Annotated in this window: 54 protein-coding genes and 3 pseudogenes (2 of these 57 cut by a window edge); 33 read left to right on the top strand and 24 right to left on the bottom strand. The window is 67.8% G+C overall.

Translation table 11 applies throughout. From position 1 onward, the window contains the following. The 5 genes from BS329_RS16495 to BS329_RS16475 form a co-directional block, all read left to right on the top strand. On the top strand, positions 1-59 hold the 3' portion of the coding sequence (locus BS329_RS16495; RefSeq protein ID WP_076161677.1) for a DUF742 domain-containing protein. The gene continues 325 nt to the left of window position 1, outside the view; 59 of the gene's 384 nt are visible here — the last part of the coding sequence; its start codon lies beyond the left edge, outside the window; it ends in the stop codon at positions 57-59. A gap of 125 nt (positions 60-184) precedes the next feature. Next, positions 185-823 (top strand): GTP-binding protein, encoded by a 639-nt coding sequence (locus BS329_RS16490; RefSeq protein ID WP_076161877.1) that lies wholly within the window; start codon positions 185-187, stop codon positions 821-823. Between the two features lie 25 nt (positions 824-848). Further along, positions 849-2,114, top strand: a complete 1,266-nt coding sequence (locus tag BS329_RS16485) for a styrene monooxygenase/indole monooxygenase family protein (RefSeq protein WP_076161675.1) — start codon at positions 849-851, stop codon at positions 2,112-2,114. A 118-nt stretch (positions 2,115-2,232) separates the two neighbouring features. Beyond that, positions 2,233-3,087, top strand: a complete 855-nt coding sequence (gene ku / locus BS329_RS16480; RefSeq protein ID WP_076161673.1) for a non-homologous end joining protein Ku — start codon at positions 2,233-2,235, stop codon at positions 3,085-3,087. Positions 3,088-3,235: 148 nt separating this feature from the next. Then, the gene (locus BS329_RS16475) at positions 3,236-3,448 is read left to right on the top strand and encodes a hypothetical protein (RefSeq protein ID WP_084749828.1); all 213 of its coding nucleotides are present in this window, start codon (positions 3,236-3,238) and stop codon (positions 3,446-3,448) included. A 157-nt stretch (positions 3,449-3,605) separates the two neighbouring features. Here the strand turns inward: BS329_RS16475 and BS329_RS16470 are convergent, their stop codons facing one another. From BS329_RS16470 to BS329_RS16450, 6 genes are all read right to left on the bottom strand, one after another. Next, positions 3,606-3,827 (bottom strand): DUF2795 domain-containing protein, encoded by a 222-nt coding sequence (locus tag BS329_RS16470; protein WP_076161669.1) that lies wholly within the window; start codon positions 3,825-3,827, stop codon positions 3,606-3,608. Positions 3,828-3,976: 149 nt separating this feature from the next. Continuing rightward, on the bottom strand, positions 3,977-4,132 hold the full coding sequence (locus BS329_RS43885) for a DUF6131 family protein (protein WP_167480014.1): 156 nt from the start codon (positions 4,130-4,132) through the stop codon (positions 3,977-3,979). Positions 4,133-4,410: 278 nt separating this feature from the next. Continuing rightward, entirely contained in the window at positions 4,411-5,886 is a 1,476-nt protein-coding gene (gene ahcY, locus BS329_RS16465; RefSeq protein WP_076161667.1) for an adenosylhomocysteinase, read from the bottom strand. 250 nt (positions 5,887-6,136) lie between these two features. Further along, positions 6,137-7,189, bottom strand: coding sequence for a DNA polymerase IV (locus tag BS329_RS16460; protein ID WP_076161665.1), 1,053 nt, complete (start codon positions 7,187-7,189; stop codon positions 6,137-6,139). Positions 7,190-7,198: 9 nt separating this feature from the next. Next, positions 7,199-7,624 (bottom strand): YciI family protein, encoded by a 426-nt coding sequence (locus tag BS329_RS16455; RefSeq protein WP_076161663.1) that lies wholly within the window; start codon positions 7,622-7,624, stop codon positions 7,199-7,201. 56 nt (positions 7,625-7,680) lie between these two features. Then, entirely contained in the window at positions 7,681-7,947 is a 267-nt protein-coding gene (locus BS329_RS16450) for a DUF3040 domain-containing protein (protein WP_076161661.1), read from the bottom strand. Between the two features lie 257 nt (positions 7,948-8,204). On the opposite strand from BS329_RS16450, the gene BS329_RS16445 reads away from it, so the two are divergent. Further along, positions 8,205-9,266, top strand: a complete 1,062-nt coding sequence (locus BS329_RS16445) for a cobalamin-independent methionine synthase II family protein (RefSeq protein ID WP_076161659.1) — start codon at positions 8,205-8,207, stop codon at positions 9,264-9,266. A gap of 23 nt (positions 9,267-9,289) precedes the next feature. Here BS329_RS16445 and BS329_RS16440 read toward each other — a convergent pair whose 3' ends face one another. Beyond that, positions 9,290-9,916, bottom strand: coding sequence for a LysE family translocator (locus BS329_RS16440; protein ID WP_076161657.1), 627 nt, complete (start codon positions 9,914-9,916; stop codon positions 9,290-9,292). Further along, on the bottom strand, positions 9,913-10,479 hold the full coding sequence (locus tag BS329_RS16435; protein WP_076161655.1) for a GNAT family N-acetyltransferase: 567 nt from the start codon (positions 10,477-10,479) through the stop codon (positions 9,913-9,915). The genes BS329_RS16440 and BS329_RS16435 overlap by 4 nt, the downstream gene beginning before the upstream one ends. Positions 10,480-10,723: 244 nt before the next feature. Here BS329_RS16435 and BS329_RS16430 point away from each other — a divergent pair, with 244 nt between their 5' ends. Then, positions 10,724-11,341 carry an alpha/beta fold hydrolase gene (locus BS329_RS16430; protein ID WP_244197181.1) on the top strand — a complete coding sequence of 206 codons (618 nt, stop codon included), beginning with the start codon at positions 10,724-10,726 and terminating at the stop codon, positions 11,339-11,341. Between the two features lie 193 nt (positions 11,342-11,534). On the opposite strand, the gene BS329_RS16425 is transcribed toward BS329_RS16430, so the two are convergent. Together BS329_RS16425 and BS329_RS16420 are read right to left on the bottom strand one after the other, a co-directional pair. Then, entirely contained in the window at positions 11,535-12,350 is an 816-nt protein-coding gene (locus tag BS329_RS16425) for a MerR family transcriptional regulator (RefSeq protein ID WP_076161653.1), read from the bottom strand. A gap of 45 nt (positions 12,351-12,395) precedes the next feature. Continuing rightward, positions 12,396-13,550 (bottom strand): epoxide hydrolase family protein, encoded by a 1,155-nt coding sequence (locus tag BS329_RS16420; RefSeq protein ID WP_076161651.1) that lies wholly within the window; start codon positions 13,548-13,550, stop codon positions 12,396-12,398. A gap of 619 nt (positions 13,551-14,169) precedes the next feature. On the opposite strand from BS329_RS16420, the gene BS329_RS16415 reads away from it, so the two are divergent. The 3 genes from BS329_RS16415 to gcl are packed head-to-tail and all read left to right on the top strand — an operon-like array spanning position 14,170 to position 17,579. Beyond that, on the top strand, positions 14,170-14,997 hold the full coding sequence (locus tag BS329_RS16415; protein WP_076161649.1) for a hydroxypyruvate isomerase family protein: 828 nt from the start codon (positions 14,170-14,172) through the stop codon (positions 14,995-14,997). Further along, a complete protein-coding gene (locus tag BS329_RS16410) occupies positions 14,994-15,881 on the top strand; it encodes a 2-hydroxy-3-oxopropionate reductase (protein WP_076161647.1) in 888 nt (295 codons plus the stop codon). The genes BS329_RS16415 and BS329_RS16410 overlap by 4 nt, the downstream gene beginning before the upstream one ends. A 21-nt stretch (positions 15,882-15,902) precedes the next feature. Next, on the top strand, positions 15,903-17,579 hold the full coding sequence (gcl, locus tag BS329_RS16405) for a glyoxylate carboligase (protein WP_244197193.1): 1,677 nt from the start codon (positions 15,903-15,905) through the stop codon (positions 17,577-17,579). A gap of 217 nt (positions 17,580-17,796) precedes the next feature. Here the strand turns inward: gcl and BS329_RS16400 are convergent, their stop codons facing one another. Further along, on the bottom strand, positions 17,797-18,225 hold the full coding sequence (locus BS329_RS16400) for a pyridoxamine 5'-phosphate oxidase family protein (protein WP_076161643.1): 429 nt from the start codon (positions 18,223-18,225) through the stop codon (positions 17,797-17,799). 129 nt (positions 18,226-18,354) lie between these two features. Then, a pseudogene (locus BS329_RS44605) lies at positions 18,355-19,492 on the bottom strand (lytic transglycosylase domain-containing protein). Between the two features lie 252 nt (positions 19,493-19,744). On the opposite strand from BS329_RS44605, the gene BS329_RS16390 reads away from it, so the two are divergent. From BS329_RS16390 to BS329_RS16380, 3 genes are all read left to right on the top strand, one after another. Next, entirely contained in the window at positions 19,745-20,323 is a 579-nt protein-coding gene (locus BS329_RS16390) for an ArsR/SmtB family transcription factor (protein ID WP_076161641.1), read from the top strand. A gap of 101 nt (positions 20,324-20,424) precedes the next feature. After that, positions 20,425-20,640 (top strand): hypothetical protein, encoded by a 216-nt coding sequence (locus BS329_RS16385; RefSeq protein ID WP_076161639.1) that lies wholly within the window; start codon positions 20,425-20,427, stop codon positions 20,638-20,640. Beyond that, positions 20,637-21,971 (top strand): alpha/beta hydrolase family protein, encoded by a 1,335-nt coding sequence (locus BS329_RS16380; protein ID WP_143253071.1) that lies wholly within the window; start codon positions 20,637-20,639, stop codon positions 21,969-21,971. The genes BS329_RS16385 and BS329_RS16380 overlap by 4 nt, the downstream gene beginning before the upstream one ends. A gap of 106 nt (positions 21,972-22,077) precedes the next feature. Here the strand turns inward: BS329_RS16380 and BS329_RS16375 are convergent, their stop codons facing one another. Continuing rightward, positions 22,078-22,878, bottom strand: a complete 801-nt coding sequence (locus BS329_RS16375) for a carbon-nitrogen hydrolase family protein (RefSeq protein WP_076161637.1) — start codon at positions 22,876-22,878, stop codon at positions 22,078-22,080. A gap of 103 nt (positions 22,879-22,981) precedes the next feature. On the opposite strand from BS329_RS16375, the gene BS329_RS16370 reads away from it, so the two are divergent. Together BS329_RS16370 and BS329_RS16365 are read left to right on the top strand one after the other, a co-directional pair. Next, a complete protein-coding gene (locus BS329_RS16370) occupies positions 22,982-23,641 on the top strand; it encodes a GntR family transcriptional regulator (protein WP_208619222.1) in 660 nt (219 codons plus the stop codon). Positions 23,642-23,794: 153 nt separating this feature from the next. Beyond that, on the top strand, positions 23,795-24,112 hold the full coding sequence (locus BS329_RS16365; protein WP_076161871.1) for a sporulation protein: 318 nt from the start codon (positions 23,795-23,797) through the stop codon (positions 24,110-24,112). Positions 24,113-24,115: 3 nt separating this feature from the next. Here the strand turns inward: BS329_RS16365 and BS329_RS16360 are convergent, their stop codons facing one another. Further along, positions 24,116-24,787, bottom strand: a complete 672-nt coding sequence (locus tag BS329_RS16360; protein ID WP_076161635.1) for a TetR/AcrR family transcriptional regulator — start codon at positions 24,785-24,787, stop codon at positions 24,116-24,118. A gap of 36 nt (positions 24,788-24,823) precedes the next feature. Between BS329_RS16360 and ligD the strand changes: the two genes are divergently transcribed. After that, positions 24,824-25,759, top strand: a complete 936-nt coding sequence (gene ligD, locus BS329_RS16355; RefSeq protein ID WP_076161633.1) for a non-homologous end-joining DNA ligase — start codon at positions 24,824-24,826, stop codon at positions 25,757-25,759. A gap of 185 nt (positions 25,760-25,944) precedes the next feature. After that, positions 25,945-26,613 (top strand): hypothetical protein, encoded by a 669-nt coding sequence (locus BS329_RS16350; protein ID WP_076161631.1) that lies wholly within the window; start codon positions 25,945-25,947, stop codon positions 26,611-26,613. Positions 26,614-26,621: 8 nt separating this feature from the next. On the opposite strand, the pseudogene BS329_RS16345 reads toward BS329_RS16350, so the two are convergent. From BS329_RS16345 to BS329_RS16335, 3 genes and pseudogenes are all read right to left on the bottom strand, one after another. Continuing rightward, a pseudogene (locus BS329_RS16345) lies at positions 26,622-27,183 on the bottom strand (HD domain-containing protein). A 240-nt stretch (positions 27,184-27,423) separates the two neighbouring features. Continuing rightward, complete coding sequence (locus tag BS329_RS16340) at positions 27,424-29,808, bottom strand: ATP-binding cassette domain-containing protein (RefSeq protein WP_076161629.1); 2,385 nt, start codon at positions 29,806-29,808, stop codon at positions 27,424-27,426. A gap of 152 nt (positions 29,809-29,960) precedes the next feature. Then, complete coding sequence (locus BS329_RS16335) at positions 29,961-30,464, bottom strand: Lrp/AsnC family transcriptional regulator (protein ID WP_076161627.1); 504 nt, start codon at positions 30,462-30,464, stop codon at positions 29,961-29,963. A 93-nt stretch (positions 30,465-30,557) separates the two neighbouring features. On the opposite strand from BS329_RS16335, the gene BS329_RS16330 reads away from it, so the two are divergent. The 7 genes from BS329_RS16330 (at position 30,558) to pspAB (ending at position 36,013) form a co-directional block, all read left to right on the top strand. Next, complete coding sequence (locus tag BS329_RS16330; protein WP_076161625.1) at positions 30,558-31,742, top strand: MFS transporter; 1,185 nt, start codon at positions 30,558-30,560, stop codon at positions 31,740-31,742. Positions 31,743-31,881: 139 nt separating this feature from the next. Next, a complete protein-coding gene (locus BS329_RS16325; RefSeq protein WP_076161623.1) occupies positions 31,882-32,070 on the top strand; it encodes a hypothetical protein in 189 nt (62 codons plus the stop codon). 44 nt (positions 32,071-32,114) lie between these two features. Beyond that, positions 32,115-33,263, top strand: coding sequence for a type III PLP-dependent enzyme (locus BS329_RS16320; RefSeq protein WP_076161621.1), 1,149 nt, complete (start codon positions 32,115-32,117; stop codon positions 33,261-33,263). Next, entirely contained in the window at positions 33,253-33,624 is a 372-nt protein-coding gene (speD, locus tag BS329_RS16315) for an adenosylmethionine decarboxylase (RefSeq protein WP_076161619.1), read from the top strand. Before BS329_RS16320 ends, speD begins: the two co-directional genes overlap by 11 nt. Further along, positions 33,624-34,481 carry a spermidine synthase gene (locus BS329_RS16310; RefSeq protein WP_076161617.1) on the top strand — a complete coding sequence of 286 codons (858 nt, stop codon included), beginning with the start codon at positions 33,624-33,626 and terminating at the stop codon, positions 34,479-34,481. Before speD ends, BS329_RS16310 begins: the two co-directional genes overlap by 1 nt. A 117-nt stretch (positions 34,482-34,598) precedes the next feature. After that, positions 34,599-35,318: a GAF and ANTAR domain-containing protein gene (locus BS329_RS16305; protein WP_244197180.1), complete on the top strand. Its 720-nt coding sequence runs from the start codon at positions 34,599-34,601 to the stop codon at positions 35,316-35,318. 125 nt (positions 35,319-35,443) lie between these two features. Next, positions 35,444-36,013, top strand: coding sequence for a PspA-associated protein PspAB (gene pspAB / locus BS329_RS16300; RefSeq protein ID WP_244197179.1), 570 nt, complete (start codon positions 35,444-35,446; stop codon positions 36,011-36,013). Positions 36,014-36,113: 100 nt separating this feature from the next. On the opposite strand, the gene BS329_RS16295 is transcribed toward pspAB, so the two are convergent. Beyond that, positions 36,114-36,401, bottom strand: a complete 288-nt coding sequence (locus BS329_RS16295; protein WP_076161613.1) for a hypothetical protein — start codon at positions 36,399-36,401, stop codon at positions 36,114-36,116. Between the two features lie 295 nt (positions 36,402-36,696). Between BS329_RS16295 and BS329_RS16290 the strand changes: the two genes are divergently transcribed. From BS329_RS16290 to BS329_RS16280, 3 genes and pseudogenes are all read left to right on the top strand, one after another. Beyond that, positions 36,697-37,365: a response regulator gene (locus BS329_RS16290; RefSeq protein ID WP_076161611.1), complete on the top strand. Its 669-nt coding sequence runs from the start codon at positions 36,697-36,699 to the stop codon at positions 37,363-37,365. A gap of 32 nt (positions 37,366-37,397) precedes the next feature. Next, on the top strand, positions 37,398-38,465 hold the full coding sequence (locus tag BS329_RS16285) for a PAS domain-containing sensor histidine kinase (RefSeq protein WP_076161609.1): 1,068 nt from the start codon (positions 37,398-37,400) through the stop codon (positions 38,463-38,465). Between the two features lie 11 nt (positions 38,466-38,476). Further along, positions 38,477-42,329, top strand: a pseudogene (locus tag BS329_RS16280) (HAMP domain-containing protein). Positions 42,330-42,336: 7 nt separating this feature from the next. Here BS329_RS16280 and BS329_RS16275 read toward each other — a convergent pair. Beyond that, positions 42,337-42,741 carry a response regulator gene (locus tag BS329_RS16275; protein ID WP_244197178.1) on the bottom strand — a complete coding sequence of 135 codons (405 nt, stop codon included), beginning with the start codon at positions 42,739-42,741 and terminating at the stop codon, positions 42,337-42,339. Between the two features lie 71 nt (positions 42,742-42,812). Then, positions 42,813-43,118, bottom strand: coding sequence for an ANTAR domain-containing protein (locus BS329_RS16270; RefSeq protein ID WP_076161607.1), 306 nt, complete (start codon positions 43,116-43,118; stop codon positions 42,813-42,815). 189 nt (positions 43,119-43,307) lie between these two features. Here BS329_RS16270 and BS329_RS16265 point away from each other — a divergent pair, with 189 nt between their 5' ends. Further along, complete coding sequence (locus BS329_RS16265) at positions 43,308-43,940, top strand: response regulator (RefSeq protein WP_076161865.1); 633 nt, start codon at positions 43,308-43,310, stop codon at positions 43,938-43,940. 39 nt (positions 43,941-43,979) lie between these two features. Here BS329_RS16265 and BS329_RS16260 read toward each other — a convergent pair whose 3' ends face one another. Continuing rightward, positions 43,980-44,957: an Acg family FMN-binding oxidoreductase gene (locus tag BS329_RS16260; RefSeq protein ID WP_084749816.1), complete on the bottom strand. Its 978-nt coding sequence runs from the start codon at positions 44,955-44,957 to the stop codon at positions 43,980-43,982. 133 nt (positions 44,958-45,090) lie between these two features. Here BS329_RS16260 and BS329_RS16255 point away from each other — a divergent pair, with 133 nt between their 5' ends. Then, complete coding sequence (locus BS329_RS16255) at positions 45,091-46,770, top strand: sensor histidine kinase (RefSeq protein ID WP_076161605.1); 1,680 nt, start codon at positions 45,091-45,093, stop codon at positions 46,768-46,770. Between the two features lie 101 nt (positions 46,771-46,871). Further along, on the top strand, positions 46,872-47,831 hold the full coding sequence (locus tag BS329_RS16250; protein ID WP_076161861.1) for a DUF6528 family protein: 960 nt from the start codon (positions 46,872-46,874) through the stop codon (positions 47,829-47,831). A gap of 359 nt (positions 47,832-48,190) precedes the next feature. Here the strand turns inward: BS329_RS16250 and BS329_RS16245 are convergent, their stop codons facing one another. Further along, positions 48,191-50,260 carry an AMP-binding protein gene (locus tag BS329_RS16245; protein ID WP_076161603.1) on the bottom strand — a complete coding sequence of 690 codons (2,070 nt, stop codon included), beginning with the start codon at positions 50,258-50,260 and terminating at the stop codon, positions 48,191-48,193. Positions 50,261-50,461: 201 nt separating this feature from the next. Here BS329_RS16245 and BS329_RS16240 point away from each other — a divergent pair, with 201 nt between their 5' ends. Beyond that, entirely contained in the window at positions 50,462-51,202 is a 741-nt protein-coding gene (locus BS329_RS16240) for a flavin reductase family protein (RefSeq protein WP_244197177.1), read from the top strand. Here BS329_RS16240 and BS329_RS16235 read toward each other — a convergent pair. Further along, a complete protein-coding gene (locus tag BS329_RS16235; protein WP_076161601.1) occupies positions 51,151-53,688 on the bottom strand; it encodes a P-loop NTPase fold protein in 2,538 nt (845 codons plus the stop codon). The genes BS329_RS16240 and BS329_RS16235 overlap by 52 nt on opposite strands. Positions 53,689-54,138: 450 nt before the next feature. Between BS329_RS16235 and BS329_RS16230 the strand changes: the two genes are divergently transcribed. Beyond that, the gene (locus BS329_RS16230; RefSeq protein WP_076161599.1) at positions 54,139-55,386 is read left to right on the top strand and encodes an MFS transporter; all 1,248 of its coding nucleotides are present in this window, start codon (positions 54,139-54,141) and stop codon (positions 55,384-55,386) included. Here BS329_RS16230 and folE read toward each other — a convergent pair. Further along, positions 55,376-55,972: a GTP cyclohydrolase I FolE gene (gene folE / locus BS329_RS16225; RefSeq protein ID WP_076161597.1), complete on the bottom strand. Its 597-nt coding sequence runs from the start codon at positions 55,970-55,972 to the stop codon at positions 55,376-55,378. The two genes, BS329_RS16230 and folE, sit on opposite strands and share 11 nt — an antisense overlap. 133 nt (positions 55,973-56,105) lie before the next feature. Here folE and BS329_RS16220 point away from each other — a divergent pair, with 133 nt between their 5' ends. Beyond that, positions 56,106-56,250, top strand: partial view of a helix-turn-helix transcriptional regulator gene (locus BS329_RS16220; RefSeq protein ID WP_076161595.1) — the 5' portion only. Its footprint extends 587 nt past the window's final position; only the first 145 of its 732 coding nucleotides appear in the window; it begins with the start codon at positions 56,106-56,108; its stop codon lies beyond the right edge, outside the window.

Raw genomic sequence — 56,250 nt, 5'->3', positions numbered from 1 at the left:
ACCACGACACGAACGTGCTCGAGAGGATCCTCGATGGACTCAAGCGCCTCCCGGTCTGACACCGGCGGTGCGGCGGAGCCTTCGGGTCGTTGGCCGCATAAGTACCCAGTTCGATCCCGCCCCGGCCGGCAGGCCCCGTTTTCGGGGTGTCAGGGCGCCATCCAAGAAGGGCGTGAGTGAGGTCGTGAAAGAGCGCCCTGGCGACACGAATGCGGTCGCGGGTTCCGAAGCAAACACAGATCTTCTCGCCATCTCCGCCAAGATCGTGGTCGCCGGTGGATTCGGCGTCGGCAAGACGACGTTCGTCGGCTCCGTCTCCGAGGTCCCGCCACTGAGCAACGAGGCCTGGATGACCGAGGCCGGCGCCGGTGTCGACGAGCTGGTGCCCCCGGGAACCAAGTCCACCACCACGGTCGCGATGGACTTCGGCCGGATCACCCTGCGTGAAGACCTGCTCCTGTACCTGTTCGGCACCCCCGGCCAGGCCCGGTTCTGGTTTCTCTGGGACGACCTGTCGCGCGGGGCGCTCGGCGCCGTCGTCCTGGTCGACACCAGCAGGATCGACCAGTCGTTCGCGGCCATCAACTACTTCGAGAACGACTCCGAGCTGCCGTTCATCGTCGCGGTCAACCAGTTCGAGGGGATGCCGGTGCACGACCTCGACGAGGTCCGCGACGCGCTGGCGCTGTCCCCGGACATCCCGCTGGTCACCTGCGACGCGCGTGACCCGAAGTCGGCGGTCGCGACCTTGCGGGAACTGGTGACGCACACGTTGTCCCTCGCGGTGGTCTCCGGGCCCGGCCGCGAGTTCGCACTCAGCTGACGGGTCTCTGGGAGGAATGTCGAGGATGCGCAAGGTTCTGATCGTCGGTGCCGGGCAGTCGGGGCTCCAGCTGGCACTGAGCCTGCTTGGTCACGACTACGACGTCACGGTGATGTCGGCGCGGACGCCGGACGAGATCCGGTCCGGCAAGGTGATGTCGACCCAGTGCATGTTCCACTCCGCCCTGCAACACGAGCGGGACCACGAGCTGAACCTGTGGGAGGACGAGACGGTCCGGGTCGAGGGGCTCGGGGTGTCGATCGCCGGACCGGACGGCGCCGATGAGCCCTCGGCGGTAGAGCGTGCCTCGGGCTGGAGCCGGGTGCTGGACTGGTTCGGGCCGCTGGAGCATTTCGCGCAGTCGGTGGACCAGCGGGTGAAGATGGCGAGCTGGCTCGAACTGGTCGAGGAGCGCGGCGGCAAGGTCGTCATCCACGGGGTGACCACTTCGGACCTCGCGCCGCTGGCGAAGCTCTACGACCTCGTGGTCATCGCGGCAGGCAAGGGCGAGCTGGTGCAGTTGTTCGACCGCATCCCCGAGCTCTCGCCCTACACCGAGCCGCAGCGGGCGCTTTCGCTCGCCTACGTGCACGGCATGGAGCCGCGGCCGGAGCACCCGGACAAGGCGGCGGTGCGGTTCAACATCATCCCCGGTGTCGGGGAGCTGTTCATGATCCCCGCGTACACGCTGAGCGGGAACTGCGACATCCTCTTCTTCGAAGGCGTCCCCGGCGGGCCGCTGGACTGCTGGGGCGACCGGCCGTCGCCGCAGGCGCATCTCGACCGGATCCTCTCGCTGATGAAGCAGTTCCTCCCGTGGGAGTACGAGCGCTCGCGCAACGTCGTGCTGACCGACGAGAAGGCGACGCTCGCCGGCGGATACACCCCGGTCGTGCGGAACGCGGTCGGCAAACTGCCTTCGGGCACCGTGGTGCTGGGCATGGCCGACGTCGTCGTCGCCAACGACCCGATCACCGGCCAGGGCTCCAACAACGCGAGCCACTGCGCGGCGTCCTATCTGGACTCCATCCTCGACCGCGGGGACAAGCCGTTCGACGAGGCGTGGATGACGGCGGCGTTCGACAAGTACTGGGAGTACGCCCAGCACGTGACGACCTGGACCAACGCGATGCTGCGACCGCCGCCCCCACACGTGCTCCAGATCATCGGCGCGGCGGGGGAGAAGCCCGCCGTGGCGAAGCGGTTCGCGAACGGTTTCTCCGATCCGACCGATTTCCAGCACTGGTTCTTCGACCCCGCGAAGGCGGAGAAGTTCCTGGCCGAAGCGTGATTCCCGGGCCGTGAGGGTCCCGCGATCGGGTTCCCAGGACTGTCGCGGTGCGCCGTTTCGGGCTACCGTTGTTACCGAGCGTGAGTACGGTCGGTGACGGCGGTGGAGGTGCGGCGCGATGCGTTCGATGTGGAAGGGCTCGGTGTCCTTCGGGCTGGTGAGCATCCCGATCCAGCTCTATGCGGCCACCGAGAACAAGAACGTCTCGCTGCGCCAGGTGCACGAGACCGACGGTGGCCGGATCCAGTACAAGCGGTTCTGCACGATCGACGGCGAGGAAGTGCCCTACGCCGAGATCGCCAAAGGCTACGAACTGCCCGACGGCGAGATGGTCGTGCTCACCGACGAGGACATGTCCGAACTGCCGCTGGCCTCGTCACGGGCGATCGACGTCCTCGAGTTCGTGCCGCTGGAGTCCATCGACCCGATCCACTTCGACAAGACCTACTACCTCGAACCGCAGAAGAACGCCGTCAAGCCGTACGTGGTCTTGCGTGACGCGCTGCAGAAGGCGAGCCACGTGGCGATCGCGAAGGTCGCCATCCGGCAGCGGGAGACGCTCGCGATCCTGCGGGTGCACAGCGACGTCCTGATGATGACGACGATGCTGTGGCCCGACGAGGTCCGCGTCCCGGACTTCGGCTTCCTGCACGACGATCCGCCGCAGGTGCGGCCGCAGGAACTGACGATGGCGGGTTCGCTGATCGACTCGCTCTCGGAGCCGGTGTTCGAGCACGAGAAATACACCGACTCCTACCGCGAAGCGCTGGAAGCCATGATCGAGGCCAAGGCCGCGGGGAATGAGACGACGAAACCGAAGGCCGTGGGCGCGAAAGCCGACGTGGTCGATCTCATGGAAGCCTTGCAGGCCAGCGTCAGCGAGGCGAAGAAGAGCCGCAAGCCGTCGACGGCCAAGAAGGCCACCGCGGCCAAGAAACCCGCTTCCGGCAAGCGAACCCCCAAGAGCGCTTGATCATCCCTTGTGGACTTGTGCCCGGCGTCACTCCGCCGGGTCCGGCGACACGCCGTCCGTATGCCAGGATCTGTCGTCCCTCGGTGGTAGTAAGGCAATCGAGGACAACTTTTCCGGAGCGATCTTCGATCTGATCGCGGGAGGCGGTATGAGCATGGAGTGCGCGTTCTGCGCCGGCGGACTCGACCACTGCCACGGAAGCCTGGTGGTCCACCTCGAGGGTGGTTTCACCGAATGCAGCGAGGATGGCTGCGTCGATCTCGACTTCGCCCGGCACACGCTGACGATCGACTGCTTCGACGTCGACGGCGGCTGCTCGTGTGCGGAGGTGGAGGTCCGGGAGCTGCTGCGGGCTTCTTGACCGGCGGCCAATACACCAGTCCGGCCCGATCCGGGTGATCGAAAGCGATTGCCACCCGAAGGTGTATGCATTCGTGTACATCGTCGCCGGACATGTGTTAACTATGACGGGGTCCTCCGGCTCTCCCTCCCCCTCGGAGCCGGGGGGCCCCTTCATGTCACGAAGTTTCCTTCGCGGTGTCGTGGATCGAGGGGCCGTCGCAGGCGCGCACCGCGTCCCAGACCCCCTCTCCATTCGCGTAGTCACTCGCGGGAAGTGTCCCCAGAGGACCGAGGACGTCGTCACCCGCTCCCGCCGCCGCCGCGGCACGGAGGAGTTCGTCGCGTCCGCACGGATAGTTCGCTTCCGCCAAGTACGGGCGAGGATCCGGTCCAGCCATCGGCTTTCCCTCCTTTTCTCTCGTCCGCACCGGTTACCCAGCGGACCAAGGGTGGAAACGGACCGAGCACCCGGCGTGAGGGGAACGCCGGGTGCTCGGTCATTTCATGGCTGATACCGGGGGCTCGGTACCAGAAGGTCCGGAGTTGCTCAGAACCAGTGGGCGCGACCGCCAATGGCCTTCCCGGTGTTGCCGAGAACGGCCAGGATGATGCCGATGACCGCGAGCGCGATCCCGATCGAGTACAGAACGGGGATGCTGGCGATGACACCGATGACAATCAGGATGACGCCGAGAATGATCACGGGGGCACCTTCTCCTTCGTAGTCGCCCGGCGAATGGAGCCGCCGGGATGGGGCTAGTGAAGGAGTTCCCGATTCACCCGAAAGAAAACATGGCATCCGGCGGTAGTTTTCACGCATTCGGCCTAACGTGGAGCGGTGTGTCGTCCGTCCAATCACGCTTGGTGTCCATCGGAGCACCCGTGTCGTCCACTCAGTCACGCGTAACGGCCGCCACCGCTGAACCGTCAAGTCCCTCGGCGTGTGGAACCGCCCTCGCCATTCACGAGGGCGGCCCGCACTCAGTACCGGTAGTGGTCCAGTTTGTACGGACCCTCGACGTCCACGCCGATGTACTCGGCCTGGCGCTTGGTCAGCTTCGTCAGCCGGACGCCCAGCGCGTCGAGGTGCAGGCGCGCCACCTTCTCGTCGAGGTGCTTCGGCAGCACGTGGACGTCGGTGGCGTACTGGCCCTGCTTCGTGAACAGCTCGATCTGCGCGATCGTCTGATTGGTGAAGGAGTTCGACATCACAAAGCTCGGGTGGCCCGTGGCGTTCCCGAGGTTCATCAGCCTGCCTTCGGACAGCACGAGGATGGAGTGCTGCTCGCGGTCGGCCGTCGCGGGGAAGACCCACTCGTGCACCTGCGGCTTGATCTCGATCTTCTCGATGCCCGGGATCTTCGCGAGCCCGGCCATGTCGATCTCGTTGTCGAAGTGGCCGACGTTCGCGACGATCGCGTTGTGCTTCATCTTGGCCATCTGGTCGGCCATGATGATGTCGAAGTTGCCGGTGGTGGTGATGAAGATGTCACCGCGCTCGACGACGTCGTCGAGTTCCACGACGTCGAGGCCCTCCATCGCCGCCTGGAGCGCGCAGATCGGGTCGATCTCGGTGACGACCACGCGGGCACCCTGGCCGCGCAGCGATTCCACCGCGCCCTTGCCGACGTCGCCGTAGCCGCAGATGACGGCGACCTTGCCCGCGATCATCACGTCGGTGCCGCGGTTGAGACCGTCGATGAGCGAGTGACGAATGCCGTACTTGTTGTCGAACTTCGACTTCGTCACCGAGTCGTTCACGTTCATCGCCGGGAACAGCAGTTCGCCGTCCTTGGCGAGCTTGTAGAGCCGCTTGACGCCGTTGGTGGTCTCCTCGGTGACCCCGCGGACCTCCTTGGCGATACGGGTGAACCGGCCGGCGTCGCGCGCGATGCTGTCGGTCAGCGTGCGGAGCACGAGGGTGTACTCCTCGGGGTCCTCTTCGGTCGCCTGCGGGACGGCACCGGCGGCCTCGAACTCGACTCCCTTGTGGATCAGCAGGGTCGCGTCGCCACCGTCGTCGAGGACCATGTTCGGGAGACGGCCGTCACCGAAGTCGAAGAGCTGGTCGGTGCACCACCAGTACTCGGCGAGCGTCTCGCCCTTCCACGCGAACACCGCGGAGCCCGAAGGCCGCTCGACGGTGCCGTTCGGGCCGACGACGACGGCGGCGGCCGCCTCGTCCTGCGTCGAGAAGATGTTGCAGGACACCCACCGCACCTCGGCGCCGAGCGCGACGAGCGTCTCGATCAGCACGGCGGTCTGGACGGTCATGTGCAGCGATCCCGCGACCCGCGCGCCCTTCAGCGGCTGGGAGTCGGCGTATTCACGGCGCAGCGCCATCAAGCCGGGCATCTCGACCTCGGCGAGGCGCAACTGTTTGCGGCCGGCCTCGGCGAGGGAAAGGTCGGCGACGGCGAATTCGATCCCGTTGACCTTGGACAGGGTGGGGCTCACAGGTTCTCCAATCGAGAGGAAGGCAAGGTGGAGCGGTCCTTCGCGCCGGTGGCGGGAAGAACGGGGATCAAGTGCTGGGGTTCAGCGCTCGGCCTCGACCAAGAAGGGCGGAAAAGGGTTCTGACGCAAGAAAGGCACCTCCGCGGTGGGAGGCGCCCTTACGTCTGTCCGATGGGCCGAGCGTGGCGGAAGAATTCCGTCGCAGCGCCTCTCGGCCCGCGACCAGGATGGCAAAGCGCCGCGAGGGCTGTCAAGGCGACGCGGATCCCGCCGCCGTCGAGGAGAATTCGGCGCGGACACCCAGAAGACGGACCGGTCTGCCGAGGTCGAACATGCCGAGCACGGCCAGCGCCGCCTTCTCGAGCTCGTCCGGGTCGGCGGTCGGTGCGGCCAGGGTCACGCTGTGGGTGTGGGTCAGGAACGGTGCGAACCGGACCTTGACCGCGACCCGCGCGGCGGGCCTGCCTTCTTCGTCGACGTCCTGGGAAACGCGCTTCGCCAGCGCGACGACCTCGGCGGCCATGGCTTCAGGGTCGGTCAGGTTCCGCTGGAACGTCGTCTCCCGGCTGCGGGATCGCGCGACGTATGGCGTCGCGGTGACCTCGGCGTCACCGATTCCCCCGGCGACGATCCGATACCACGGGCCGAGTTTCGGGCCGAACCGCGCGGCGAGATCCGCCGGGTCGGCGCCCGCCAGTTCCAGCACGGTGCGATAGCCGGCTTCGGCGAGCTTCTTCGTGGTCTTGGCGCCGATGCCCCAAAGCGCGTCCGTCGGCTTCTCGGCCATGACGTCCCACCAGTTCTCTTGGACGAGACGGAAGATCCCGGCCGGTTTGGCGAATCCGGTGGCGAGTTTGGCGCGCAGTTTGTTGTCCCCGATCCCGACCGAGCAGGACAGCCCGGTCTCCTCGGCCACCACTCGCCGGATGTCGGCGGCGAGCGCTTCGGGATCGTCGGTGGTGGCGCCGAGGAACGCTTCGTCCCAGCCGAGTACTTCGACGACGACGGGTGACTCCCGCAGCGTCGCCATCACCCGATCGGATACTTCCTGGTACGCGGGCGCGTCCGTGGCCAGGAAGATCGCTTCGGGGCACCGTTTCGCGGCGGTTCGCAAGGGCATCCCTGACCGGATGCCGAACTGTCTCGCCTCGTACGACGCCGTCGCCACCACGGCCCGTTCGGCCGGATCGCCCGTGCCGCCGACGACCACGGGCTGGCCGCGCAGTTCAGGCCGCCGGGCGACCTCGACCGCCGCGATGAACTGGTCGAGGTCGACGTGGAGCACCCACTCCCGGACGGCCATGAACCGAGCTTAAGCCCGGTCCGCGACCTCGTCGCGCATGCGCTGCTCGTTCTCCTGAAGCTCCGGCGTGAAGTTCTCACCGAAGTCTTCGGCTTCGAGGATCTTGCGGACCTCGAGGATGGTGTCGCCGTGCGGAGGAGTGGGACAGCGCTTCGCCCACTCGATCGCGTCGGCGCGCGACGGGACGTCGACGATCCAGAAGCCGCCGACGAGTTCCTTGGCTTCGGTGAAGGGACCGTCGGTGACCGTCGACCCGGCGGCATTGACCGTGACCCGCGCACCCTTCGAGCTTTCCTGCAGACCTTCGCCGCCGACCAGGACCCCGGCGTCGAGCATGTCTTGGTTGAACTTCGCCATGGCGGTCAAGGCTTCCATCGGCGGCAGTTTCCCGGCTTCGGAATCCTCGTCCGCCTTGATGATGATCATGAACCGCATGGTCTTCCTCCCCGTGAACCGGACGTTTCGCCCGGACTCTACCGGCGGGAAGACGATCAGCCGCGACCGAACCGGGACAGGTGCACGATCACGGCCGACGTGACGGTGATCAGCCCGAGCAGCAGCAGGGCCGGGCTGTTCGTCACCATGCCCAAGAGCATCAGCAGACCCGCGGTGAAGTCGAGGCTCAGGACGACCGTCAGCCGGAGCAGGGGAGTCCGTGCGGGCCTGCCGGAGCGGAGCTGTGCGGCGAGCGCCGGCTCGGTCAGCTCGAACCAGCGCTCGATCTTCTCCAGCTCCTGCCGATCATGATGGCTCAGCATCGGTTTCTCCCTCGGCGCGCTCCGCCCGTCGACATCGGGGGAATACCCAGGACCAGGGCCGGATAAGCGTCGAGTTTCGCCCAATTTCGTATAATGACCTATACGGCTTGGCGAACGGATCATCCTGGGTAGGCCGAATGGTTGCGCCATTAGTGGTTTCGGCACGATGAAAGATCGTCAAAGAGGTGCGGAGGTCGGTAGTTTCTCCGATTGTGGCCAGGGTGGCCGCGGTTGCTCCACCTGGGAGGATACGAGCGATGACCATACCCACCGAACCGATCGGCAGCATTCCCCGTCCGGGCTATCTCGTCGAGGCGCTCGGCGAGCACGCTTCCGGGCGGCTCGACGCCGACGGTCTCGGCGAGTTGCGGGAGAAGGCCCTCGTGGACACCATCAAACGCATGGAGGAGACCGGTTCCCCGGTCATCACCGATGGCGAACAAGGCAAGCCGAGCTTCGCCACGTACCCCTTGGCGGGCCTCACTTCGCTGGCGCCGGACGGCGTGGTCATCCCCTTCGCCGACGGGCACACCCGGCAGCTTCCGAGGCTCACCGCCGGCCCGTTCCGCTATCAGACCTACGCCGACTCTTATCTCATTGAGGCGAAAAAGCACGCCACCAAACCGGTGAAGCAGGCGGTGATCGCGGCTTCGGCGATCGGGCTCATCTATCCGGGTGAAGAAGTGGCCGGATATGACAAAGAACAGTTCATCGCCGACCTGGTGAACGAAGCCGAGGCGGATATCCGCCGCAGTCTCGACGCGGGCGCCAACAGTGTCCAAATCGATTTCACCGAAGGCAGGTTGTCGCTGAAGCTCGACCCATCCGGCGGCCTGTTGCAGTCCTTTGTGGACTTGAACAACGCGGTGCTGGACCGGTTCTCCGAGGAGGAGCGCGCGAAGATCGGGGTGCACACCTGCCCCGGCGGCGACCAGGACTCGGTGCACAGCCTCGACGTCGACTACGCCGGGCTGCTGCCGACGTTGTTCCAGCTGAAGGTGGGCAACGTCTACGTCCAGCTGGCCAGTGAGACCGAGCCCGAGCGGGCGCTCCAGGTGATCGCCGAGCACTCCCGGCCGGAGCAGCGGATCTTCGTCGGTGTGACCGACCCGATCAACCCGCGCGTCGAAACCGCCGAAGAGGTCAGGGACAGGGTGCTTCAGGCGGCGCGGTTCATCTCGCCGGATCGGCTGGGCACCTGCGATGACTGCGGGTTCTCGCCGTTCGCCGACGACACCTCGACGTCGCGGGACACCGCGTTCGCCAAGATCGCCGCCCGCGTCGAGGGCACACGCCTCGCCTCCGAAGCACTCGACTGAGGTCGCGTGATGGGCGCCTTCGGTCAGTTCTGGACGGCGACGCGGATGCCGAGCCCGACCAGGAAGGTGCCCATCACCGCGTCCAACGCGCGCCGGACACGGCCGGTGCTGAAGAACCTCCGCAGCGAACCGACCAGCGTCGACAGGACGAAAGTCCATACGACGGCGACCGTGGTGGCGAGTACCGCCAGTTGCAGGGTCTCCGCGGTCGTGGCCGAATGCGGGAGGAACTGGGGGAGCAGCGCGAGGAAGAACATCGCGACCTTCGGGTTGAGCAGGTTGGTGAGCAGTCCGTGCCGGAACGCCGCCCGGGGCGCGACCACGGGCGCCGCCTTGTCCACGAGTTCGCTGTAGTCACCGCGGCGCACGGCCAGCCACGCCTTGACGCCGAGGAAGATCAGGTACGCGGCGCCGATCAGTTTCACCACGGTGAAGGCGATCGCCGACGCGGTGAGGATCGCGGCGATGCCGAGCGCGATCGAGACCACCCAGACGAAGACGCCGAGTGCGATCCCGAGTCCGGCGGCGATCCCGGCCTTGCGCCCGCCGAGGATCGCGCAGCGGGTCACCACCAGGAAGTCCGGGCCGGGCGCGATCGCGCCGAGCAGGCAGATCAAGACGAACGAGAGTGCGGTGGCCCCGGAGATCATCTCTCGATGCTATCCGGCCGGTCGATGCCGCGGGCCATGACAGCGCCAGGGACGTCGACTCCGTCGGGTGTCGTCATCGTCACCCGTTCGACTTCCGTGAAGCCGAACGACCGGTACAGCGGGACACCGGGCAGGGTCGCGGTCAACGTCAGCGAGGTGAATCCCTCGGCTTTCGCCGCGAGACGGCACGACTCGAGGATCGCGCGCCCGAGCCCTCGCCGGGTCCAGTCACCGCGGACGAACATGGCGCGCACCCGTGCGGGTTCGGTGGCCGGGTCGAGTGGACGGTCGTCGTCCGCCGCCTCGGCGGAGCCTGCGTGCATCTTGTGGCGTCTGCTCCAGCCCCCGCAGGCGACGATCTCGCCGTCGGCCTCGTGCACGAAGTAGGTGCCGTCTTCGATCAACCGCAGGTCGAGGTGCGCGATGTGCTCCGCCGCGCTCGCGGTCTGCCGCTCGTCGTAGAAGCGGGGAAACAACTCCAGCACCGAGGCTCGCATCAGCGCCGCGATGGCGGGCGCGTCGGCGAGGGTGGCCGTCCGCTGCGGCGGCAGAGGCGTCGTCATACCGTGGAAGATAGCCAACGACGGCGATCGGGCTACCGGACAATCGAGTGATGATCACCGACGACGGCTGTGAACTGTGGACCTCGGCGACCGGCCTTGGCGAACCGATCCTGTGCTGCCACGGCGGCCCTGGCCTGTGGGACATGTTCGGCACGCTCGATCTCGGTCCGGGTTTCCGGCTCATCCGGTGGGACCAGCGCGGTGCCGGGCGATCGGAACCACGCGGCCCGTACACCTCGAACGGATGGTGGCCGACGTCGACGCCGTCCGTGAGTGGCACGGGCTCGACCGCGTTGCCGTGCTCGGGCATTCGTGGGGCGCGCATCTCGGGCTCCTTTACGCGCTCGCGCGACCGGAACGGGTGAGTTCGCTCGTCTACGTGTCGGGCGTCGGTCTCGGCCATGGCTGGCACGAGGAGTTCAAGCGGAACTTCGAGCGAGCGCTGGGGGAAAGGCACGCCCGGTGGGCCGAGCTACGCGCCGCGGACCACGACGGAGGCCGAGAACTCGCGGTGCTGCAATGGACGGCCGACTTCGCGGCGGATGGCGAGCGGCACGCCGAGGCGATGGCGACACCCTGGTTCCGGGTCAACTACGAGGCGAACGCCGCGTTGAGCGAGCAAATGCGGACGGTGCCGGAGGAGACGCTGATCGAGGCCTGCCGGGCGCTCACCGTGCCGGCGCTGATCGTCGACGGGATGGCGGACAACCGGCCGCGCTGGGCGGTGGACTCGCTGGAACAGGCCTTGCCGTCGGTGACCCGGGTGCGGCTGCCCGGCGTCGGCCATGTGCCGTGGCTGGAGGCACCGGACCTGTTCCGCTCCACCGTGGCCGACTTCCTGGGCGACCGCGGTGGGTCGTGAGCGCGATTCCTCACCACGCCGCGCTGGTCACGCCAGTCACGACGGCGGCGCGTGAAGGACCCCTTCCCTCGGCTGAGCCGAGGGAAGGGGTCCTTTACGCCTTCCTTAATACATGAAGGACTTCTTCTTGCGTCCAGGCGCAAGGAAGGGGGCCATCATGTACTTCAGACGACAGCGCCGGTGCCGGAAGTGTTCAGGCCTTGGTGATCGGCTGCTGCAACTCGGTGACCCACTTGTCCCCGTCGGCCGGGCAATCGACGTAGTACTCCCGCGCCGGGCCACTCGGGCGGTAGCCGTGCGCGTCGACCCATTTCGCCAGCGCCTGGTAGCTGGAGAGCACTGTCGTCATCGAGCCCCGGTGCAGAATCGTCGCCGCTGCCGGGACTTCGGCGAGGCTCACCGTCGAGAATCCTTCGGTGCCGTTGGTCTCGGCCGCGATCGGGACGGCGGCGTGGATCAGCACTCGCTCCCCGCCGGGTTCGTCTTCGTAGTAGGCGATCATGGGTCCGGACGGGGCGATCCCGCCGAGCGCCGGGAACAGTTCCTCGTACAGCCGCTGCACGACCGGCCCGATCTCCTCGTTGACGTATCCGCTCGCCGTGCCGGTCAGTTCGGCGACACGCACCGCGGGCAGGCTTTTGACGACGACGTCTTCGGAAGGCATGCGTCCCTCGCTTTCGATCGACAGGAGCCTCGCCTCGACGGCCTTGAGCCGGATCTCGTCGGCCGCGATGGCCGCGTCGAGTTCGGCCCGCCGCAGCCGCAGCATCCCGCGCAACTCGTCCACGCCGATCTCCGCGTCGAGGATCTCCTGCACCTGGGTGAGGGTGAAGCCGAGATCCTTGAGCGCGATCACCCGGTTGAGTCTGGCCAGCTGCTCGCCGGAATAGGACCGGTAACCGCTGAACGGGTCCACTTGGGCGGGCCGCAGCAGGCCGATGGCGTCGTAGTGACGCAGCATGCGGACCGACACCCGGCCGTGCTTGGCGAAATCTCCGATACTGAACATGACTTCTCCCAGCGGACAGCCTGACACGGTGTCACAGTCAAGCGGTCATCGCACGAGCCGGAAGAACGATCGCACCTCCTCGATGAACACGTCGGGCTGTTCGAAGGCCGCGAAGTGCCCGCCCCGCTCCAGTTCGTTCCAGTACCTGATGTCGGTGAACCGGCGCTCGGCCCAGCGTCGGGACGGGCGCGGCGTCTCGCGCGGGAAGATCGAACAGCCGGTGGGCACGGCGATCGTGTCCACAGTGGACTCGGAGAACCAGCTCGACACCTCGGCGAAACTCTCCCAGTACAGCCGGGCGGACGAGGCGCCGGTGCCGGTCAGCCAGTAGAGCGTGATGTCGTCGAGCATCGCGTCCCGGCTCAGCGCGTTCTCCGGATGGCCACCGCAATCCGTCCACGCCTGGAACTTCTCGACTATCCACGCGCACAGCGCCACCGGCGAGTCGGCCAGCGCGTAACCGATCGTTTGTGGCCTCGTCGCCTGCTGGATCGCGTAGCCGGACCCGTCCGCTTTCGCGCGTTCGAGGTCGTCGAGCGACTTCCGTTCGGATTCGGTGAGATCGCCGAACGTCGCCGGGTCCGGCGCCGCCAGCGGCGGGTTGAGGTGGATCCCGGCCAGGCGCTCGGGAGCCGTCCGTCCCATGAGCGTGGTGATACTGGTGCCCCAATCACCGCCTTGGGCGCCGTAACGGTGGTAGCCCAGCCCGTCCATGAGGTGGATCCACGCGTCGGCGACGCGCTGGATCGACCAGCCCGTTCGCGCGGGTTTGTCACTGAAGCCGTAGCCGGGCAGGGACGGGGTGACGACGTGGAAGGCGTCCGCCGCGTCGCCTCCGTACGCGACCGGATCGGTGAGCGGGCCGAGCACTTCGAGGAACTCGAAGACCGAACCCGGCCAGCCGTGCGTGAGGATCAGCGGCAGTGCGCCGGGATGCGGGGAGCGGGCGTGCAGGTAGTGGATGCCGAGCCCGTCGATCTCGGTCCGGAACTGGGGGATCGCGTTGAGCCGGGACTCCGCGGCACGCCAGTCGTAGGTCTCCGCCCAGTGCGAACACAGTTCTCGCAGATAGGCGGCGGGTACTCCTTGAGACCAGTCGTCGACGGTCTCGTCCTCGGGCCAGCGGGTGTCGCGGAGCCGGACGCGGAGGTCTTCGAGATCGGCCTCCGGGACCTGGACTCGGAAGGGCGTCGTGTCCATGGCCGCCGACGGTAACGAGGGGGTCCGACAATTCGTGGACTTCCGGCGGGCCGGACGCCGGACGGGACGCGGTCGACGCGCTCGGTAACGGCCGCGTCGCTGTATCGGCACCTGCTGTCGGGCGGTGTCGCGTGACGGGATGGCCGACTCCCGTGACGGGATGGACGACACGCGTGACGAGATGGACGACACGCGTGTCCAGGCGGACGGCGCACCGCGGGTCCGGCCGAGGCGCGTGTCGTCCATCCCGTCACGGGTGTCGTCCATCGGATCACGCGAAATCGCCCATGTCCCGTGATGCGGCAGGCGTGGCGGGTGCTCCCAAGGTTGCCTTGGGGTGCCGGCCTCGGTCTGCCCGACCGCGTTTAGTCCTCTAGATGCGGTCAGTGTGGGTGGCGGGCCACCTGCGGCAGCTACTCGTGAGGCAACCCGATCGCCACTCACGACCACCGCGCGCCGAACGCCCACTGGGCGCTCACCTGAGTCTCGAGTGTCCACTCAGTCTTTGACGCCGACTGGCCCTCTCGTCGGTATGCCGCCCGTTGACCGAGGGCAGGTCAGCGGGCTATTCTCGATATACGAAAGAAAATTTCCGCATAGCGAAATTGCTGAGGTTTTGATGATCGATCTTGCCGGTTCGCGTCATGCGCTGCCGTATGTGCTGAACCTGTCGATGGTCTTCACCGAGTTGCCGCTGCTCGAGCGGCCGGAGACGGCGCGGGCGGCGGGCTTCACCGCGGTCGAGTACTGGTGGCCGTTCGAGACGGCGGTACCGGACGCCGCCGAGGCCGACGCGTTCGTCGTGTCGGTCGAGCAGGCGGGCGTCGCGGTGACCGGGCTGAACTTCTTCCCCGGTGACATGGCGGCCGGCGATCGCGGCCTGGTCACCTGGCCGGGGCGCGAGGGCGAGTTCGCCGCCGGTGTCGCCTCCGCGATCGAACTCGGCGAGCGCCTCGGCTGCCGCCGGTTCAACGCGCTCTACGGCAACCGGATCGGCGGCGCCGACCCGGCCGGGCAGGACAAGCTCGGGCTGGAGAACCTGGCGCTCGCCTCGGACGCGGCCGCGCGGATCGACGCGGAGATCGTCCTGGAACCGTTGTCGGGGGCGGAGAAATACCCGCTCAAGACAGCGGGTGACGTACTGAAGGTGCTCGACGATCTCGGGCGGGACAACGTGAAGCTGCTGGCCGACCTGTATCACCTGGCGGTCAACGGTGACGACCTCGACACGGTCACGACCGTCCACACCGGACGGATCGGCCATGTGCAGATCGCCGATGTCCCAGGGCGGCACCAGCCGGGGACCGGAACGCTGGACATCGAGGGATACCTGGACAAGCTGCGGACGGCGGGCTACCGCGGGCAGGTTGGTGTGGAGTACGAACCCGACGGGCCGAGCGCGGATTCGCTGTCGTGGCTGCCTTTCGAACGAAGGAGACTGGCATGACCAAGCTGGGATTCATCGGCCTGGGGATCATGGGCGGGCCGATGGCGGGACATCTTGTCGCCGCCGGCCACGAGGTGAGCGGATTCGACACGAACGCCGAAGCGCTCGCGAGGCTGGAAGCCGCGGGCGGCCGGGCGGCGACCGGCGTGACGGACGCCGTCGCCGATGCGGAAGTCGTCATCACCATGCTGCCGAACCATCCGCAGGTCGAGGCCGTCGTGCTGGCGGCGGGCGGGGTGCTGGAGTCGGCGAAACCGGGCACCCTGCTGATCGACATGAGCACGATCCGGCCGGAGACCTCCATCGAGGTGGCCGAGCGGGCCGGTGAGCGGGAGATCCGCGTGCTGGACGCACCAGTTTCGGGTGGCCAGGCGGGCGCGGAGCAAGCTTCGCTGTCCATTATGGCCGGTGGGGACACGGAGGATTTCGCGGCCGCGCTTCCGATACTAAAGGCCGTCGGGAAGACGATCGTCCACGTCGGTCCGCACGGCGCCGGTCAGGTCGTCAAGGCCGCGAACCAGCTGGTGGTCGGCGGGACCTATGGGCTGATCGCCGAGGCGATCGTGCTGCTCGAAGCGTCCGGTGTGGACGCAGGGGTCGGGCTGGACGTCCTCGCGGGCGGGCTGGCGGGCAGCCGGATCCTCGAACTCAAACGGAAGTCCATGGTGGCGCGGGAATTCGCGCCGGGCTTCCGGATCGATCTGCACCACAAGGACATGGGCATCGCGCTGGCCGCCGCCAGGCAAGCCGACGTCGCGTTGCCGATTACCGGGCTGGTCGCCCAGCTCGTCGCCGCCGGGCGGGCGATGGGCCACGGTTCGCTCGATCACTCCGCCCTGCTGAAGGTCGTCGAAGCGCTGTCCGGCGCGGAAAGCAAGGAGTGAGGAATGCCCAGAATCCCCGCCATGCAGGCCGTCGTCGACGTCCTGGTCAATGAAGGCGTCGACACCGCGTTCGGCTGTCCCGGCGCCGCGATCCTGCCGCTGTACCACGCGATGCAAGGCAGCGGCATCGAGCATCTGATCGTGCGCCACGAGGAGGGCGCGACCCATATGGCTGACGGCTGGGCGCGGACGACCGGCAAGGTCGGCGTCGCGATCGGCACTTCGGGGCCAGCCGGGACCAACATGATTACCGGGCTGTACACCGCGCAGGCCGATTCGATCCCGATCATCTGCATCACCGGGCAGGCCGACTCGCGGAAGCTGCACACCGAGGCGTTCCAGGCCGTCGACATCGTCGAGATCGCCAAACCGGTGACGAAATGGGCGGTGCAGGTCAGGGAAGCGGCGCAGCTGCCTTGGGTGTTCCGGGAGGCGTTTCGGATCGCGCGGTCCGGCCGTCCCGGCCCGGTGCTGATCGACCTGCCCGTCGACGTCCAGCGGCAGGAGATCGAATGGGACTCCAGCATCGACTCGCCGCTGCCGGTCATCGTCGCGACGCCGTCGCCCGCCAGGGTCGAGCGGGCACTCGATCTGCTGCTGGCCGCCGAACGACCGCTGATCCTCGCCGGTGGCGGGGTGGTGCTCGGTGGCGCGAGCGACCGGCTGCGGACCGCGGCCGAACTGCTCGGTGTGCCGGTCGGCGTGACGCTGATGGGCAAGGGAACCTTCCCCGAGGACCACGAGCTTTTCGCCGGGATGGCGGGCATCCAGACGTCGCAGCGGTGGGCGAACGCGGCCTTCCTCGAAGCGGATCTGGTGCTGGCGCTCGGCGCGCGGTTCGGTGACAGGCACACCGGAGACCTCGACGTCTACCGCGGCAGCCGGAAATTTATCCACGTCGACATCGAGCCGACGCAGCTGGGCAAGGTGTTCGGGCCGGACCTCGGGATCGTGTCGGACACGGGCGCGTTCCTGGAGGCGCTGATCGAGGCGGCGTCGAAGCGTTCGGTGAAGCCGGACCTCGGGTGGGCCCGCCGGATCGGTGCGCTGAAGGAGAGCCTGCCGCGGCGGGAGGACTTCGAGGACACACCGATCAAGGCGCCGCGGGTGTTCAAGGAGATCAACGAATTCTACGGCGAGGACGCCTACTTCGTCACCGCGATCGGCCTGTACCAGATCTGGTCCGGGCAGTTCCAGCGCGCGCACAAGCCACGCCACTACCAGGTGTGCGGCCAGGCAGGCCCGCTCGGCTGGGAGATCCCGGCGGCGATCGGCGTCAAGAAGGCCAAGCCGGAGGCCGAAGTCGTCGGCGTCGTCGGTGACTACTCGTTCCAGTTCCTGGTGGAGGAACTGGCGGTGGCCGCGCAGTACGACGTCGGATTCGTGCTCATCATGCTCAACAACGAGTACCTCGGACTCATCCGCCAGGCCGAGTCCGGCTACGAGATGAACTTCGAGGTCGACATCCACTACGACAAGAACGGCACGGACAACGTCAAGGTCATGGAGGCCTACGGCTGCGCCGGGACCCGCGTCACCGAGCCGGGCGAGATCCGGGCGTCGCTGGAGTGGGCGCGCAAGGAGGCCGAGCGGACGTCGCGGCCGGTGCTGGTGGAGATCATGATCGAACGCGAAGGAAACGCCGCGATGGGCAAGGCACTCGACAGCGTCGTCGAGTTCGAGCCGATCGCGGGCTGAGTCCCGTTCATCTCATCCGGCGCAGGGGACAATAAGTCGGCTACTTGCGCTGGCGCCTGGCGTCCCGGTGTCACCGAGCGGAACCGCCGGCGTGCGCAAACCCCGAACTCGCGTGATCAGGGCCGTGACTCGCGTGCTTGAAGGCGGATCTTGCGAGATCCGCCTTCAAGCACGTGTGTGCGGGGTCTGAGCACGACACGACGTTCCGGCTCCGGTGCTAGGCCTTGCCCTGGTCGTTGCTCAGCCACTTCTCCGGCCGGACCCGGACCAGCACGGAGTTGTCGCTGAGAGCACCGTCGACGTACTTCGTGCCCTCTTCCCCGGGCAGGTAGCGGTGCGCGATCTTCAGCGCCTGCTCACGGGTCGGCGGCTGGTCGTTGGCGATGACCGGACCCTCGGCCGTCACGTACTTGTACGGCAAGGTCTCCTCCTGCGCGACCAGGCTGAGCCTGCCCGCCTTCTTGATCGCCTTGTCCTTGACCGAACCGCCGTCCATCCAGATCAGGAGTTCGCCGCCGGGCTCGTAGTCGTACCAGACCGGTACGGCCAGCGGGGCCCGTCCTTCCCGCTCCACGGCCAGGACCCCGATGTGGACCTCGCTCAGGAAGGCTTCCCGTTCCTCGACGGTCATGACGAAAGACGACATCCGTGTCTCGCTTCTCTTCGGTTGGTGAGCTACGAGAAGCCGTAACGCGGGTCGGGTTCAGGACATTCCAGACGCAATTAGTCCTCTACTCGCGTGGGCGAACCGCGAGTAGAGGACTAATTGCGGTGGTTACGGGGTGGGGGAGACGGAGCTGGTCGGAGTCGCCTCACCGGTGTTCCCCGCCGGAGTGGACGAAGGCGGCGGAGTGGACGTGGTGCTGGACGGCGGAGGCGTAGACGACGGCGGCGTGCTCGAAGGAGGCGTCGACGAGGGCGGCGTCGGAGACGGCGGCGTGCTGGTCGGCTTCGAGGGCGACGTGCTGCTCGGTGGCGTGGTGCTCGGCGGGAGCGATGTGCCGGGCAACGGGGTCGGCGGCGGCGTGGTCGTGCCGGGCGGGGGCGTGCCGGGCGGCGGAGTGCCGGGCAGGGTCGGCACCGGGATCTGGCCGCCGGGTACGCCGGCGGCGACGTCCGAAGATTCGGGGGCGCCGACCGGGACCTGGCTGTCCGGGAACGTCGCGACACCGCCGCGGTAGGCGACCGCCCACCGGATCACGGTGTCCACATAGGACAACGAGTGGTTGTAGCGGTACACGGCGACCCGCTGGGTCTGCTCGGAGGTCAGGTCGACGCCGCCGGAGCAGAGGTAGCGACCCGAGCCCAGCGTCGCGTCGTAGATGTTGTTCGGGTTGGATTCGCCGTCGCCGTTGCCGTCGGAGGCGTAGCCCTTCCACGTGGANNTCCGGGATGGCCGCGAACGGACCGGCGCCGTTGAGCTGCGGGCCGCGGATCGGTTCGAGGGTGTCGCCCTTGGCGTCGACGTAACCGCCGCGCGCGTGATTCGACTCGATCCGGCCGATACTCGCGATCAACGCCCAGTCGATGTGACAGCCAGGCAGTTCTTTCGCGAGGATGTCCGCCGCGTTGCGATAGGCCTTCATCATGCTGGCGGGGATGCCGAGCGCGCCCGACGGCGCGAACGAGCCGCCGACGTTGCCCGTGCCGCCGGGGACGATCAGCGGATCCGGGTTGGGTGGCTGGGGGAGGCTTCCGTCGACGGCGATCTCCGGGACGCTGCCCGCGGGCGGTTGCCAGGGCGCGGCCTGATTCTGTGGCACGGCGGTGTCCTTCGCCGCGGCGATCGGAGTGTCCGGACCCGCCGAAGCGGTGACCGCTGGCAGGACGGCGAGCGCGCCACCGGCGAGCGCGAAGGCCGTCCGGTGCCGGGCGGACAACCTGTCCGTCTGTCGAGGGCGGTGCTTCGGCATGTTTCTCTCCCGCAAGGTCGACTCCGGGCAAAACTATCGGATACAACCGAATTTCGGGGAAGGCGCAAGGAAAAACCTGCGAAGCCGCCGGGATTTCGTCCTCTCGGCACAAGACCTTGGTAGTGAAGTTGTCAATTTCACGCTGAGTTCACCGAAACGCCAGCAGAATTCCCTGCCGCTCCACGGGACGGGCCTCAACCGCGTGCAAAGAAGTCTTTGCACAATCTCCTTTGCACGCGGTACCTTGGCGTCATGACCGGTCCGCCGCCACCCGAGGAGATCACCGACGCCGCCGTGCTGAAAGCGGTGATGCATCCGTTGCGCAGGCGGATCATGGATTCGTTGGGCAGAGGGCCCGCGACGGCGACGAAGCTGGCCAAGGAACTGGGCGAGAGTTCGGGCGCGACCAGCTATCACCTGCGGGAACTGGCGAAGTACGACTTCATCGACGAGGCACCGGAACTCGCGCACGGCAAGGAACGCTGGTGGCGGGCCCGGGCACGCGACATCCGCTGGCCCCGGCACAGCGAGCAGAACGACGAGATGCGCGCGGTGTTCGACGAGGCGCACCGTGCCGCGTTCACCGAAGACCTCGAACAGCTGGCGAGGTTCCTCGAAAAGCGCGGCGAACTGGGCGACTGGGGTGACGCGTTCGTGTTCTCGCGCGGCGCGGTGTACGTGGACCTCCCGGAACTGAAGCAGTTCTGGGAGGAGTACCTGGACCTGCTGCGCCGCTACTGGCGGCCGGAACCCGCTCCCGGCGCACGGAAAGTGGTCGTGCGCTGGGTGGCGTTCCCGGATCCGGAAGGGGACGAGGAAAGGGAGGACTGAGCACTGCCAGGTGGGAGAGCGGCCACTCGACCACCCGGGATCGCGTCAGCACGCCGGACGGCGTGTCTTTACGAACAACTCCACACACAAGGGGGAGCAGCATGCTGCTCTGGAAGAGAATCGCGGCCATCGGCGCCGCGACGAGCCTGCTCGCGGCGGCCGTGCAACCGCCGGAGGGAGCATTCCGGCCGGACGCCGCCATCCGCTACACCGAGTACGGCATCCCGCACATCGTCGCGAACGACACCGAACGGTACGGCGAGAAGGACATCCTCGCCTCGCCGTCGCTTGAGGCGGTCCGGGTGAGCAGGCGATGATCGCCGCGCTGCTCGCGGCCGTCGTGGCGGTGTCGTCGCCCGCGCCCGCCGCGGCTCCGGCCGGTGACGTGTCGTTCACCAGTCACGGCGTGACCCTGCACGGAACGGTGGTCGCACCGGAGGGCGGCGGGCTCGCGCCGGGAATCGTGATGGTGCACGGCTCGGGCGAACACGACAGGGACGACTACCGCGCCGAGGCCGAGACGTTCGCCAAGGCGGGGATCGCGACACTGATCTACGACAAGCGGACCGAAGGATATTCGCTGTTCGAGCGGGACTATTCGGTCCTGGCCGACGACGCGCTGGCAGCGGTCCAGACGCTGCGTTCGCGTCCGGGGGTGGATCCGGCCCGGGTCGGGGTCTGGGGTTTGAGCGAAGGGGGCTGGGTCGCGCCGTTGGCGGCGGCGAAGTCGGAAGACGTCGCTTTCGCGGTCACGGTCGGGGCCAACGGCGTCTCGCCCGACCGTCAGCAGTCGTGGGCGTTTGAGACCTACCTGCGGCACGGCGGGGTCACCGGTTCGCTGGTGGACATGGTGGCGTCGACGAACATACGGACTCTCGCGGGCGCCGGTGCGTTCCCCGAGGCCGGGTACGACCCGGTACCGGTGCTGGAGAAGGTGCGGCAGCCGGTGCTCGGGCTGTGGGGTGAACTGGACCGGCTGACCCCACCCGGCGAGGCCGTCCGGATCTTCCGGGAAACGCTGGAACGAACCGGGAACCGGCAGTACACACTGAAGGTCTTCCCGCAGGCCCAGCATGGACTCCGGCGGACGACGAACGGCTTCGACAAGCTCGACGGTTTCGCCCCCGGCTACCTCGACCTGGTGGGGTCCTGGGTGAACGGCCTGAAGGACGGTCCGCTCCGGCCGTCCGCGGATCCGCCGCCGAGGCAGGAGAGTGAGAGCGTCGCGCTGGCACCACTGGCCTGGTACGAGTCGCCGTGGTCGCAGATCGGCGTATGGGCGTTGGCGTTGCTGGCGTTCGCGGCTTATCCGGTGACGGCGTTGTTCCGCCGCCGCAAGAGTGTGCCGCTCGCCCGGCCCGCGCGCTGGCTGGCGTCGACCGGGTTGCTCGCCACCGCGGGATTCCTCGCCTACTACGTCACCTTGTCGGCGGGAGGGGCGATGACGCCGGGACCTGTCCTCTTCGGACGGACGTTGCCGTGGCTCGCGTTGCAGCTGATCGCGGTCGGTGTCGTCGTCTCGGGTGTGGTGACCGCGGTTTCGTGGTGGCGGCGTGACGAGGGCGGGGGACTCCGGGTCGGGTTGGCATTGGCCGGAGCCGTCCTGTTCGTTCCGTGGGCCGTCCACTGGGGACTGCTCGTGCCGTGACGTGAGCCTGGGTGCCGGGCGGCCACCCGGCACCCAGGCGAACGGAAGCCGCGTCACCACGCCCGAGGGCGTGTCTTCACGAACGGACCTCCGGGTCAGAAGATACTCAGGGTTTCGGGGCGACGGCGAACCGGCGCAGTTCCAGTGCCGGGTTCTTGGCACGCACCTCGGAGAGACGCTCGGCCGAAAGTTCGGCGGCGACGGTCCCCGTGCGTTCGCCGGCCGACGCGAGCACGACGCCCATCGGGTCGACGATCATGCTGTGTCCTGACCCGGTCGGCGCCGCCTGCCCGGCCGCGACGAGGTAGATCGTGTTCTCGATCGCCCGCGCCCGGACCAGCGTGGTCCAGTGGTCCTCCTTGAGCGGGCCGGGCATCCATTCGGCGGGCAGCAGCACCGCGTCGGCGCCCGCGTCGACCAGGCGGCGGGTGACTTCCGGGAACCGCAGGTCGTAACAGGTCTGGAGGCCGAAGACGATCCCGTCGACTTCGAACGTCTCCGGGGCTTCGATGTCACCAGGCCGGACCAGCTCCGACTCGCGGAAACCGAAGGCGTCGTACAGGTGCAGCTTGCGGTAGAGCGCGGCGATCGACCCGTCGGGACCGGCCGCGACGAGTGTGTTGGAGATCCGCTCGCCGCCGGGGAGCGCCTCGTTGATGCCCGCGACGACGGTGATCTGCCGTTCCTTGGCGAGTCCGCGCAGTTCGGTGACGAACGGGCCGTCGAGTTCTTCCGCCGAGGTCACGAATTCCCGGCTCATCGTCGGTACGGTGAACAGCGAGTACTCGGGCAGTACGACCACCCGTGCCCCGCGGTCGGCCGCTTCGCCGGCGAGGGAGGCGACGCGGGCGAGGTTGGCCTGTTTGTCGTTGCCGGGCGCGAACTGCGCCACCGCGACGTGCACCATGGGACCCCTTCCAATAAGTGGAACTCTTGTATACATGATGGATACTTGACTGGTCCAGGTGTAGGCTCGGTCGCGGAAAGTAACGGCATAGAGGGGGAGCGAGATGACTGTGACCGCCGAAGGGGGCGGCCCGGCGCGCGAACGGGTCTACACGTGGCTGCGCGACGGAATCATCTCGGGCGAGCTGGAAGGCGGCCGCTTCCTCGACGAAATGTGGGTGTCCGGTGTCGTCGGCGTATCGAGGACACCGGTGCGGGAGGCGTTCCACCGCCTCGCCGCCGAACGGTTCATCAGCCTCTTGCCGCGCAAGGGCGCCCAGGTACGCACGGTCACCTCCCGGGAACTGGAAGAGGTCTACCAGAGCAGACGGCTGATCGAGGGCCACGCCATCGCGACGCTGTGCGCGAACCGGGCCGGTGCTCCCGCCGAACTGCCGGAACTCATCGAAGGGATGGTGCGCTCGGGTGCCGAACGCGACTGGTTCGCCGTTTCGGGGTTCGACCGCCGGTTCCATCGCGCCATCGTGAACGCGGCGGGCAACACCGTCCTGACCGAGTTGTACGACACGCTCCGTTCGCGGCAGCAACGCGTCACCGTCCGCGCGCTGGAAGCGCGACCCGAGCGGCTGACGGTGATCAACGACGAACACCGGGAGCTGGTCGCCGCCTTGAACGACCACGACGCCAAAGAGGCGTCACGGTTGCTGGAGCAGCATTTGCGCCCGGTGTCCGAAGTGATGTCGTTGCTGCCCCAGGAAGGCTGACCCGGCTGGTCGTGCGTCGAACAGTGGATCCCGCCGCCGCCCGAAGCGATGGTCGAAGGACTCGGCGAGCGGTGGCTTTCTGGTTCGATGGACCGGGCACGGGCGCTCCTGCGTGGCGCGATCACGCTGGAACTGGACAGGGTGGGGGCCAGAATGGGACTCGAGAAGGTCGTCGGCGTCATGCGGGACAACCTCACCGTCCGGCGCGTCTACGGAGAGCCCGTCGAGAAGGACGGTGTCGTGGTGATCCCGGCGGCGAGCGTCATCGGCGGCGGGGGCGGCGGGCACGGTACCGAACAGGGCAAGGAAGGCGAGGGTGGCGGGTTCGTGCTCGCCGCGCGTCCGGTCGGCGCGTACGTGCTCAAGGGCGGCGACGTGCGCTGGGTACCGGCGGTGGACGTGACCTTCCTCGGTGCGGTGTTCGCCATCATGGTCGCGACGATCCACAAGTCACGGCGCCGGAAGGGCTGACGCTCACCCCGGCGACCGCGCGGTGATGCCGGTGAGGATGAGATCGACCCCGGTGAGGAACTGCTCCCGGTCGTCGTGCTCGCGGACCTGGCCTGCGATGGACTTCATGAACGGGAACTCGCCGGAATCGAGTTCTTCCCACGCGTTCGCCGCGGCGTGGAGGAATTCGGCGCGGTCAACCCCGCCGTCGAGGACACGGGCGTTCGCGGCGTTCTGGCCGGCGGCGCCGAAGATGTAGTGCGTCAGCGCCGAGGTCGCGGTGAACCAGGTGGCTTCCGGCACGCCGAGCGCGCTGACCCGGCGGCCGATGCTTTCGAAGATCCGCGGTGTGGCCGAGCCCCAAGGGCTGCGGGAAAGCTGAACGGCCAGTTGCGCGGAAAGCCACGGATGCCGGTCGATCGCCTCGAACAGGCCGAGGGCGATGGCGCGGATCTCGTCCCGGGGCGAGCCCGTGTCCTGGACGGTCAGCGCCCCGGCGATGACCGACGCGGTCGCGTCGGCGAGCAGCGCGTTTTTGTTCGGCACATGCCAGTAGATCGCCCCGGAGCCGGTGGCGAGGCGTTCGGTCAGCGTCTTGAAGGTCAGCCCGCGTTCGCCGTCCGCGTCGAGCAGCTCGATGGCGGCCTCGACGATGCGGTCACGCGACAGTGCTTCCGCGCGGGTCCGTGGTGCCATGCCGCCATCCTGGCAGGTTCGGGTTAGTTTCCTTGCATGGCGAAAAGCTCGGCGGTGGAGATCGAGGTCGGCGACCGGACGGTGCGCGTCTCGAACCCGGATCGTGTCTACTTCCCGGCGCGGGGTGAGACGAAGCTCGATCTCGTCCGGTACTACCTCGCTGTCGGCGACGGGATCGTGCGGGCGCTGCGGGAGCGGCCGTGCATGCTGCACCGGTTCCCGTCCGGCGTGTCGGGGGAGAAGGTCCATCAGAAGCGTGTCCCGAACGGTGCCCCGGACTGGTTGCAGACCGTCCGCGTCGACTTCCCGTCCGGCAGGCACGCCTACGAACTGTGCGTCACCCATCCGGCGGACGTGATCTGGGCGGTGCAGATGTCGACCGTCGAGTTCCACCCCTGGAACTCCCGCCGGGCCGACACCGAACGCCCCGACGAGTGGCGGATCGATCTCGACCCGATGCCCGACTGCCCGTTCGACACCGTGCGGAAGGTCGCCCACACCGTCCACGAGATCCTCGACGAACTCGGTATCACCGGCTGGCCGAAGACGTCCGGCGGCCATGGGTTGCACGTCTACGTCCGGATCGAACCCCGGTGGGGTTTCCAGGAGGTTCGCCGGGCGGCGCTCGCCTTCGCGCACGAGGTCGAACGCCGGATGCCCGACGAGGTCACCACCACCTGGTGGCGCAAGGACCGCGATCCCTCGAAACTGTTCGTCGACTACAACCAGAACGCCCGTGACCACACCATCGCGAGCGCCTACTCGGTTCGCGGCGTGCCCGAAGCCGTCGTCTCGACCCCGATCACCTGGGACGAGATCGACGCCGTCGAGCCGCGTGAGCACACCATCGCCACCGTGCCCGCGCGCTTCGCCGAACTCGGCGACCTGCACGCGGGCATCGACGACACGGCGTACTCGCTCGACACCCTGCTCGAATGGGCGGACCGCGACGGCCTCGAAACCGAGGGCTAGCCCTATTCGCCACTAGAGGACTAATTGCGAACCGTTACTCGGGTGGACCGATCTCGGGCCCGAGCCCGGTCTCGCCACTAGAGGACTAATTGCGACTCTCGCACTGCGATCGTAGGCACGGGGTGTAACACCGAGCTTGATCAACGCGTCTAGACAGGAACGATCTTGTCGCGAGAGGCACTACGATGACGAACCCCTACGGCACCCCGTACCCCCATCCATCCATGCCGCCGAAGAAGCGGCCAATCTGGCCGTGGTTTCTCGTCGGCGGTGGCGTGCTGTTCCTCGGAATCGTGGCCGTCCTGGTCCTCGCTGTCGCCGTCAGCCCGACTACGCGCACCGGCGTCTCGAACTCGGACGGCGGGAACGTCGCGGCACCGGCGGAAACCTCGGCTACGCCCGAGGAACAGCGCACCGAAGCGGGTTTCCGGCCGCTCAAGGTCGGTGAGGAGGCGTCGTGGGGTCCGAACGGTGGCCGTGATCCGTTCGTCAAGTTCACCTTGACCAAGATCGCCGTTGACCCGAAGTGCTCGCCGTACATGAAGCGGGACGCCGGAAAGCACACACTGCTCGTCGATGTCGCCGTGCAAACGCTCGACTTCCCCGATGACTCGGCGGGCTTCGAGATCGCCGCGACCCTCAACCCGTTCAAGTTTCAGACCCGTGACGCCGCGGGGACGACGCACTCGGGTTCCATCAGCATATGCGTGGGCTCGTCAAAGCACATGCCCGTGACTTACTCGCCCAACTCGAAGTACACGGGACAGATCGAAATCGAGGTTGAGGACAAGACCGGCGCGCTACTGCTCGCCCGCGGCTTCTCCAACGGTTCCGGCTGGGAATGGGCCTACTGACACGCTGCCTAGCGGTCTCGCCAAGCCAGCGGCGACAAGGTCACGGCGGCTTCTGCGATACGTCGAGCGGTCTTGGTCACTAGCCCTTTCCGGCCGGACTTGATCTATCAGGTGACGCGCTCGACGCCGGTTTCTCGGTACTCAACGGCCTGAAACAGCATTTCGAGCTTGTCGGCGTCCTTCGCGCATTTCGCTTCGATGGTCTGCCGAGTCTCGTACTCGTCGACGGCGGCTCGAACCATGTCGCCGGACGTGGACGGCAAAGCGGCCGTCTGGTCGGCGGTGATCTCTCGGGGCTCGGGCTTGGTCATGTACTTGGCCGCGGTGTGCGGATGTCCCAGTCCGCGTCTCCTGCGTGTCGTGCCAGAGCGCAAGGAACGCGGCGCGCTCGGGGTTCGCGCCTTCCTCGGCGGCGAGAAGCGCCGCAATCTGTGCCGTGCGGAAGCTGTGTTCCGCGACCGACTCGGGCACGCGGACACCGACATGCCACCACCCCGTGCGGCTCATTCGCTTGAGCAAGCCGAGTTCGTAGGTGAATGCGGCGAGTGAGGTGGACTCGTCGTCTGGCATGGGCCTGTTCTCCTGACGGTCGGCGAGACGCAGAGCGTAGTAAAGACCGGCGACCTGGTCGCGCCCGTCGCGAGTTAGCACGTTGGGAGGGCCCCTCAAGGACTCGACATGCCCGGGTGGCCGCCTCGTCGCGGACGCCCCCTTCGGCGCGAACCAAGGTCGTGACGATACGGACCTACGGCAGCTGAGCTTCACGTGATTTTCACGGAATCAACCGTCTAGAGGACTAATCGCGAACGGTCACTTGCCGATGTAGGCCTTCAGGTGCTCGCCGGTGAGCGTCGAAGCGGTCGCGACGAGGTCGGACGGCGTGCCCTCGAAGACGATCTTGCCGCCGTCGTGGCCGGCGCCGGGGCCGAGGTCGATGATCCAGTCGGCGTGCGCCATGACGGCCTGGTGGTGCTCGATCACGATCACGGACTTGCCTGCGTCGACGAGCCGGTCCAGCAGGCCGAGCAGGTTTTCGACGTCGGCGAGGTGCAGGCCGGTGGTCGGCTCGTCGAGGACGTAGACGCCGCCCTTGTCGCCCATGTGCGTCGCGAGCTTCAGCCGCTGTCGTTCACCACCGGAGAGCGTGGTGAGCGGCTGGCCGAGGCTGAGGTAGCCGAGCCCGACGTCCTTGAGCCTGCCGAGGATGGCGTGCGCTGCCGGGATGCGCCCCTCGCCCTCGCCGAAGAATTCTTCGGCCTCGGACACCGGCATCGCGAGTGCCTCGCTGATGTTCTTGCCGCCGAAGGTGTACTCCAGCACCGAAGCCTGGAACCGCCTGCCTTCGCACTCCTCGCAGGTGGTCGCGGTCCCCGCCATGATGCCGAGGTCGGTGTAGATGACGCCCGCGCCGTTGCAGTTCGGGCAGGCACCCTCGGAGTTGGCGCTGAACAGAGCAGGCTTCACGCCGTTGGCCTTGGCGAACGCCTTGCGGATCGGTTCGAGCAGGCCGGTGTAGGTGGCCGGGTTGCTCCGCCGCGAGCCGCGGATGGGGGTCTGATCGACCGAAACCACACCCTCGGCGGCGGGGATCGATCCGTGGATCAGCGAACTCTTGCCGGAACCCGCGACACCGGTGACGACACAGAGGACGCCGAGCGGAACGTCGACATCGACGTTCCGGAGGTTGTGCCGGTCCGCGCCGCGGATCTCCAGTTTGCCGGTGGGCTTGCGGACACTGTCCTTGAGCGACGCCCGGTCGTCGAGGTGCCTGCCGGTGCTGGTGTCGCTGGCGCGGAGCCCTTCGACGGTGCCCTCGAAGCAGATCGTCCCGCCCTCCGTGCCCGCGCCGGGGCCCAGGTCGACGACGTGGTCGGCGATGGCGATCGCCTCCGGCTTGTGCTCGACGACCAGCACCGTGTTGCCCTTGTCGCGCAGCTGCTGGAGCAGGTTGTTCATCCGCTGGATGTCGTGCGGGTGCAGGCCGATGGTGGGCTCGTCGAAGACGTACGTGACGTCGGTGAGCGAAGAGCCGAGGTGCCGGATCATCTTCGTCCGCTGCGCCTCACCACCCGAGAGGGTGCCGGACGGCCGGTCGAGCGAGAGGTAGCCGAGTCCGATGTCCACGAAGGAGTCGAGCGTGTGCTGGAGCTTCTCCAGCAGCGGCGCCACCGACGGCTCCTTGAGCCCGCGGACCCAGTCGGCGAGATCGCTGATCTGCATCGAGCACGCGTCGGCGATGTTGATCCGCTTGATCTTCGACGACCGGGCGAGTTCGCTGAGCCGGGTGCCGTCGCATTCGGGGCAGGTGGTGAAGGTGACCGCCCGGTCCACGAACGCGCGGATATGCGGCTGCATCGCCTCGCGGTCCTTGGACAGGAACGACTTCTGGATCGTGGGGATCAGCCCGGAGTAGGTCAGGTTGATGCCGTCGATCTTGAGCTTGACCGGCTCCTTGTAGAGCAGGTCGTCCAGCTGCCGCTTGGTGTACTTCTTGATCGGCTTGTCCGGGTCGAAGAAGCCGCAGCCGCGGAGGATGCGGCCGAACCAGCCCTCCATGGAGAACCCGGGGACCGACAGGGCGCCCTCGTTGAGGGACTTGGTGTCGTCGTACAGCGCGGTGAGGTCGATGTCGTTGACCTTGCCCCGGCCTTCACAACGGGCGCACATCCCGCCGGTGATGCTGAATTCGCGGCGTTCTTTCGTGGTCCGCCCGCCCTTGTCGACGGTGACGGCACCCGCGCCGGAGATCGAGGCGACGTTGAAGGAGAAGGCCTGAGGCGAGCCGATGTGCGGCTTCCCGATCCGGCTGAAGAGGATGCGCAGCATCGCGCTGGCGTCGGTGGCGGTGCCGACGGTGGAGCGCGGGTCGGCGCCCATCCGCTGCTGGTCGACGATGATCGCGGTGGTCAGGCCGTCGAGTACGTCGACCTCGGGCCGCGCCAGCGTCGGCATGAAGCCCTGCACGAAGGTGCTGTAGGTCTCGTTGATCAGCCGCTGCGACTCGGCCGCGATCGTGTCGAAGACCAGGGAGCTCTTGCCAGAGCCGGAGACGCCGGTGAACACCGTCAGCCGTCGTTTCGGCAGCTCGACGGCCACATCCTTGAGGTTGTTCTCGCGGGCGCCCAGCACGCGGATCAGGTCGTGGCTGTCGGCGGGGTGTTCCTCGGGCGGCTGCGGCCTGGTGGTCTTGCGCATCGTTTCTCCATCCTGATGTGGGCCGCGTGTACGGTCCGTCAGCCTCTCCGGGCTCGATCTAACCAGTTTCGAGCCGTTCGTCCTCTTCGAACGTGCGGTGATCACGCTAGGTGAGCCGCGCCCGCCGGCGCTTCTCGATTCCTGACCCGCCTTCACATGCTCCAGCCCTCGCTCTTGGTCGCCTTCAGGTAGTCCTCGACCGGCGGGCCGACAGGCCTGCCTTCGAACTGGGTCGACAGCACCACCGAAGACCTGATCTCGCCGTGTTTGCCGAGCCGTTCGAAGAGGCCCTCGAGATGTTCGAGCGACACGGCCCGCACCTTCAGCATCGTGCAGCGGTCGCCGCTGAGCCGGTGCAGTTCGACGACCTCGGGGTAGTCCTCCGACTTGCTGGTGCGCAGCAGGCAGCTGCCCAGCGAGCACCGCATCTCGACGAATGCCTGAAGGTCGTACCCGGCGCGGCGCGCGTCGACCTGTGCGCGGTACCCGGTGATCACGCCCGCCTCCTCCAGCCGCCGGACCCGTTCGGCGACCGCCGGCGCGGAGAGGTTGACGCGGCGGCCCAGCTCCTTGAACGAGAGCCGCCCGTCACCCTGGAGCGTCTCGACGAGCCGCCAGTCGAGGTCGTCCAGCGGCCTTTCCGATCGTAAGGTCATCGCGCCCGGATTCCTTTCATGATGCGCCTCGCACCCCCGCGACGCCTTCGCAAGGCTATTCGCAGAGGCCTCCGAAATCCCTAGGTTTGATTCATGAAACCGATGATCGCGCTCTTCACGGGCGTCGCCGGCGTCAGTACCGCTGTCGTCGGCCTGTCCACCACGGCGGCGCTGATCGTGGTCGAGCACGCCGGTGCCGCGTGGAGCGGACTGCCGAACGCCGTGCTGGTGCTCGGCTCAGCCGCCGGCTCGCTGTCGTCGGGGGTGCTGGCCGCACGGCTCGGCAGGCGGCTCGTGCTGGTGCTGATGTACGGCGCCGCGGTGGCGGGCGCGCTGATCTCGTTCGCGGGCGTGCTGGGCGGGTCCGTGCTCGCGCTGGTCGCCGGGATGCCCTTGATCGGCTTCGGCAACAGTGGGGCACAGCTCTCGCGGTACACGGCGGCCGACCTGGCACCTGAGCACCGCAAGGGATTCGCACTGTCCACAATGGTCTGGGCGGGCACCGTGGGCGCGATCGCGGGCCCTGCCCTCATCGCGCCTGCCGCGGCGCGGGCGGAAGCCGCCGAGCTGCCCGCGCTGTCCGGTCCGATCGCGGCGGGGGCGATCGCCGTGGCCATCGCCGTGGTCGCCGTCGCCGCCCTTCCCCGCGGCCTCGCCGCCCCGGCGGAGCGGGTGCCGAGGCGGGAACGGATGTCCGTGCGGAACCCGCTGATCCTGGGGCCGCTCGTGGCGATGGTCGGGGCGCAGCTGGCCATGGTCGCGGTGATGACGATGACCCCGGTCCAGCTGCACCAGCACGGTCAGGGGCTCGACGTCGTCGGCTGGGTGCTGAGCGCGCATCTGATCGGGATGTTCGCGCTGGCACCGTTGTCCGGCTGGATCGCCGACCGCTGGGGCGGCCGCGCGGCGATCTTCGGCGGGATCGGCACGCTCACCGTCGCGGCCGTCACCGCGATCGGCGCGCCCGATTCGCATCAGGTGGGAATCCCGGTCGCGATGTTCCTGCTGGGCTACGGCTGGAATCTGGTGTTCGTCGGCGGCAGCAGCATGCTCAGCCGCGATCTCCCGGCGGAGCAACGAGCGCGGGCACAGGGCACTGTCGACGCCTTCGTATGGGGGACCTCCGCGGCGGCGAGCCTGCTCGCCGGGCAGCTGTTCGGCCTGGGTGGATACGTTCTGGTCGCCGTCGCGGGCGGCCTGTGCGCCCTCGTCCCGCTCGCCGTGATCGGCCGCCGGACCGGCGTGGCGGTCCCCGGTGAAAAAGCCGGGCTCCACTGATCTGCGAAATCCTGGCGATGCCGTCATAATGCTTCACTTCGACCACGGACGAGCCCGTGATGACACAGATCACGTCGGTCACCGAATCGGAGGGTCCTAGGGTGAAAGCAGACAAGGTGCGGGAGATCGGGGGTGCACGATGAGCGAGTTCGCGGTGAATCTGCGGGACCGGGTACGGCAAGCGAGGGAAGACGTCCGGAACGCCAGGCGGGACTCGGACGAGGACCGCGCCTCGGCCGTCGGCGCCGATCTGGCGAACCTGGAGCGACTGGCCGCCGAACACGGGGTGGAGCTGCCTGAGCAGACCTCGGACGACGCCCGGGCGTGACCCGGGTTCCGCGCCGGTGATCGGCCTTTGACACCCTGGGGCGCGTGACCGAAAGCCTGAACCGGATCCGCGCCTTCCTGGCGGATCGCGAGCCGCCGACACCGTGCCTGGTCGTGGACACCGACCTGGTCGCGGAGCGTGCGGCCGCGGTCTCGGCGGCGTTCCCGGACGCGCTGATCCGGTACGCGGTCAAGGCCAATCCCACTCCCGGGGTGCTCGACGCGGTGCTGTCGGCGGGGGCGGGCTTCGACGTCGCGAGCACGGGCGAGATCGAGCTGTGCCTGTCGCGTGGCGCGCGAGCGGCGGAACTGGCCTACGGCAACACGATCAAGAAGCCGGCGGACATCGCGTTCGCGTACGCGCGCGGAGTTCGTGAATTCACCACGGACTCCGCCGGGGATCTGGCGAATCTGGCCGAGCACGCGCCCGGTTCGCTGGTCTCCGTCCGGTTGCTGACCGGCGGCCCGGACTCGGTCACCCCGTTCGGCCACAAGTTCGGCTGTGAGCAGGCGGTGGCCGCCACCTTGCTCCGCCAGGCCGCGGATGCCGGGCTGCGGCCGGGAATCGCGTTCCACGTCGGTTCGCAGCAACCGGACCCGGCGGCCTGGGAGATCGGGATCGCGACCGCGGCCAAGGTCGCCGCCGAAGCCGGTGTCGGCTTGGCGCGGCTCAACATCGGCGGCGGGTTCGCCACCGAGCACCGGGAAGCCGTGCCCTCCTTGGCGGACTACGCGGCGGTGATCCACGCCGCTCTCGAACGGCACCTGCCCGGGCCGGGTCCGGAGCTGATGCTCGAACCGGGCCGGGTGATCGTCGCCGACGCCGGGCTCATCCGGGCCGAAGTCGTCCTGGTGACCACCCGTGCCGCCGCCGACGAACGCCGCTGGGTCTACCTCGACGTCGGCAGGTACAACGGAATGGCGGAGTGCGAGAACGAGGCTGTCGCGTATCGACTGGAGCCCGTCGGCGTCAAGGGTCCGGAAGGACCGGTGGTCCTCGCGGGGCCGACCTGCGATGGTGACGACGTGCTCTACCAGCGGACGCCGTGCGCGTTGCCGATGTCGCTGCAAGCGGGCGACCGGCTGGACATCCCGGGCACCGGCGCCTACACCGCCAGCTATTCATCCATCGCTTTCAACGGAATCGAACCGTTGCGTACCTATTGTGTGGGGAGGTTCGCCGATGACGGCTGAAGAACCACTCGTCGGCCGGTTCGCCGGCCGTCACGTACTCGCGGAGTTCGAGGGAATCGAGCCGTCGCTGCTCGACGACGCCGAATTCCTGAAGAAGACCCTCGCGAACGCGGTGACCGAGGCGGGGGCGACGGTCTGCGAGGTCGTTTCACATTCCTTCGCCCCGCAAGGGGTCACCGTGCTCGCGCTGCTGGCCGAATCGCACGCGTCCGTGCACACCTATCCGGAGATCGGCTCGGTGTTCGTGGACGTGTTCACCTGCGGGGACCGGGCGGATCCGGAGCGCGCGGTCGAACTGCTGGCGAAGATGCTGGGCGCCGGCGCCGTCCGGATGTCCACTGTGGAACGAGGAGAAGGCTGATGACGCGACGAGTGATCGTCGAGCCGATGGGCGCGGGGCTCACCCGGAACTGGGACGTCGAGGAGGTCCTGTTCGAGGGCCGCACCGCGTTCCAGAACGTGCTCATCGGACGGACGGCGCAGGGGATTTCCCTGTTCTGCGACGACGAACGGCAGAGCACCGAGCTGAGCCAGCTCGTCTACCACGAGGCGCTGATGATCCCCTCGCTGCTGCTCGCCGAACGCGTCGAGCGGGTGCTGATCATCGGCTCCAGTGAAGGGGTCGCGTCCGAACTCGCGGTCACCGCGGGGGCCGAGGTGGTCGACCACGTCGACATCGACGCCGAGGCGGTGCGTGCCTGCGCCGAGCACCTTCCCTACGGCTACACGCTCGACGATCTGGCCCGTGCCGAGCGCGGGGAAGGGAAGGTCCGCGTCCACTATCGCGACGGCTGGCAGTTCCTCGCCGAAGCGCGGGAGCGCGGGGATTCCTACGACGTGGTCGTGATCGACCTGCCGGACGAGAACGACGATCCGGAGGCGCAGCACAACCGGTTGTACGGCAACGATTTCCTGGCCCGGTGCGCGGCACTGCTCACCGAGGGGGGAGTGGTCGGCTGTCAGGGTGGCTGCCCGACGATGTGGCGTAACCAGACCCTGATCTCGTCGTGGCGCCGGTTCACCGAATCGTTCGGAACCGCTCTCTACTACGGTTCGGACGAGCACGAATGGGCTTTCCTGAGCGGCCGGGTCGACGTGCTCGACGATCCGGGTGCCTTCGTCGCGGAGAAGATCGGCAAGGCGGGATTCGGGGAGTCCACTATGGACGAGGACGCGCTGCGGGCGAACACCGTGCCGCCGATTTCCTTGCGGCGATAACAGGAACCTCGATATCGTTATCTCGCCGAGATCATCATTCGTCGGAACAGGTATCGCCTCGGAGATCCGCCATCTGGACGTTGCCGCGTGTCGCGGGGACGGGCCAGAATCGCATGGGTGAATATCTGGCGCGCGGGGATAACGACCGGGCTGAACAGGGAATCCGCGGTCTGCGCGGCATTCGCGAGTTTGATCGCGAGTGTCACGGAGGACCTCGGGCCGGATCGGGTCGTGGACACGCTGTCCAGCGAATGCGTACGGCTGTTGCCGATCGATTCCCTGGAGGTCTTCCTGCCGGGATCGGCCCTCGAACGACATCCCACGGCGGCCGAGGAAGGCCCCGCGCTCGAGTCGTTCGAAACCGGGAGAGAGGTCGTCGTCGACGACCTTCCCGCCGAGGCGTCCCGCTGGCCCGGCTACGCCGCCAGGATGGCCGGACTGGGTTATGTCGCGGTTTCCGCGCTTCCGATGCGCGCGATGAAGGAAACCCTTGGTGCGATCGCGTTCCTGAGTGCCGAACCCGTTGTCTTGCGTGCCGAGGACCGAAGGCTGGGGCAGTCGCTGGCCGACGTCGCGGCTCATTGCCTCCTCCAGAATCGGGAATTACGCCATTACCGGACGCTTTCGGGGCAGTTGCAGACCGCGCTCGACAGCCGGATCATCATCGAACAGGCGAAGGGTGTACTCGCCGAGCGGGCCGGAGTCGGCGTCAGCACGGCCTTTCAACGCCTGCGAGCCTTCGCGCGCAGCTCGAACCGGAAGCTGTCGGACGTCGCGCACGACGTCGTCGACGGCTCGCTGGACAGCGAGAAACTCCTTCGGCCGCGTATTCGGTGACAAGGGCGGGCAGTCGCTGTTAGGGCCGTTGGTCACCTGAACCGGGGACTTGTCCCGGTGAACGCGCGACCCTGCGGCCCTAGAGCGGAGGAGCGTAGTCGGAAAGGCTTCACGCAGAAGAAGGGATGCGTGAGGTCATGGCGCTGCTGGGAAGCCTGTTGGGGAGGAACCGCTCGGTACGGCCGAGCCTGCTTCCGTTGCTGGAGTTGAGGTCGGCGGCTTTGACGCTGCGGTCCGGTTACGGGCTCGCGCCGACCGGAGCGGGGACGGTCTGTTTCGTGGCCGCCGGCCGTCCGGGTGCGGGGACGGAGGCGGAGATCATCGCCGGTATCGCCGGGGACTCCGTCCGTCGCAACGTGGTCACCCATGACGCGCACGGGCGGACGATCGTGCGCTGCTGGCGGGAGAACGGGAATCTGGGCTGGCTGCTCGATGATCTTGTCGACGTCAACGACAGGCTGGGGCAGGCGGGCTTCGCGTCCTGGTTGCTGCACACGACGGTCGACTTCGCCGAGTCGCGGGACATGCGTCATCCGAGGCTGACCATGGTCTACCGGCGGGAGCGCGGCACCTTCTATCCCTATGCCCCGCGCGGGACCCGCGGCCGGGACCGGGCGACGGAACTGAGGATCCGCTCGTCGCTGACGCGGATCGTGCCGATGGAGGCCGACATCGGCCGGTGGCGCCCGGTGTGACAGGCGATCATGCGTGTCCAGACGGCGATCACGTGTGCTTGAGCGGCGATCACCCGTGCTTGGACGGCGAACACCGTGATCGCCGTCTGAACACGCGACGTCAGCCGGGCGCGCCGCTGAGCCAGCCGCGCAGCCGCTGGACGCGCCGGTCTCGCGGGTTCCATCGCGGGAAGTGGTACCGGCGCCGGGGCCGCGCGGCGCCGGTCGTGGCCGGGACCGCGCCGTCGAGACGCCGGACGGCGGTCAGGACATCATCGAGAAGAGATGCGTGCGTCTCGGGTTTCGCCACGACTCGCGGCAACCTCTCGAGTTCGGCGGAGACCAGTGTCCGGAAGGCGACGGCGTGCGTGCCGGGACGGCGGCGGGTCTCGCAGATCCTCGTGGTCACGTCCCGGTCACCCTTTCCCTGCGACGGTCCGGCGGTTTGTCACCTTCGACGATGAGCTATCGCGAGCCGCCCGGTCACCGCCGAAGGTAGTGCCATCGAGGGCACAAAGACCCCACTAAGTCGCCGAACGGGTACTCCGTGTCACGGATTGGCGTCGAAGCGACGGAATGGCCGAAGACGGTGGGACAATGCCCGCCGACCGGCACGAGGGTGAATGCGTCCGTGGGCAGGATTGACTTCCGGGATTCTGCCGGACAATGGGTCCCGGCGAGACCACGATCGACGGAGAAGGTGCATGCCGAACCCGACGTCCCCGCAGCCCGTGCCCCCGATCCGAGTGCTGCTCGTCGAAGACCACAAGATGGTGGCCGAGGCACTCGGCGCGGCCTTCGAGGAATTCCCGGAGATCCAGCTGGTGGCGTCGGTGGAATCCCTCAAGCACGGGATGATCGCGGCGCGACAGCATCTGCCCGACATCGTCCTGCTCGACCGGCGGCTGCCGGATGGTGACGGGATCGAGGCGATCGCGAGGTTCCGCGCCATCTCACCGTCGATCCGTGTGCTCGTGCTGACCGGCGACGCGAACAGCGCCATCGCCGCCAGGATACTCGAAGTCGGGGGTGCGGGGCTGCTGCTGAAATCGGGTCTCCTCGACGAGTTGGTCACGGCGATCCGCACCGTCGCGGCGGGCGACGTGATCATCGATCCGGAACTGCTCAGCGGCGCGCTGGCCATGCTGGCCGGGAGCGGCGGTCCGCTCGGGCCGATGCTGACCCTGCGGGAGCGGCAGGTGCTCGGCCTGATCGCCGAGGGCGCGGGAACGGACCGGATCGCCGACGAGTTGCGGCTCGCGCGGAACACCGTCCGGAATCACGTGCAGCGGATACTGGTGAAGACCGGGACCCATTCCAAACTCGAAGCCGTGGCGCACGCGCGCAAGAACGGCCTCCTCGAACGGCCGTAGCGGCGGGACGTATCCGAGTGCCAAGCTGCACTATGGCCAAGCTGCCATCGGAACAGGCGCCCGATCATCGCAGTGCTGTGCTCTTCGAGTTGTTCATGCACAGCGTCGTCGACTACGCCATTTACATGCTGGACGTCGACGGCAGGGTGATCAGCTGGAATCCGGGGGCGGAACGGATCAAAGGGTATTCCGAGGAGGAGATCCTCGGCCGTCACTTCTCCGTTTTCTACCCCGAGCACGACGTCGCCGACGGGAAACCCACCGCGGAACTGCTGACCGCCGCGGAGGTCGGGAGCCACGAGGACGAGGGCTGGCGGGTCCGGCGTGGCGGCGAACGGTTCTGGGCCAACACCGTGCTCACCGCCTTGCGGGACGATCAGGGCGGGCTCGTCGGTTTCGGCAAGGTCACCCGTGACCTCACCGAACGCCGGAAAACGCAAGAGGAAAGGACCGGGCGACGGCAGGCGTTCGCGCATCTGGTCCGGGCACAGGAAACCGAACGCCGCCGTATCGCGTGGGATGTTCACGACGATTCCATTCAGTCCATGATCGCGGTGAGTATGCGTTTGCAGATGCTCGTCGCCCAGCGGCGTGATTCCGCCTTGATGCAACTCGACGAAGCGATCCAAGGGGCGATCCGGCGGCTGCGGATCCTGGTCGCTCAATTACGCCCGCCCGCGCTGAACGACGAAGATCTGATCGCGTCCGTGCGCGACTACCTCGACGAAGTCGTCGGTGGCTGGGGGCTGGAGTGCACGCTGCGGCACGATTTCACCGCCGAGCCGCCACCCGAGCTCGTCGTCACCGCCTTCCGGATCCTCCAGGAGGCGCTGGTGAACGTGCGGAAGCACGCGAACGCCACCGCCGTGGTGGTCTCCCTGACGGGCAAGGACGGCGGGCTGCTGGCGAAGGTCGTCGACAACGGCGACGGGATGAAGGCGCGCGGCGAGGCGTCGCCGGGCGAGCACATCGGAATGGCATCGATGCGTGAGCGCGCGGAAGCCGCTCAGGGATGGTTCCGGGTGTCCGGCAGGCCGGGTGAAGGCACGACGGTGGCCTTTTGGATTCCGCTCGCCGCTCCCGGGACGTCGTGGAGGTAGGAGGTGCTTCGATGCCTGAACCGGGTAACCTCCAGCGCCTGCTGGAGGGGCTGAAAGCCGTTCGTGACGGTGATTTCAGCACGCGCCTGCCCCAAGTGGACGACGTCCTGATGGACGAGATGGCGGTCGTCTTCAACGGCATGGTCGACCAGCTGGCGCTGTTCACCTCCGAGGTCACCCGGGTCGCGCGTGAGGTGGGGACCGACGGCAAACTCGGCGGCCAGGCGGCGGTGCCCTCGGTTTCGGGGACCTGGAAGGACCTCACCGATTCGGTGAACGCGATGGCGGGCAACCTCACCGGCCAGGTCCGCGACATCGCCGAGGTCGCGACCGCGGTGGCGAAGGGTGATCTGTCGCAGAAGATCACCGTCGACGTCAAAGGCGAGATGCTGGAGCTGAAGAACACGATCAACACGATGGTGGACCAGTTGTCGTCGTTCGCGGACGAGGTCACGCGGGTGGCGCGCGAGGTGGGCAGCGAAGGACGACTGGGCGGGCAAGCGGAAGTACCCGGGGTGGCGGGGACTTGGCGGGATCTGACGACGTCGGTGAACTTCATGGCCGGAAATCTCACCGATCAGGTGCGCTCCATCGCCGAAGTCACCACCGCGGTGGCGAAAGGTGACTTGTCGCAGAAGATCACGGTGGACGCGCGGGGCGAGATTCTCGAGTTGAAGAACACGATCAACACGATGGTGGATCAGTTGTCGTCGTTCGCCGATGAGGTCACGCGGGTGGCGCGTGAGGTGGGGACCGAGGGTCGGTTGGGTGGTCAGGCGGACGTCAAGGGTGTGTCGGGGACGTGGAAGGGTCTGACGGAGTCGGTGAACGTCATGGCCGACAACCTCACCGACCAGGTGCGCTCCATCGCCGAAGTCACCACCGCGGTGGCGAAGGGCGACCTGTCGCAGAAGATCCGCGTCGACGCGCGGGGCGAGATCCTGGAACTCAAAGACACCATCAACACGATGGTCGGCCAGTTGTCGTCGTTCGCCGACGAGGTCACGCGGGTGGCGCGTGAGGTGGGGACCGAGGGTCGGTTGGGTGGTCAGGCGGACGTCAAGGGTGTGTCGGGGACGTGGAAGGGCCTGACGGAGTCGGTGAACGTCATGGCCGACAACCTCACCGACCAGGTCCGTTCCATCGCCCAGGTGGCGACCGCGGTCGCCCGTGGGGATCTGTCCCAGAAGATCACCGTCGAGGCGAAGGGCGAGGTCGCCGCGCTCGCGCAGACGATCAACACGATGGTCGACACGCTATCGGCGTTCGCGGACGAGGTCACGCGGGTGGCGCGTGAGGTGGGNNTGGAAACGGCTGACGGAGAACGTCAACGAACTGGCCGGGAACCTGACCCGGCAGGTCCGGGCGATCGCCGAGGTCACCAGCGCGGTGGCCACCGGCGACCTCACCCGGTCGATCTCCGTCGAGGCGCAGGGCGAGGTCGCGGAGCTGAAGGACAACATCAACGCGATGGTCCAGTCGCTGCGCGAGACGACGCGGGCGAACGAGGAGCAGGACTGGCTCAACACCAACCTGGCGCGGATCTCGGGCCTGATGCAGGGCCACCGGGACCTGCGGGTGGTGGCCACGCTCATCATGAACGAGCTGACCCCGCTGGTCGGCGCGCAGCACGGGACGTTCTTCCTCACCGAGTCCGGAGAGAACGGCACACGGCTGCGGCTGATCACCAGCTACGGGCACAGTGAGGACCCGGACGCGCCCTCGGAGTTCGCGATGGGGCAGTCGTTGATCGGGCAGGCCGCGCACACCAAGAAACCGATCGTGGTCGACCGGACACCGCCGGGTTTCGTGAAGATCTCGTCGAGTCTCGGCTCCGCACCGCCGGTCACCCTGATCGTGCTGCCGATCGTCTTCGAGGACCAGGTGCTCGGCGTCATCGAGCTGGCGTCGTTCGGCGAATTCACCGCCGTCCGCAAGGATTTCCTCGAACAGCTGATGGAGACCATCGGCGTCAACGTCAACACGATCATCGCCAACGCGCGGACCGACTCCCTGCTGGAGGAATCCCAGCGGCTGGCCGAAGAACTGCAGGCACGTTCTGAAGAACTTCAAGCGCAGCAAGCGAAACTCCAGGTGTCCAACGCCGAACTGGAGGAGAAGGCCGAACTGCTCGCGCAGCAGAACCGCGACATCGAGGTGAAGAACTTCGAAATCGAGCAAGCCCGCCAGGAGATCGAGGAACGCGCGCAGCAGCTGGCGCTGGCGTCGAAGTACAAGTCCGAGTTCCTGGCCAACATGTCGCACGAACTCCGGACCCCGCTGACCAGCCTGCTGATCCTCGCCGGGGTGCTGTCGCAGAACTCGACCCAGAACCTGACACCCAAACAGGTCGAGTTCGCCAAGGTGATCCAGTCCGCGGGCACCGACCTGCTCCAGCTGATCAACGACATCCTCGACCTGTCGAAGGTCGAGGCGGGCAAGATGGACATCCATCACGAGCCGTTCTCGCTGCGCCAGCTGCTGGACTACGTCGGCACGACGTTCCGCCCGCTGACCGCGGAGAAGGGACTCGACTTCCAGGTCACGGTGGAGCCCAACGTGCCGGAACTGCTGTTCACCGACGAGCAGCGGCTGCGGCAGGTGCTGCGGAACCTGCTGTCGAACGCGGTCAAGTTCACCGAAGACGGCAGTGTCGAGCTACGGGTGAAACTGGTCGACACCATCGTTTCGCCGTCCTCGATCGGGCATGAGTCCCTGGTGGCGTTCAGTGTGATCGACACCGGGATCGGGATCGCCGAGGAGAACCTCGATTCGATCTTCGGCGCGTTCCAGCAGGCCGACGGAACCACCAGCCGCAAGTACGGCGGCACCGGGCTCGGCCTGTCGATCAGCCGCGAGGTTGCCTACCTGCTCGGCGGCGAGATCCGGGCGGACAGCGTGCTCGGGACGGGCAGCACGTTCACCCTCTACCTGCCGGTGGCCCGGTTCACCGCGCTCACGAGCCCTGACGAGTCCACTGTGGACAGCGCCGGGGCGGAGCGGCGGGTCCTGGTCGTGGAGAGCGAGCAGAACAGCCTGCTGACCCTGCTCGCCCGCGGGGTCGCGGCCGATGTCGCGGACAGCCACGGTTCGGTCCAGGTGCGGGCGGTGGCCAGCCCGGCTGAGGCGTTCGAGGAATTGAAGCGCGACAGCTACCGCTGCGTCGTGCTCGACACCAGCATCCCCGGAACGAGCGCGTTGTCGTTCCTCAAACGCCTCGTCGAAGGCCCGGACCCCGTCGAGGTCCCGGTGCTCGCGCACGCGAGCCGCAAGCTCAGCGCCGCGCAGGACCGGTTGCTGCAAGGGCACGCGCGGGTGCATCCCGTCGAACTGCTGCCATCGCTGGACATGCTGCGGGAACGCATCATGCTGCACATCTCGGCCAGTGAACTCGAAGGAATCTTGCCGTTGATGCATCAACCTGAAGGGCCTCCGGTGCTCCCGGAAGAGACGGCGAAGGTCGCCGATCCGCCCGCCGCACCACGGCGTTTGGAAGGGCGCAAGGTTCTCCTGGTCGACGACGACGCCCGCAACGTGTTCGCGATCTCCGGGATGCTCGAACTGCACGGGCTGTCGGTCGTGCACGCGCCCAACGGCCGCAAGGGTATCGAGGAACTGCTCTCCGACGACGGCATCGACCTGATCCTGATGGACGTGATGATGCCGGAGATGGACGGCCACGCGACGACGGCGGCGATCCGCGAGATGCCGAAGTTCGCCGGCCTGCCGATCATCACGGTGACCGCGAAGGCGATGGAAGGGGACCGCGAGAAGAGTCTCGCCGCCGGGGCGAGCGACTACGTCACCAAGCCCGTGGACGCGGCGGAACTGCTGGCCTGCATGGAACGCTGGCTCGCGGGCTGACGCCGTGCTATTCGGTCCCGTTGGCTTTGTTCGGGCAGAGGCGGCGGATGGCCGCGACGATCTCGGTATTGGGGCTGCCTTTGACGAGGTACTCCGTGACGCCCGCGGACGCCATCCGGGCGATGGACCCGGAATCGCTGTGCGCGGAGAACGCCAACAGCCGGGTCCGGGGCACCCGCCGCCGGATCTCCCTCGCCATCCACGCGCCGCCCCCACCGGGGATCCGGACGTCCAGGACGGCGACCTCCGGGGACAGCAATTCCGCGAACGCGACCGCCTCACCCGCGCTCAGCGCGACGGCGACCACCTCGATGTCCGGTTCGGATTCCAGGAGGGCGCGCAGAGCATCACCGATGACCGGGTTGTCGTCCGCGACGAGCACCCGAAGTCTGGGGGGCGGCGTTCGGTTCATGACCCAGTCCGTGCCCGCGGTCTCTGCGGCGCCGGTGGGGGTCGCGGGCCCTCCGCCGAACTTGACGTGACTCAGCAAGAGACCCGTCGTGCGCCCTCGCTCGGCTGCTCGACCAGAGTCCGCGCGACGTCGTGGATCTTCATGTTGTTGTTGCGGCAGAACGAGCGGAGCAGTTCGAACGCCGAGTCGATGTCGATCTGGTAACGCTCGGCGAGAACGCCCTTCGCCTGCTCGATGGGTATCCGGTGGTCCAGCGCGTACTGGAGTTGTTCGGCGCGGGCACGGTAGAACCGGAGGCGGTCGTGCATGGCCACGAGGTCTTCTGCCGGGTCTGGGGTGCCGGACGAGGGAGTAGGCGAAAGCGTGGTCTCGGACATGGGGTGATCGTCGCAGCGCGCACGGGTGCCGGAAAGAAGAGAACGTCCTGAGTCGAATGATGCAAATGAACCTGGTCCGGTTGGCGGCAGCCACTCGAACGGGTGCCGAACAGGGTCCTTTGGCCGGTCGCAGTGACCGGCCGTGCACCGTACGCTCTGACCGGAGGAGGGGGAACCGTGGAGGTCGGAATGCTCCGGGTGTTTCTGGTCGACGACCACGAGGTGGTCCGTCGAGGGGTCGCGGACATGCTGGAGGAGGACCCGACGATGTGCGTCGTCGGTCAAGCGGCCACCTTTTCCCAAGCGCTGGCGAGGATCCCCGCGCTGCGGCCGCACGTCGCGGTGCTCGACGTCCGGCTCCCGGACGGGAACGGCGTCGAACTCGCGCGGGAACTGCGGTCCAAGATCCCCGAGCTGAAATGCCTCATGCTCACCTCCTACACCGACGAGCAGGCGATGCTGGACGCGATCATGGCCGGCGCCAGCGGTTACGTCATCAAGGACATCCGGGGGATGGACCTGGTGGCCGCCGTCAAGGAGGTCGGTCTCGGCCGGTCACTGCTGGACGCCCGTGCCGCCGCGACGCTGATGGCGAAGTTCCGCGACGACGCGGTGAAGAAGGGGCCGCTCGCCGGCCTTTCCGAGCAGGAGCGCACGCTGCTGGAACTGATCGGTGAAGGCCTGACCAACCGGCAGATCGCCGAACGGATGTTCCTCGCCGAGAAGACGGTCAAGAACTACGTGTCACGCTTGCTGACGAAACTCGGGATGCAGCGGCGGACCCAGGCGGCCGTGCTGGCCACCGAACTGCGGCGGTCCTGAGCGCCCAGTGGTCACCATCGGAAGTCCGATGGCGACCACTCAGGCGGAAACCAGCTTTTCGAGCAGGACGTCTTCCAGCGCACGGCGTGGGGTCCACGGCAGTGGCGAACCGTAGCCGAGCCGGAGCAGAACCTGAGGCCAGACACCGCAGCCGAGAAGACGGCGGAGTTCCGCGCGTGCCGAGGGGACCAGGATCGGCGGCGAGATGAACGACGCGTGGAGCCCGGCCGCGGTCGCGGTGAGCAGAACCCGTTGCAGCGCTTGGCCCGCCTGTAGCCGATCGAGCCGTCCGTCGGTCAGCGACGCGATCACTACCACCAGCGGATCCGGCCGCGTTCCCTGGCTCGCGGCGCCGAATTCGTCGAGGAGCCAGCTTTCGTCGGCGGGCGAGCCCGCGGTCGCGTAGGACGGCACCCCGTCGCGAGTGCCGGCGCGCAATTCGGTCCAGCGGCCCAGTTCCGTGACGAAAGCGGGATCGGCGAGCTGATCGAGATGCGCCCGGTCGGTGATGTCACGCAGCAGACCGCAGCGTTCGGCGTCGAGGCTCGACATCCACGCGTGCTCGAGTTCGGCGGCGTGGCGCAGAAGGGGGAGCGTGGACCGCGGGACGGCGGTGGGCCGGAACGGCCGCCGGTTGGTGCGGCGGCGGGGGATCGCGCGGGCCAGCCCGACCACCCTCGGATCGGGGGTGCGTTCGGCGAGCGGGCGGACGATGGCCAGAAGATCGGGATCGGCGCGACTCGGCATCAAGGTCGTCGCCGGATGGAAACCCCGTGCGTGAATCGCCGTCCGGAGGGTGAAGAGCGCGGCGCCGCACGAGAGGACGAGTTCGCGCCGGTCCGGATCCGTGACCGGTAGGATACGGCGCGGATCGGCGTGGAGTTCGATCCCGGTGCCGGTGCACCGGAACAGCCATGGCTGGGTGTTGTGCGTCGACGGGGCCAGCATGGCCGACCGGAGCACGGAATTCACCTGATCGGAGTCCAAACGCCCGACCCTGGTGACTTGTAAGGCCATGGTTCCCCCCGCTGCCGCGCCACGGGCGATACTGGCGTCTCGGTGAGAGACGGTCCCCGCCCGCGGTGCGGGGCCGAAAGAGGACAAAGTCACCACGGCCGCGAGTCGTCCCGATCTTCGGAGGCGTAGCACGATGTCGGCACAGCAGCTGCGGGTCCGTGAAGTGCTGCGCGATCTCCAAGACCGCATCGAACGGCTCATCGGCACCCGCGACAAGATGGACGGACTGCTCGAAGCGGTGCTCGCCGTCGCGTCGGGACTCGAGCTGGATGCCACGCTGCGCCGGATCGTGCAGGCGGCGATCGATCTCGCGGAAGCCACCTATGGCGCGGTCGGGGTGATCGCGGACGACGGCTCGCTCGCCGAATTCGTCCACCTCGGGATCGACGGCGAGACCAGGCAGCAGATCGGTCATCTGCCGAAAGGCCACGGGCTACTGGGTTTCGTCATCGACGAGGCGAAACCGGTGCGGCTGGCCGACATCTCGCGGCATCCCGCGTCGGTCGGCTTCCCGCCGCGTCATCCGCCGATGCGGTCGTTCCTCGGCGTGCCGATCCGGGTCCGCGACGAGGTGTTCGGGAATCTCTACCTCACCGAGAAACGCGGCGACGGGTTCACCGACGACGACGAGGTGGTCGTCCAGGCGCTCGCCGCCGCGGCCGGGATCGCGATCGAGAACGCCCACCTCTACGAACAGGCCCGGCTCCGCCAGCAGTGGCAGGCGGCCACCAGCGAGGTGACCACGGAACTGCTCGGCGGCACCGACCCGGTCGACGCGCTCAACCTGATCGCCAGCCGGGCGCTGGAACTGACCGGCTCCGACCTCACTCTGCTGGCACTGCCCGGTCCCGGTCGGCTCGACGTCCGCGAGGAAGAGACGGGCGATCTGACCATCGCCGTCTGCGCCGGCGCGCGGGCGGGGGAGCTGACCGGGGCGCGGATCAGCGTCGCCACTTCGCTGCCGGGGGCGGTCTACCGTGACCGGACTCCGCGCAGCGTGCCGGAACTCGTACTGGGCGACGACGGGGAACTCCGATTCGGCCCGACACTCGTGGTGCCGCTCCGGGCGCGGGAGCGCACGTCCGGCGTGCTGATGGCGGTGCGGAATCCGGGTTCGGTCCCGTTCGAACTCACCCAGCTGCCGGTGGTGGCCTCGTTCGCGGACCAGGCCGCGCTCGCGCTCCAGCTCGCGACGCAGCAGCGCACGGCCAGGGAGGTCGATGTGCTCGCCGACCGGGACCGGATCGCCAGGGATCTGCACGACCACGTGATCCAGCGGTTGTTCGCCGTCGGACTCGCCATGCAGAGCACGCATCGCCGGGCACGCTCACCGGAACTGCAACGGCGGATCGGCGACAGCATCGACCAGATGCACGAGATCGTGCACGAGATCCGCACGGCGATCTTCGACCTCCACGGCGGCGAGGCGGGCCAGCAAGGGGTGCGGCTGCGGCACCGTCTCTACGACTCGATCGCCGAACTCACCGACGACACCGCGATCCATCCGACGGTCAGCCTGTCCGGACCGCTCGATTCGCTTCCCGTCCCGTTCGCCGGGCACGCCGAGGCGGTGGTGCGGGAGACGGTCGGCAACGTCGTCCGGCACGCGCGGGCGAGCGGGGTTTCGGTGAGCGTCGCGGTGAAGGACGACGTCCTGCGGATCGTGGTCACGGACGACGGCGCCGGGATGAACGGGGAGCCGGGTGGCCTCCGGAACCTGCGTGACCGCGCGGAACGGGCGGGCGGGACGTTCCGGGTGGAGACCCGTGAGGAGGGCGGCACCCTCGCCGAGTGGTCCGCCCCCTTGCGTTGACTTCGCCGACCGGGGCGATGCCCTGACCGGGACATCTCGTTGACATCAGGGTTTCCGATCGCCGCCACGTGCCGGTCATCCTGGGCGGATTCAGTCTCCGTATGAAGATCATGCGGAAATCCTTGGTGGCGCTGGCCATCATGAGCCTCTCGGTGGCGGCGTCCGCCCCGGCGGTGGCGGACGCGGGCGCGCGCGACCGCGGTTCGATCGTCATCACCGAACAGGCGTCCAAACGGATCCTGGTCCTGCCCGCCGACCGCGCTTCCTGGCAGGACCGGAAGCTGAGCTGGTCCTGGGCGCCGAACGCCGCGAACGGGCTGGCGGACCTGGCCGGGTCGTGGAGCAACCCGAGCGACGCGAAGCTCGCCGAACGAGCAGGCCAGAAGTACCTGCTCACATCGGCGTCGGGCGGTTTCGCGGCCGTCGTGCCGTACCCGGCGGGTGACCGGGCGTACTGGGCGGCCAACGTCGGCGGGCCGGCCAACCCGCACAGCATCGAACTGCTGCCGGACGGAAACGTCGCGGTGGCGGCCAGCACCGGGGGCTGGGTGCGGGTCTACACCGCTTCGCAGGGACAGCGCTCGACGACGTACACCGAGTACCCGCTGGTGGGAGCGCACGGGGTGGTGTGGGACGCGGGCCGGAACGTGTTGTGGGCAGTGGGCACCGACGCACTCGTCGCGTTGCGCGTCACCGGGACACCCGCCGCGCCGGTGGTCACCGAGCAGCGATCCGTACGGTTGCCGAGCAAGGGCGGTCACGACCTCCAGCCGGTCCCGCACCGGCCGGACCTGCTGTGGGTGACCACGGAAGCGGGCGTCTACCAGTACGTGAAGACGAGCGACGGGTTCACCCAGCGGTACGCGGGGGCGCGGGAGATCGACCGGCCGCATGTGAAGAGTGTGTCGACGAACCCGCGGACCGGACAGGTGCTGACGGCTTCGATCCAGGAAGGACATCTGTGCACGTGGTGCACGGACACCGTCCGGCTGGCCTTTCCACGCGCCGAGCTGGCGCTGCACGGCGCGTGGATCTACAAGGCCCGCTGGTGGATCGGTTGAGCGGTACTTCCGTGTCGGTACCGGCCGTTCGGGGGGCTACCCGGCCGGTACCGACACACCAGAGAAGAGGGGATGCCGCCGCAACCATGACGGCTGGCGGCGTCTTTCACCTGACCGAGTGAACCAGACGGTTCGACGGGCGCTCTCGACCCGTCCGAGGTATATGCCCGATGAAGCCTGGAGTTCGCCGATCACCGTTCGTGGTTGTTCCTCGCCGACGAAATGGCCGGGACCGGCGACCTGGCCTGCCGCCAGGCGTCCTGGAGGCCACCTTCAGGACGGCCGGACATCTTCGCCCGCACGCTTGCCAGCCGCGAGTAGTCCTCTGGTCGCGGTCGGGTAGCGAGTCCACAAGGACGCTACTGGTCGATCGGCCAGGTTTCGTCCTTCAGCAACCGTTTGAGCACCTTCCCGGTCGCGTTCCGCGGCAGTTCCTCCACGAAGTACACGTCCCGCGGCACCGCGAACCGCGCCAGTCGCCGGTGGATGTGGGCGCGGACGTCCTCCGCGCTCATCCGCGCGCCGCGCGTCGGGACGATGTACGCCGCGAACCGTTGCCCGAACTCACGATCCGGCACGCCGATCACGGCCGCCTCGTGGACGCCGGGCAACGCGACGATGGCTTCCTCGACCGGGCGAGGGGACACGTTCTCGCCACCGGACACGATCATCTCGTCCGCCCGGCCGGTGACGAACAGCCGTCCGGACGCGTCCTGGTACCCGACGTCGCCGGTCGCCATCAACTCTTCCGCGCGGGGCACGCCGGCGCCATCGGTGTAGCCCTCGAACAGCATGTCGTTGCCGACGAAGATCTGTCCCTCCCAACCCGGCGGGACACGGTTGTGGTCCTCGTCGAGGATGGCGACGCGGGTGCCGGGCGGGCAGCGGCCCGCGGTGGTGGGCGCGGCGCGGAGGTCTTCGGGTGTGGCGATGCTGGCCCACGAAACCTCGGTGGAGCCGTAGAAGTTGTAGAGCACGTCGCCGAAGGTGTCCATGAACTCGGTGACAATCGTCCCCGGCAGCGCGGATCCGCTGCTGGCGACGATGCGCAGCGACGACAGGTCATACCTGGCGCGGACCCGTTCGGGCAGGTCGAGGATGCGCTGCAACATGATCGGGACGGCGAACAGCACGCCGCAGCGATGTTCGGCGATGGTCCTCAATATCTCTTCGGCGTCGAACCGGCGGATCAGCGACAAGGACGCGCGCACGGCCATCCCGATCTGCATTCCGGCGAGACCCCAGCTGTGGAACAGCGGCGCGGCCACCACGAAGCGATCGCCGGTGCGGAGCGGGATGCGGTCCAGCATGGCGGCCGACGTCGCGAGACCCTTCGGCGTCGGACGGCGTGCGCCCTTGGGGGTTCCGCTGGTGCCCGAGGTGAGGACGACGAGCCTGCCGATCCGGTTCACCGGCTTGAGTTTGGTGGCGGGCACTCCCGCGATCAGCTGGTCGATCGTCGGGTAGCCGTTCTCGGTTTCCGGCCAGGTGGACAGCCGCAGGAAATCGCCGGGGATGTCGGCGATGACGCGGGAGAACTCGTCGTCGGCGAGCACCGCGACCGGTTCGTGCAGTCCGATGACGTCCGCGACCGAGCCCGCGGAAAGCCCGGTGTTGAGCAGGATCGCGTCCACGCCGAGCTTGCTGCACGCGATCAGCGCTTCGACCATCGTGGCGTGGTTGCGGCACAACAAGGCGACCCGGTCACGGGAGCGGACTCCGCGCAGTGCCAGCGCGTTCGCGAGCTGGTTGCTGCGATCCGCCGCCTGCTTGAACGTCCGGATGTCGCGTTCGTCGTGCAGTGCGACGTCTTCGGGCACCCGGGCCGCGTTGGCCGTGTAGCCGCCGGCGACGGTGGCGCCCCACTGCGACAGCGAAGTGAGCTGTCGGGCGATCTTGTCCGGCCGCGCGGCCGCGAGCACCCCGGCCTTGATCAGCGTGCTCGCCGTGTGCAGCGTGGTGGCCTTGGTATGCGCGGGTTCTTCCCGCGGCGGCGCCGCCCGGCCCGAAAGGTGCAGATCGATCCGCCGGGCCACCGCGCGGACGGTGCGTTTGAACGACGCGGCGGACACCGGCTGCGCGTGCCGCGCCGGAAGCATCAACTGCGCGACGAGTTCGGTGCCGTTGTCGGGAGCCTGCCTCAGCTCGATCGAGCACCAGTTGCCGTTGTCCTCGACACCGCACCAGACGACGTGCTCGCCGGGCCGCCAAACCCGCGCTTCGACGTCACCGACGACGAGAGCGCCCGCCCGCGGTTCCAGCCGCACGAAGCATTTCGGACCGCGGCCGCGTTCGGCGGACTGCCGGATCTCGCACCAGCTGATCTCCGCGACGAACCTCGAGTAGGACTCGGGATCGCCGATGACTTCCCAAACCTGGCCGGGAGAATGCCCGATGATCGAGCTCGCCTGGACCACATCGTCTCGCATGCGATTCGCCTCACCACGCGCGTTCGGGTGTTGATCGGGCAGCTGCCGGCGCCTCCTTCGTCGTTCAAGTCCGGCGAACTTACCAGCAATCGGCCGAACGCAATACTCCGAAGAGCAGGCGTTCCACCGGTGGGAGGCCGCTTGATCGCGACGTCCGATTCTCGCCAGCCTCCGTCGCGAGACGCGGCGAAGCTGACGAACGTGACAGTTACCACGACAGCGGCTGAGACCGCGCACACCCGTATTGAGCCCGGGATCCTCTACTTCGGCACCCCGGTGGTGCTCCTTTCCACGGTCGACCAGGCAGGTTCGGAGAACTTGGCTCCGATGTCGTCCGCGTTCTGGCTCGGCTGGCGGGGCATGCTCGGACTCGGCGCGAAATCCAAGACGGCGCAGAACCTTATGCGTAACCGTGAATGTGTTCTGAATCTCCCTTCCGACGATCTGGCGGCCGCCGTCGACAGGCTGGCGCTGACCACCGGCTCGGATCCCGTCCCGGCGCGCAAGTACGAGCGCGGCTATCGGCACGAAGCCGACAAATTCGCCCGTGCCGGACTCACCCCGGTCGCTTCCGAGACGGTGCGGCCGCCGCGCGTGGCGGAATGCCCGGTGACGATGGAGGCCGTCGTCGAGGCCGTCCACCCGCTCGCCGAGGACGACCCGGCACAACGTGGCGGTGTCCTCGTGTTCGAGGTCCGCGTGCAGCGCGTCCACGTCCACGACGACGTACGGCTGCCGGGCACCGACGACCGGATCGACCCGGACCGGTGGCGGCCGCTGATCATGAGCTTCCAGAAGCTCTACGGCCTCGGGCCGCAGGTCCATCCCTCGACGCTGGCGCGGATCCCGGAGCGGCTCTACCGCGGGCCCGACATCGCGCGGTCGCGGGATCAGTCGTCGCGGGCGAACGAGAACCGGTTCACCAGCGGCAACCACCGTTGATAGGACGAGGCCAGTTCCGGCCACGATGCACCGGACAGGCCGCGTTCGAGTTTCGGCCGCAGCTCGTGGTCGTTCAGTGACTCCGCGATCTCGAGGGCGCTGTCCTCGGGATCCGTTCCCTCGAGGGTGGCGAACCAGGAGATGGCTTCCGGATATCCGACGTGGACCGAGAGCAGCACCAGCACCGCGCGAAACGGCGCCTCGCGGTTGCCGTCGGAGAGGAACTCGGCCAGTTCCTCTCCGGCGAAGCGCGCCCGCAGCAAGCGGTACAGGTTCAGGAGTCTCTTCGCGGCCCGAGGGGAGCGGATGAGTGAAGACAGCGTGGGCAGGAAGTCCAGTTCCGCCTGCGAGATCACCAGTCGAGGAGGTCGAAGGTCTATTGTGGACTGTTCGGACGACCGTTCCGGTGCTTCCTCTCGAAGAGGAGCAGGCTCGGCAACGGCCGGGGCGCGGGCACCGGTGGTTTGATCCGCTTCGGCGGGGGAAGGTGCCGGTGCGGCGTCCTGACCTTCGGTGTCGGCGAGCCCGCGCACGAGCCCCGCGAACCCTGGATCGTCCATGGGAGACAACGTGAACGGCACCTGGAAGATCTTTTCGAGGTAGTTCTCGGCGAACGTTTCCGGATCGTCACCGAGCATCGCCTCGTAGTGCTGCTCGACGGCTTTCTTGAGCCAGCGTGAGTCGACGCCCACCACGACGACGAACACCGGCAGTGCCAGCAGGAGGTGGATGGCTTCGAGGACCTGGATGACGACCTTGGGCGGGCAGCGGTCGAGGTCGTCGATGTAGAGCACGGTCCGCTCGATCTTCCCGGAACCGTGCGGTACCTCGGCGAGCATGGTCGCGAACGTCTCGAGATCCTTGCGCAGCAACGAGACCACGCCCAGATGTTCGACGTAGTCCGAAACCCGGGACTCGGCGAACGACACGAGGTCTAGTCCTGGCGCGAGTTCGGTGACGGCCCTTTCGAGCCGTTCGGATTCCGCGTCCAGTTCGGCGAGGCGCCGCTCGGTCTCTTCGTCCTCTATGGACGGACCGCCGAGTTTGTCGAGTGCCTGGTGGATCCGGCCCGCGCTGGCACGCATCCGCAGTACGACGGTCAGCGCGGAACTCACCAGGGTGAGGCCGCCGAGCACCCCCGAAACCTGCGACCGGCCGACGAGCAGCGTGACGACCAGGACGGTCACCAGCCCACCGATCAGGACCAGCAACGGAACCGGGTCCTGCCGCAGCCGTCGCCAGAATTCGGCGACGTCCGACCGCAGCCCGCCGGTCTCCCGCGCCAGGCGTTCCAGATCCTCGGCGGTCGGCCGGTCGACGCCGAGCCTGGACGCGATCCACGCCTTGTCCGCTTCGGTGAGACTGTCGAAGACCGCGCGGACGTACTCACGCGGCTTCCGTCGCCTTCGGTTCGCTTGTTTCTGCTGGGCGGTCAGGGTTCTGCGTTCGAGACGGACCGCGCTGAGCCTGCCGAGAAGGGTCTTCTCGGTCTTGCGGCGTTCCGCGAGCGCGTCGGCCTGGCGCTGAAGGTCGTTCTCGGCGCCACTCGCGGCGAGGTTGTCGAAGATGTGGGTGGCGAGGCTGGCGAGCAGGTTCGCCTCGCTGTAGTGCCAGGCGTTGAAGCTGATCTGGCGAACACTCGAACAGTAGGAGGACACGGTCCTGCCGTGCCTGCCTGCGGTGGTTTCGGCCTCGTGCGCGGAATCGGCGAGTTCACGGACCCGCAATTGCATCTGGCGCATGAAGAAGCTCTTGCCGGACCCCCAGCTACCGAACAGGCCGATCGACAGGGGAGGGGTGATCATCCGGGAGACGACCAGGTCGGCGAGCATGCGCACGTCGGGGCCGATGCCGAGGCGGTCGACGCCGTCGTCGGTGTCGGGCCGGTAGTCGGCGACGTGGGCGGACAAGGGATCGACGGCCGCCGTACTTGAGTCATCGCTCGTCCCGCGTGCGCTGGTGAATTCCTCGATGGTGTGTGCCGCCGCCCGGTCGTGCATCTGTTCGGCCGCGGCACGCTCGATGTCGGAGAGTTCCGGCAGGATGCGATGCATCGAGGGGTGGAGACGATCGAGACCGCGGCGCAGGTTCCGGTTCTCGTAGTTGCTCGCACCGACCAAACCGAGCAGGCGCCGACCCGGGTTAGCCGCGAGCCAGTTGGCCACGGAGGTGGGATCGCGACCGATCAGCTGGGGCAGCTTGGTGTCGAGCCAGACCACCGCCGGGCTGTCACTCTTGTCGAGCACGAGGTCGTCGATCTCCGGCTCGACAACCAGCTCCGTTTCGGCGTGCACCGCGAGCATCGCTTCATAGGCCGTTCGCCGGGCGCCCGAATTGGTCTCGAACACGATGAGCGTGAACCGGTCGGCCGAAAGCGTGGCCCTGAGCATTCTGTCGATGTCGCGAGGCAGGTAGACACCGGGATTCGAACCCCGCGGCTCGCCTTTCAACAGAATCGACGGGTCGACGTCGCGCACCAGCACCATCCGTGCTCCCCTCCCCAGGACGAACGGAAGGGCAGTCTAGAGGTCCGTGCTCGTCGGTGCCGTGGCGATGGCGGCGGCGGGGCTGGTCCTGTTCGAGCGGGCGGGAGCGGCTCGGATGCTGCGGGTGGTGAGCGGGACGCCGTAACCCTGGCAGGCTGCCGTTGCGTCCGGCGTCCGCGCGTCCAGGTGTCGCCGGTGTCGCGAAAGCCACTTTCGGGACATCAGATGTCCCGAAAGTGGCTTTCGCGACACGCTCGGCTCGGCGGAGCGACCGGTCATGCCCACGGTCGCGGCGAAAAGCTGATGGCTCGTGAGTAATCCGGGTCGCTGGACCACCCGAATCACTCACGAGCGTGACGTTCGCCGCCCCCGTAGTAGCGCATCCACCCATCCGCTCAGCTGTGGGTGAAACACCGCCTCCGCACGGTCACCGCTCGCTACTTTGGTCCCATGGTGGGGGAACGGCTGGACGGCAGGTACGCGAAACTCTGGGCGGCGAGCACGACGTCGGCGTTGGGCAGTGGGCTCGCGACGGTGGCGGCGCCGCTGCTGATCGCGTCCCGCACCGACGAACCACTGGTGGTCTCGGGCGGTTTCGCGGTGGCGTGGCTTCCCTGGCTGCTGTTCTCGCTGCCGGGCGGGGTGCTGGTCGACCGGGTGGACCGGCGGAAGCTGATGATCGTCCTCGACTGGATCCGTGTCCCCACCGTCGCGCTGCTGGCGCTCGCGATCACGACGGGGAACGTCAGCCTCGCTTTGCTGTACGCCGTCCTTTTCGTGATCAACGCGTGTGAGGTCGTGTTCCGGACAGCGGGCGGGGCCATGCTGCCCTCGATCGTCCCGAAGGCGTTGCTGGAGCGGGCGAACGGGCGGTTGTACGCCGGGACGACGCTGGCCCACGGCATGCTTTCCGGTCCGTTGGGCGGATTCCTGTTCGGCGTCGCGGCTGGCATCCCGTTCTACCTCAACGCCGGCACGTACGCGGTCAGCGCTCTTTTGCTCGGGCTGATCGGGGGTGCCTTCCGGTGGCGGCCCGGCGGCGATCCGGGTGAGCCGGTGAAGCGCTCGGTCCGGTCGGAGATGGCCGAAGGGTTCCGCTGGCTCGCGGGCCAGCGCCTGCTGCGGACCATGGTCGGGCTGATCGGACTGCTGAACCTGACGCTCGTCGCGGCCACCTCGGTCTTGGTGCTGCTGGCGAAGGAGCGGTTGCACCTCGGCGCCGTCGGGTACGGCCTGCTCTTCACCTGCATGGCGGTGGGTGGACTGCTCGGCTCGGTCACCGGCGACCGGCTGATCGCCTGGTGCACCCCGACCTGGACACTGCGGATCGGGCTGCTGATCGAGGCCGGGACCCATCTGGTGCTGGCGACGAGCACGAACGCGCCGATGGTCGGGGTGACGTTGTTCCTGTTCGGGATGCACGGCGCGCTGTGGGGCATCGTCGGCAGTTCGCTGCGCCAGCGGCTCACCCCGCCGGACATGCTCGGCCGGGTCGGCAGCACCACGCTGTTCATCGTCGCGGGCGGCAACTGCGTCGGCGCGCTGCTCGGGGGAGCGGTGGCGTCCGAGTTCGGGTTGACGACGCCGTACTGGGCGGGTTTCGTGGTCGCGATCATCGTCACCGCGCTCACCTGGCGGGTGTTCGACCGCGCCGTCGTTTCCGCGGCCTACGCGGAGGAACCCTCGGTCAGCCGTTGATGCCGGTGAGGGCGAAGAACTCCTGGCGTGAGCGCGCGTCTTCGCGCAGCGTGCCGAGCAGGGTGGAGGTCACGGTGCTCGAACCGGCGGCCTGGACACCGCGCAGGGTCATGCACGAATGCTCGGCCTCGATCACCACACCGACGCCACGCGGTTCGAGCTGCTCGTCGAGCCAGTCGGCGACCTGTTTCGTCAGCCGCTCCTGAACCTGCGGGCGGCAGGCGAAGTGCTCGACGATCCTGGCCAGCTTGGACAGCCCGAGGATCCGTTCGCCGGGCAGGTAGCCGACGTGCGCGACCCCGACGAACGGCAGCAGGTGGTGTTCGCAGACCGACCGGACCGGAATACCCCTGGCGAGCACGAGTTCGTCGTAGCCCTCGTCGTTGGGAAAGGTCGTGAGGTCGAACGATCGCGGGGTGAACAGTTCGGCGTACGCGCGCGCCATCCTGCCCGGCGTGCCTCGAAGGCTCTCCGAGTCCAGCGAAATGCCCAGTGCGGTGAGGAGATCGGCGGCCGCGGCCTCGGCGGCCTCCAAGTCCGGCCCCGGCCCGGGTTCGTGCACGACGCGCAGAGCGGGAGTGGACATGAGGCCTCCTAGGCTGACCGCGATCCCCAGAGCTGTTCGACAGCGTTATTCGACTAAGAATTGTGGGCGTTTTATCGCCTGCCGGTTCAGCCTACATGGTAGATCCGCAGTTCAGGACGTTCCGCCGGTTGAGATGGGCGATATCGTGGTGTACGTGACAGTGTCCGATCCGGACGGCCTCGACGTCCCGTCCATCGCCGCGGTGGCGGCGCTCGACGACGACCTGCGCCGCGGCATGTACGCCCATGTCCGGCGCGCGCGGCGGCCGGTGACGCGGG

Origin of the sequence: Amycolatopsis coloradensis (assembly GCF_001953865.1) — a bacterium.
GTDB lineage: Bacteria > Actinomycetota > Actinomycetes > Mycobacteriales > Pseudonocardiaceae > Amycolatopsis > Amycolatopsis coloradensis.
The sequence above is the reverse complement of the archived record's forward strand: the minus strand, read 5'-3'. Positions and strand labels throughout refer to the sequence as shown.

Coding starts and splice junctions, on each gene's coding strand:
- BS329_RS16485 (WP_076161675.1), top strand. CDS start 849: ATGCGCAAGGTTCTGATCGTCGGTGCCGGGCAGTCGGGGCTCCAGCTG.
- ku (WP_076161673.1), top strand. CDS start 2,233: ATGCGTTCGATGTGGAAGGGCTCGGTGTCCTTCGGGCTGGTGAGCATC.
- BS329_RS16475 (WP_084749828.1), top strand. CDS start 3,236: ATGAGCATGGAGTGCGCGTTCTGCGCCGGCGGACTCGACCACTGCCAC.
- BS329_RS16470 (WP_076161669.1), bottom strand. CDS start 3,827: ATGGCTGGACCGGATCCTCGCCCGTACTTGGCGGAAGCGAACTATCCG.
- BS329_RS16460 (WP_076161665.1), bottom strand. CDS start 7,189: ATGGCCGTCCGGGAGTGGGTGCTCCACGTCGACCTCGACCAGTTCATC.
- BS329_RS16455 (WP_076161663.1), bottom strand. CDS start 7,624: ATGCGGTTCATGATCATCATCAAGGCGGACGAGGATTCCGAAGCCGGG.
- BS329_RS16450 (WP_076161661.1), bottom strand. CDS start 7,947: ATGCTGAGCCATCATGATCGGCAGGAGCTGGAGAAGATCGAGCGCTGG.
- BS329_RS16445 (WP_076161659.1), top strand. CDS start 8,205: ATGACCATACCCACCGAACCGATCGGCAGCATTCCCCGTCCGGGCTAT.
- BS329_RS16440 (WP_076161657.1), bottom strand. CDS start 9,916: ATGATCTCCGGGGCCACCGCACTCTCGTTCGTCTTGATCTGCCTGCTC.
- BS329_RS16435 (WP_076161655.1), bottom strand. CDS start 10,479: ATGACGACGCCTCTGCCGCCGCAGCGGACGGCCACCCTCGCCGACGCG.
- BS329_RS16430 (WP_244197181.1), top strand. CDS start 10,724: ATGGTGGCCGACGTCGACGCCGTCCGTGAGTGGCACGGGCTCGACCGC.
- BS329_RS16425 (WP_076161653.1), bottom strand. CDS start 12,350: ATGTTCAGTATCGGAGATTTCGCCAAGCACGGCCGGGTGTCGGTCCGC.
- BS329_RS16420 (WP_076161651.1), bottom strand. CDS start 13,550: ATGGACACGACGCCCTTCCGAGTCCAGGTCCCGGAGGCCGATCTCGAA.
- BS329_RS16415 (WP_076161649.1), top strand. CDS start 14,170: ATGATCGATCTTGCCGGTTCGCGTCATGCGCTGCCGTATGTGCTGAAC.
- BS329_RS16410 (WP_076161647.1), top strand. CDS start 14,994: ATGACCAAGCTGGGATTCATCGGCCTGGGGATCATGGGCGGGCCGATG.
- gcl (WP_244197193.1), top strand. CDS start 15,903: ATGCAGGCCGTCGTCGACGTCCTGGTCAATGAAGGCGTCGACACCGCG.
- BS329_RS16400 (WP_076161643.1), bottom strand. CDS start 18,225: ATGTCGTCTTTCGTCATGACCGTCGAGGAACGGGAAGCCTTCCTGAGC.
- BS329_RS16390 (WP_076161641.1), top strand. CDS start 19,745: ATGACCGGTCCGCCGCCACCCGAGGAGATCACCGACGCCGCCGTGCTG.
- BS329_RS16385 (WP_076161639.1), top strand. CDS start 20,425: ATGCTGCTCTGGAAGAGAATCGCGGCCATCGGCGCCGCGACGAGCCTG.
- BS329_RS16380 (WP_143253071.1), top strand. CDS start 20,637: ATGATCGCCGCGCTGCTCGCGGCCGTCGTGGCGGTGTCGTCGCCCGCG.
- BS329_RS16375 (WP_076161637.1), bottom strand. CDS start 22,878: ATGGTGCACGTCGCGGTGGCGCAGTTCGCGCCCGGCAACGACAAACAG.
- BS329_RS16370 (WP_208619222.1), top strand. CDS start 22,982: ATGACTGTGACCGCCGAAGGGGGCGGCCCGGCGCGCGAACGGGTCTAC.
- BS329_RS16365 (WP_076161871.1), top strand. CDS start 23,795: ATGGGACTCGAGAAGGTCGTCGGCGTCATGCGGGACAACCTCACCGTC.
- BS329_RS16360 (WP_076161635.1), bottom strand. CDS start 24,787: ATGGCACCACGGACCCGCGCGGAAGCACTGTCGCGTGACCGCATCGTC.
- ligD (WP_076161633.1), top strand. CDS start 24,824: ATGGCGAAAAGCTCGGCGGTGGAGATCGAGGTCGGCGACCGGACGGTG.
- BS329_RS16350 (WP_076161631.1), top strand. CDS start 25,945: ATGACGAACCCCTACGGCACCCCGTACCCCCATCCATCCATGCCGCCG.
- BS329_RS16340 (WP_076161629.1), bottom strand. CDS start 29,808: ATGCGCAAGACCACCAGGCCGCAGCCGCCCGAGGAACACCCCGCCGAC.
- BS329_RS16335 (WP_076161627.1), bottom strand. CDS start 30,464: ATGACCTTACGATCGGAAAGGCCGCTGGACGACCTCGACTGGCGGCTC.
- BS329_RS16330 (WP_076161625.1), top strand. CDS start 30,558: ATGAAACCGATGATCGCGCTCTTCACGGGCGTCGCCGGCGTCAGTACC.
- BS329_RS16325 (WP_076161623.1), top strand. CDS start 31,882: ATGAGCGAGTTCGCGGTGAATCTGCGGGACCGGGTACGGCAAGCGAGG.
- speD (WP_076161619.1), top strand. CDS start 33,253: ATGACGGCTGAAGAACCACTCGTCGGCCGGTTCGCCGGCCGTCACGTA.
- BS329_RS16310 (WP_076161617.1), top strand. CDS start 33,624: ATGACGCGACGAGTGATCGTCGAGCCGATGGGCGCGGGGCTCACCCGG.
- pspAB (WP_244197179.1), top strand. CDS start 35,444: ATGCGTGAGGTCATGGCGCTGCTGGGAAGCCTGTTGGGGAGGAACCGC.
- BS329_RS16290 (WP_076161611.1), top strand. CDS start 36,697: ATGCCGAACCCGACGTCCCCGCAGCCCGTGCCCCCGATCCGAGTGCTG.
- BS329_RS16285 (WP_076161609.1), top strand. CDS start 37,398: ATGGCCAAGCTGCCATCGGAACAGGCGCCCGATCATCGCAGTGCTGTG.
- BS329_RS16275 (WP_244197178.1), bottom strand. CDS start 42,741: ATGAACCGAACGCCGCCCCCCAGACTTCGGGTGCTCGTCGCGGACGAC.
- BS329_RS16270 (WP_076161607.1), bottom strand. CDS start 43,118: ATGTCCGAGACCACGCTTTCGCCTACTCCCTCGTCCGGCACCCCAGAC.
- BS329_RS16265 (WP_076161865.1), top strand. CDS start 43,308: ATGCTCCGGGTGTTTCTGGTCGACGACCACGAGGTGGTCCGTCGAGGG.
- BS329_RS16260 (WP_084749816.1), bottom strand. CDS start 44,957: ATGGCCTTACAAGTCACCAGGGTCGGGCGTTTGGACTCCGATCAGGTG.
- BS329_RS16255 (WP_076161605.1), top strand. CDS start 45,091: ATGTCGGCACAGCAGCTGCGGGTCCGTGAAGTGCTGCGCGATCTCCAA.
- BS329_RS16250 (WP_076161861.1), top strand. CDS start 46,872: ATGAAGATCATGCGGAAATCCTTGGTGGCGCTGGCCATCATGAGCCTC.
- BS329_RS16245 (WP_076161603.1), bottom strand. CDS start 50,260: ATGCGAGACGATGTGGTCCAGGCGAGCTCGATCATCGGGCATTCTCCC.
- BS329_RS16235 (WP_076161601.1), bottom strand. CDS start 53,688: ATGGTGCTGGTGCGCGACGTCGACCCGTCGATTCTGTTGAAAGGCGAG.
- BS329_RS16230 (WP_076161599.1), top strand. CDS start 54,139: ATGGTGGGGGAACGGCTGGACGGCAGGTACGCGAAACTCTGGGCGGCG.
- folE (WP_076161597.1), bottom strand. CDS start 55,972: ATGTCCACTCCCGCTCTGCGCGTCGTGCACGAACCCGGGCCGGGGCCG.